This is a genomic window from Bacillus sp. LR--39 (genome assembly GCF_053613335.1).
This window is the reverse complement of the sequence record NZ_JBSIOT010000001.1, coordinates 456,951-511,181: the sequence shown is the minus strand read 5'-3', so window position 1 is coordinate 511,181 and position 54,231 is coordinate 456,951. Positions and strand designations below refer to the sequence as shown.

The 54,231-nt window shown below is 45.6% G+C and carries 70 protein-coding genes, 1 tRNA gene and 1 riboswitch (2 of these 72 running past the window's edge); of the genes, 15 read left to right on the top strand and 56 right to left on the bottom strand.

What is annotated here, in order from left to right; all coding sequences use genetic code 11:
• The 18 genes from xseA to ACWHAR_RS02780 all read right to left on the bottom strand — a co-directional run.
• Positions 1–513, bottom strand: partial view of an exodeoxyribonuclease VII large subunit gene (xseA, locus tag ACWHAR_RS02865; protein ID WP_032874055.1) — the 5' portion only. It extends 834 nt beyond the left edge of the window; only the first 513 of its 1,347 coding nucleotides appear in the window; it begins with the start codon at positions 511–513; its stop codon lies beyond the left edge, outside the window.
• Between the two features lie 123 nt (positions 514–636).
• Positions 637–1,488: a bifunctional methylenetetrahydrofolate dehydrogenase/methenyltetrahydrofolate cyclohydrolase FolD gene (gene folD, locus ACWHAR_RS02860; protein ID WP_032874053.1), complete on the bottom strand. Its 852-nt coding sequence runs from the start codon at positions 1,486–1,488 to the stop codon at positions 637–639.
• An 11-nt stretch (positions 1,489–1,499) separates the two neighbouring features.
• On the bottom strand, positions 1,500–1,892 hold the full coding sequence (gene nusB, locus ACWHAR_RS02855; protein ID WP_007408349.1) for a transcription antitermination factor NusB: 393 nt from the start codon (positions 1,890–1,892) through the stop codon (positions 1,500–1,502).
• A gap of 264 nt (positions 1,893–2,156) precedes the next feature.
• On the bottom strand, positions 2,157–2,564 hold the full coding sequence (locus ACWHAR_RS02850) for an Asp23/Gls24 family envelope stress response protein (RefSeq protein ID WP_003153156.1): 408 nt from the start codon (positions 2,562–2,564) through the stop codon (positions 2,157–2,159).
• Positions 2,565–2,585: 21 nt separating this feature from the next.
• Complete coding sequence (accC, locus tag ACWHAR_RS02845; protein WP_007612508.1) at positions 2,586–3,938, bottom strand: acetyl-CoA carboxylase biotin carboxylase subunit; 1,353 nt, start codon at positions 3,936–3,938, stop codon at positions 2,586–2,588.
• Positions 3,939–3,952: 14 nt separating this feature from the next.
• Complete coding sequence (accB, locus tag ACWHAR_RS02840; protein WP_007612510.1) at positions 3,953–4,432, bottom strand: acetyl-CoA carboxylase biotin carboxyl carrier protein; 480 nt, start codon at positions 4,430–4,432, stop codon at positions 3,953–3,955.
• Positions 4,433–4,585: 153 nt separating this feature from the next.
• Entirely contained in the window at positions 4,586–5,236 is a 651-nt protein-coding gene (locus ACWHAR_RS02835; RefSeq protein ID WP_007408346.1) for a SpoIIIAH-like family protein, read from the bottom strand.
• Positions 5,237–5,239: 3 nt separating this feature from the next.
• On the bottom strand, positions 5,240–5,932 hold the full coding sequence (gene spoIIIAG, locus ACWHAR_RS02830) for a stage III sporulation protein AG (protein WP_032874050.1): 693 nt from the start codon (positions 5,930–5,932) through the stop codon (positions 5,240–5,242).
• Positions 5,925–6,545 carry a stage III sporulation protein AF gene (spoIIIAF, locus tag ACWHAR_RS02825; protein WP_032874048.1) on the bottom strand — a complete coding sequence of 207 codons (621 nt, stop codon included), beginning with the start codon at positions 6,543–6,545 and terminating at the stop codon, positions 5,925–5,927. The genes spoIIIAG and spoIIIAF overlap by 8 nt, the downstream gene beginning before the upstream one ends.
• 16 nt (positions 6,546–6,561) lie before the next feature.
• Positions 6,562–7,770: a stage III sporulation protein AE gene (gene spoIIIAE, locus ACWHAR_RS02820; protein WP_003153145.1), complete on the bottom strand. Its 1,209-nt coding sequence runs from the start codon at positions 7,768–7,770 to the stop codon at positions 6,562–6,564.
• Positions 7,771–7,802: 32 nt separating this feature from the next.
• A complete protein-coding gene (spoIIIAD, locus tag ACWHAR_RS02815) occupies positions 7,803–8,192 on the bottom strand; it encodes a stage III sporulation protein AD (RefSeq protein ID WP_071392571.1) in 390 nt (129 codons plus the stop codon).
• A 12-nt stretch (positions 8,193–8,204) separates the two neighbouring features.
• A complete protein-coding gene (gene spoIIIAC / locus ACWHAR_RS02810) occupies positions 8,205–8,411 on the bottom strand; it encodes a stage III sporulation protein AC (RefSeq protein WP_003153142.1) in 207 nt (68 codons plus the stop codon).
• A 22-nt stretch (positions 8,412–8,433) separates the two neighbouring features.
• Complete coding sequence (spoIIIAB, locus tag ACWHAR_RS02805) at positions 8,434–8,949, bottom strand: stage III sporulation protein SpoIIIAB (RefSeq protein ID WP_032874046.1); 516 nt, start codon at positions 8,947–8,949, stop codon at positions 8,434–8,436.
• Complete coding sequence (spoIIIAA, locus tag ACWHAR_RS02800; protein ID WP_032874043.1) at positions 8,943–9,866, bottom strand: stage III sporulation protein AA; 924 nt, start codon at positions 9,864–9,866, stop codon at positions 8,943–8,945. Before spoIIIAA ends, spoIIIAB begins: the two co-directional genes overlap by 7 nt.
• Positions 9,867–9,943: 77 nt before the next feature.
• Positions 9,944–10,225, bottom strand: a complete 282-nt coding sequence (locus ACWHAR_RS02795) for a YqhV family protein (protein WP_003153124.1) — start codon at positions 10,223–10,225, stop codon at positions 9,944–9,946.
• A 147-nt stretch (positions 10,226–10,372) separates the two neighbouring features.
• Positions 10,373–10,930 carry an elongation factor P gene (gene efp / locus ACWHAR_RS02790; protein WP_003153123.1) on the bottom strand — a complete coding sequence of 186 codons (558 nt, stop codon included), beginning with the start codon at positions 10,928–10,930 and terminating at the stop codon, positions 10,373–10,375.
• Between the two features lie 24 nt (positions 10,931–10,954).
• Positions 10,955–12,016, bottom strand: a complete 1,062-nt coding sequence (locus tag ACWHAR_RS02785; RefSeq protein ID WP_032874041.1) for a M24 family metallopeptidase — start codon at positions 12,014–12,016, stop codon at positions 10,955–10,957.
• A gap of 131 nt (positions 12,017–12,147) precedes the next feature.
• Positions 12,148–12,678, bottom strand: coding sequence for a YqhR family membrane protein (locus tag ACWHAR_RS02780; RefSeq protein WP_032874039.1), 531 nt, complete (start codon positions 12,676–12,678; stop codon positions 12,148–12,150).
• A 221-nt stretch (positions 12,679–12,899) separates the two neighbouring features.
• Here ACWHAR_RS02780 and ACWHAR_RS02775 point away from each other — a divergent pair, with 221 nt between their 5' ends.
• Both ACWHAR_RS02775 and ACWHAR_RS02770 read left to right on the top strand, forming a co-directional pair.
• The gene (locus ACWHAR_RS02775) at positions 12,900–13,856 is read left to right on the top strand and encodes a DUF1385 domain-containing protein (protein ID WP_003153120.1); all 957 of its coding nucleotides are present in this window, start codon (positions 12,900–12,902) and stop codon (positions 13,854–13,856) included.
• Between the two features lie 34 nt (positions 13,857–13,890).
• Entirely contained in the window at positions 13,891–14,286 is a 396-nt protein-coding gene (locus ACWHAR_RS02770; protein ID WP_007408340.1) for an SA1362 family protein, read from the top strand.
• Here ACWHAR_RS02770 and ACWHAR_RS02765 read toward each other — a convergent pair.
• The 3 genes from ACWHAR_RS02765 to ACWHAR_RS02755 form a co-directional block, all read right to left on the bottom strand.
• Complete coding sequence (locus ACWHAR_RS02765; protein ID WP_012117971.1) at positions 14,283–15,158, bottom strand: patatin-like phospholipase family protein; 876 nt, start codon at positions 15,156–15,158, stop codon at positions 14,283–14,285. The genes ACWHAR_RS02770 and ACWHAR_RS02765 overlap by 4 nt on opposite strands.
• Positions 15,159–15,272: 114 nt before the next feature.
• A complete protein-coding gene (gene mntR / locus ACWHAR_RS02760) occupies positions 15,273–15,701 on the bottom strand; it encodes a transcriptional regulator MntR (RefSeq protein WP_007408338.1) in 429 nt (142 codons plus the stop codon).
• A 99-nt stretch (positions 15,702–15,800) separates the two neighbouring features.
• Positions 15,801–16,637 (bottom strand): lipoate--protein ligase family protein, encoded by an 837-nt coding sequence (locus ACWHAR_RS02755; protein WP_003153114.1) that lies wholly within the window; start codon positions 16,635–16,637, stop codon positions 15,801–15,803.
• Positions 16,638–16,829: 192 nt separating this feature from the next.
• Between ACWHAR_RS02755 and ACWHAR_RS02750 the strand changes: the two genes are divergently transcribed.
• Complete coding sequence (locus ACWHAR_RS02750) at positions 16,830–17,210, top strand: rhodanese-like domain-containing protein (protein ID WP_007408335.1); 381 nt, start codon at positions 16,830–16,832, stop codon at positions 17,208–17,210.
• 51 nt (positions 17,211–17,261) lie between these two features.
• Here the strand turns inward: ACWHAR_RS02750 and gcvPB are convergent, their stop codons facing one another.
• The 3 genes from gcvPB to gcvT are packed head-to-tail and all read right to left on the bottom strand — an operon-like array spanning position 17,262 to position 21,191.
• Complete coding sequence (gene gcvPB / locus ACWHAR_RS02745) at positions 17,262–18,737, bottom strand: aminomethyl-transferring glycine dehydrogenase subunit GcvPB (protein ID WP_032874037.1); 1,476 nt, start codon at positions 18,735–18,737, stop codon at positions 17,262–17,264.
• Positions 18,730–20,076, bottom strand: coding sequence for an aminomethyl-transferring glycine dehydrogenase subunit GcvPA (gcvPA, locus tag ACWHAR_RS02740; RefSeq protein WP_032874035.1), 1,347 nt, complete (start codon positions 20,074–20,076; stop codon positions 18,730–18,732). Before gcvPA ends, gcvPB begins: the two co-directional genes overlap by 8 nt.
• 14 nt (positions 20,077–20,090) lie before the next feature.
• Positions 20,091–21,191: a glycine cleavage system aminomethyltransferase GcvT gene (gene gcvT / locus ACWHAR_RS02735; protein WP_032874033.1), complete on the bottom strand. Its 1,101-nt coding sequence runs from the start codon at positions 21,189–21,191 to the stop codon at positions 20,091–20,093.
• A 178-nt stretch (positions 21,192–21,369) separates the two neighbouring features.
• Positions 21,370–21,469: riboswitch (glycine riboswitch) on the bottom strand.
• A gap of 144 nt (positions 21,470–21,613) precedes the next feature.
• Here gcvT and ACWHAR_RS02730 point away from each other — a divergent pair.
• The 4 genes from ACWHAR_RS02730 (at position 21,614) to sinR (ending at position 24,819) form a co-directional block, all read left to right on the top strand.
• The gene (locus tag ACWHAR_RS02730) at positions 21,614–23,284 is read left to right on the top strand and encodes a DEAD/DEAH box helicase (protein WP_032874031.1); all 1,671 of its coding nucleotides are present in this window, start codon (positions 21,614–21,616) and stop codon (positions 23,282–23,284) included.
• A 21-nt stretch (positions 23,285–23,305) separates the two neighbouring features.
• A complete protein-coding gene (locus tag ACWHAR_RS02725) occupies positions 23,306–24,100 on the top strand; it encodes a YqhG family protein (RefSeq protein ID WP_007612541.1) in 795 nt (264 codons plus the stop codon).
• 176 nt (positions 24,101–24,276) lie between these two features.
• Positions 24,277–24,450: an anti-repressor SinI gene (sinI, locus tag ACWHAR_RS02720; protein ID WP_032874029.1), complete on the top strand. Its 174-nt coding sequence runs from the start codon at positions 24,277–24,279 to the stop codon at positions 24,448–24,450.
• Positions 24,451–24,483: 33 nt separating this feature from the next.
• Positions 24,484–24,819, top strand: coding sequence for a transcriptional regulator SinR (sinR, locus tag ACWHAR_RS02715; RefSeq protein WP_003153104.1), 336 nt, complete (start codon positions 24,484–24,486; stop codon positions 24,817–24,819).
• A 47-nt stretch (positions 24,820–24,866) separates the two neighbouring features.
• Here the strand turns inward: sinR and tasA are convergent, their stop codons facing one another.
• The 3 genes from tasA to tapA form a co-directional block, all read right to left on the bottom strand.
• Entirely contained in the window at positions 24,867–25,652 is a 786-nt protein-coding gene (gene tasA, locus ACWHAR_RS02710; RefSeq protein ID WP_032874027.1) for a biofilm matrix protein TasA, read from the bottom strand.
• Between the two features lie 64 nt (positions 25,653–25,716).
• Positions 25,717–26,301, bottom strand: a complete 585-nt coding sequence (gene sipW, locus ACWHAR_RS02705) for a signal peptidase I SipW (RefSeq protein WP_032874025.1) — start codon at positions 26,299–26,301, stop codon at positions 25,717–25,719.
• On the bottom strand, positions 26,273–26,944 hold the full coding sequence (gene tapA, locus ACWHAR_RS02700) for an amyloid fiber anchoring/assembly protein TapA (RefSeq protein ID WP_032874023.1): 672 nt from the start codon (positions 26,942–26,944) through the stop codon (positions 26,273–26,275). Before tapA ends, sipW begins: the two co-directional genes overlap by 29 nt.
• Before the next feature lie 258 nt (positions 26,945–27,202).
• Here tapA and ACWHAR_RS02695 point away from each other — a divergent pair, with 258 nt between their 5' ends.
• A complete protein-coding gene (locus tag ACWHAR_RS02695) occupies positions 27,203–27,532 on the top strand; it encodes a DUF3889 domain-containing protein (protein WP_032874021.1) in 330 nt (109 codons plus the stop codon).
• Between the two features lie 40 nt (positions 27,533–27,572).
• Here ACWHAR_RS02695 and ACWHAR_RS02690 read toward each other — a convergent pair whose 3' ends face one another.
• The 9 genes from ACWHAR_RS02690 to ACWHAR_RS02650 form a co-directional block, all read right to left on the bottom strand.
• A complete protein-coding gene (locus ACWHAR_RS02690) occupies positions 27,573–27,752 on the bottom strand; it encodes a YqzE family protein (protein WP_022552966.1) in 180 nt (59 codons plus the stop codon).
• Positions 27,753–27,808: 56 nt separating this feature from the next.
• Positions 27,809–28,186: a competence type IV pilus minor pilin ComGG gene (comGG, locus tag ACWHAR_RS02685; RefSeq protein WP_032874019.1), complete on the bottom strand. Its 378-nt coding sequence runs from the start codon at positions 28,184–28,186 to the stop codon at positions 27,809–27,811.
• Positions 28,187–28,651: a competence type IV pilus minor pilin ComGF gene (gene comGF / locus ACWHAR_RS02680; RefSeq protein WP_223813077.1), complete on the bottom strand. Its 465-nt coding sequence runs from the start codon at positions 28,649–28,651 to the stop codon at positions 28,187–28,189.
• Positions 28,596–28,910: a competence type IV pilus minor pilin ComGE gene (gene comGE, locus ACWHAR_RS02675; RefSeq protein ID WP_032874016.1), complete on the bottom strand. Its 315-nt coding sequence runs from the start codon at positions 28,908–28,910 to the stop codon at positions 28,596–28,598. The genes comGF and comGE overlap by 56 nt, the downstream gene beginning before the upstream one ends.
• Positions 28,894–29,331, bottom strand: coding sequence for a competence type IV pilus minor pilin ComGD (comGD, locus tag ACWHAR_RS02670; protein WP_007612572.1), 438 nt, complete (start codon positions 29,329–29,331; stop codon positions 28,894–28,896). The genes comGE and comGD overlap by 17 nt, the downstream gene beginning before the upstream one ends.
• Positions 29,321–29,629, bottom strand: a complete 309-nt coding sequence (gene comGC / locus ACWHAR_RS02665) for a competence type IV pilus major pilin ComGC (protein ID WP_003153087.1) — start codon at positions 29,627–29,629, stop codon at positions 29,321–29,323. Before comGC ends, comGD begins: the two co-directional genes overlap by 11 nt.
• Positions 29,630–29,633: 4 nt before the next feature.
• Positions 29,634–30,671, bottom strand: a complete 1,038-nt coding sequence (gene comGB / locus ACWHAR_RS02660) for a competence type IV pilus assembly protein ComGB (RefSeq protein WP_032874014.1) — start codon at positions 30,669–30,671, stop codon at positions 29,634–29,636.
• Entirely contained in the window at positions 30,658–31,728 is a 1,071-nt protein-coding gene (comGA, locus tag ACWHAR_RS02655) for a competence type IV pilus ATPase ComGA (protein ID WP_003153083.1), read from the bottom strand. Before comGA ends, comGB begins: the two co-directional genes overlap by 14 nt.
• Before the next feature lie 196 nt (positions 31,729–31,924).
• Positions 31,925–32,875 carry a magnesium transporter CorA family protein gene (locus ACWHAR_RS02650; RefSeq protein WP_032874012.1) on the bottom strand — a complete coding sequence of 317 codons (951 nt, stop codon included), beginning with the start codon at positions 32,873–32,875 and terminating at the stop codon, positions 31,925–31,927.
• A gap of 145 nt (positions 32,876–33,020) precedes the next feature.
• Between ACWHAR_RS02650 and ACWHAR_RS02645 the strand changes: the two genes are divergently transcribed.
• Complete coding sequence (locus ACWHAR_RS02645) at positions 33,021–34,322, top strand: hemolysin family protein (RefSeq protein ID WP_032874010.1); 1,302 nt, start codon at positions 33,021–33,023, stop codon at positions 34,320–34,322.
• Positions 34,323–34,359: 37 nt separating this feature from the next.
• Here the strand turns inward: ACWHAR_RS02645 and ACWHAR_RS02640 are convergent, their stop codons facing one another.
• Positions 34,360–35,190, bottom strand: a complete 831-nt coding sequence (locus tag ACWHAR_RS02640) for an STAS domain-containing protein (protein ID WP_032874008.1) — start codon at positions 35,188–35,190, stop codon at positions 34,360–34,362.
• 71 nt (positions 35,191–35,261) lie between these two features.
• Between ACWHAR_RS02640 and ACWHAR_RS02635 the strand changes: the two genes are divergently transcribed.
• A tRNA-Gln gene (locus tag ACWHAR_RS02635) sits at positions 35,262–35,332 on the top strand.
• Between the two features lie 63 nt (positions 35,333–35,395).
• On the opposite strand, the gene ACWHAR_RS02630 is transcribed toward ACWHAR_RS02635, so the two are convergent.
• Complete coding sequence (locus ACWHAR_RS02630) at positions 35,396–35,776, bottom strand: Spx/MgsR family RNA polymerase-binding regulatory protein (protein WP_032874006.1); 381 nt, start codon at positions 35,774–35,776, stop codon at positions 35,396–35,398.
• Positions 35,777–36,012: 236 nt separating this feature from the next.
• Here ACWHAR_RS02630 and ACWHAR_RS02625 point away from each other — a divergent pair, with 236 nt between their 5' ends.
• Entirely contained in the window at positions 36,013–36,258 is a 246-nt protein-coding gene (locus ACWHAR_RS02625) for a DUF2626 domain-containing protein (RefSeq protein WP_003153078.1), read from the top strand.
• 38 nt (positions 36,259–36,296) lie between these two features.
• On the opposite strand, the gene ACWHAR_RS02620 is transcribed toward ACWHAR_RS02625, so the two are convergent.
• Positions 36,297–36,935 (bottom strand): MBL fold metallo-hydrolase, encoded by a 639-nt coding sequence (locus ACWHAR_RS02620; RefSeq protein WP_003153077.1) that lies wholly within the window; start codon positions 36,933–36,935, stop codon positions 36,297–36,299.
• Positions 36,936–37,089: 154 nt separating this feature from the next.
• Here ACWHAR_RS02620 and ACWHAR_RS02615 point away from each other — a divergent pair, with 154 nt between their 5' ends.
• Entirely contained in the window at positions 37,090–37,263 is a 174-nt protein-coding gene (locus ACWHAR_RS02615; protein WP_003153076.1) for a DUF2759 domain-containing protein, read from the top strand.
• A gap of 32 nt (positions 37,264–37,295) precedes the next feature.
• Here the strand turns inward: ACWHAR_RS02615 and ACWHAR_RS02610 are convergent, their stop codons facing one another.
• The 5 genes from ACWHAR_RS02610 to ACWHAR_RS02590 form a co-directional block, all read right to left on the bottom strand.
• A complete protein-coding gene (locus ACWHAR_RS02610; RefSeq protein ID WP_003153073.1) occupies positions 37,296–37,610 on the bottom strand; it encodes an MTH1187 family thiamine-binding protein in 315 nt (104 codons plus the stop codon).
• Between the two features lie 5 nt (positions 37,611–37,615).
• Positions 37,616–38,653 carry a YqgU-like beta propeller domain-containing protein gene (locus ACWHAR_RS02605; protein ID WP_032874005.1) on the bottom strand — a complete coding sequence of 346 codons (1,038 nt, stop codon included), beginning with the start codon at positions 38,651–38,653 and terminating at the stop codon, positions 37,616–37,618.
• A gap of 72 nt (positions 38,654–38,725) precedes the next feature.
• On the bottom strand, positions 38,726–39,853 hold the full coding sequence (locus ACWHAR_RS02600) for a M14 family metallopeptidase (protein ID WP_032874003.1): 1,128 nt from the start codon (positions 39,851–39,853) through the stop codon (positions 38,726–38,728).
• An 82-nt stretch (positions 39,854–39,935) separates the two neighbouring features.
• The gene (gene glcK, locus ACWHAR_RS02595) at positions 39,936–40,898 is read right to left on the bottom strand and encodes a glucose kinase GlcK (protein ID WP_015417825.1); all 963 of its coding nucleotides are present in this window, start codon (positions 40,896–40,898) and stop codon (positions 39,936–39,938) included.
• 35 nt (positions 40,899–40,933) lie between these two features.
• Positions 40,934–41,143 carry a YqgQ family protein gene (locus ACWHAR_RS02590; RefSeq protein ID WP_007612586.1) on the bottom strand — a complete coding sequence of 70 codons (210 nt, stop codon included), beginning with the start codon at positions 41,141–41,143 and terminating at the stop codon, positions 40,934–40,936.
• A 197-nt stretch (positions 41,144–41,340) separates the two neighbouring features.
• Between ACWHAR_RS02590 and nhaC the strand changes: the two genes are divergently transcribed.
• On the top strand, positions 41,341–42,705 hold the full coding sequence (gene nhaC / locus ACWHAR_RS02585) for a Na+/H+ antiporter NhaC (RefSeq protein WP_032874001.1): 1,365 nt from the start codon (positions 41,341–41,343) through the stop codon (positions 42,703–42,705).
• Positions 42,706–42,780: 75 nt separating this feature from the next.
• Here the strand turns inward: nhaC and ACWHAR_RS02580 are convergent, their stop codons facing one another.
• From ACWHAR_RS02580 to rpmG, 3 genes are all read right to left on the bottom strand, one after another.
• Complete coding sequence (locus ACWHAR_RS02580) at positions 42,781–42,954, bottom strand: hypothetical protein (RefSeq protein ID WP_007408311.1); 174 nt, start codon at positions 42,952–42,954, stop codon at positions 42,781–42,783.
• Positions 42,955–43,024: 70 nt separating this feature from the next.
• The gene (locus ACWHAR_RS02575; protein ID WP_032873999.1) at positions 43,025–43,579 is read right to left on the bottom strand and encodes a 5-formyltetrahydrofolate cyclo-ligase; all 555 of its coding nucleotides are present in this window, start codon (positions 43,577–43,579) and stop codon (positions 43,025–43,027) included.
• A 78-nt stretch (positions 43,580–43,657) separates the two neighbouring features.
• A complete protein-coding gene (gene rpmG / locus ACWHAR_RS02570) occupies positions 43,658–43,807 on the bottom strand; it encodes a 50S ribosomal protein L33 (RefSeq protein ID WP_003153056.1) in 150 nt (49 codons plus the stop codon).
• A 346-nt stretch (positions 43,808–44,153) separates the two neighbouring features.
• On the opposite strand from rpmG, the gene ACWHAR_RS02565 reads away from it, so the two are divergent.
• Both ACWHAR_RS02565 and ACWHAR_RS02560 read left to right on the top strand, forming a co-directional pair.
• On the top strand, positions 44,154–44,507 hold the full coding sequence (locus ACWHAR_RS02565) for a hypothetical protein (protein WP_003153047.1): 354 nt from the start codon (positions 44,154–44,156) through the stop codon (positions 44,505–44,507).
• Positions 44,504–44,968 (top strand): endolytic transglycosylase MltG, encoded by a 465-nt coding sequence (locus tag ACWHAR_RS02560; protein ID WP_007408308.1) that lies wholly within the window; start codon positions 44,504–44,506, stop codon positions 44,966–44,968. The genes ACWHAR_RS02565 and ACWHAR_RS02560 overlap by 4 nt, the downstream gene beginning before the upstream one ends.
• 99 nt (positions 44,969–45,067) lie before the next feature.
• Here the strand turns inward: ACWHAR_RS02560 and pstB (ACWHAR_RS02555) are convergent, their stop codons facing one another.
• The 9 genes from pstB (ACWHAR_RS02555) to ACWHAR_RS02515 all read right to left on the bottom strand — a co-directional run.
• Positions 45,068–45,850 carry a phosphate ABC transporter ATP-binding protein PstB gene (gene pstB / locus ACWHAR_RS02555; RefSeq protein ID WP_032873997.1) on the bottom strand — a complete coding sequence of 261 codons (783 nt, stop codon included), beginning with the start codon at positions 45,848–45,850 and terminating at the stop codon, positions 45,068–45,070.
• 11 nt (positions 45,851–45,861) lie between these two features.
• Entirely contained in the window at positions 45,862–46,668 is an 807-nt protein-coding gene (gene pstB, locus ACWHAR_RS02550; RefSeq protein ID WP_032873995.1) for a phosphate ABC transporter ATP-binding protein PstB, read from the bottom strand.
• An 18-nt stretch (positions 46,669–46,686) separates the two neighbouring features.
• Positions 46,687–47,571, bottom strand: coding sequence for a phosphate ABC transporter permease PstA (pstA, locus tag ACWHAR_RS02545; protein WP_007408306.1), 885 nt, complete (start codon positions 47,569–47,571; stop codon positions 46,687–46,689).
• Entirely contained in the window at positions 47,571–48,500 is a 930-nt protein-coding gene (gene pstC / locus ACWHAR_RS02540; protein WP_007612605.1) for a phosphate ABC transporter permease subunit PstC, read from the bottom strand. The genes pstA and pstC overlap by 1 nt, the downstream gene beginning before the upstream one ends.
• Before the next feature lie 48 nt (positions 48,501–48,548).
• Positions 48,549–49,451, bottom strand: a complete 903-nt coding sequence (locus tag ACWHAR_RS02535) for a phosphate ABC transporter substrate-binding protein (RefSeq protein WP_007408304.1) — start codon at positions 49,449–49,451, stop codon at positions 48,549–48,551.
• Positions 49,452–49,606: 155 nt separating this feature from the next.
• Positions 49,607–51,754, bottom strand: coding sequence for a penicillin-binding protein 2A (gene pbpA, locus ACWHAR_RS02530; protein WP_032873993.1), 2,148 nt, complete (start codon positions 51,752–51,754; stop codon positions 49,607–49,609).
• Positions 51,755–51,855: 101 nt separating this feature from the next.
• Positions 51,856–53,145: an MFS transporter gene (locus tag ACWHAR_RS02525; RefSeq protein ID WP_032873991.1), complete on the bottom strand. Its 1,290-nt coding sequence runs from the start codon at positions 53,143–53,145 to the stop codon at positions 51,856–51,858.
• Between the two features lie 117 nt (positions 53,146–53,262).
• Positions 53,263–53,868, bottom strand: coding sequence for a superoxide dismutase SodA (sodA, locus tag ACWHAR_RS02520; RefSeq protein WP_003153025.1), 606 nt, complete (start codon positions 53,866–53,868; stop codon positions 53,263–53,265).
• A gap of 165 nt (positions 53,869–54,033) precedes the next feature.
• Positions 54,034–54,231 carry the 3' portion of a DUF456 domain-containing protein gene (locus ACWHAR_RS02515; protein ID WP_032873988.1) on the bottom strand. 285 nt of this gene lie beyond the right edge of the window, so the window shows 198 of its 483 coding nt (coding positions 286–483); its start codon lies beyond the right edge, outside the window; the stop codon is at positions 54,034–54,036.

Below are 54,231 nucleotides of genomic sequence, written 5' to 3'. Positions count from 1 at the left end.
AAGCACAATGACTTTCACAAGGGGGTATCTTCTTTTGAGTGTGGTAATAACGTCTCTGACGGCTGCTCCCGTCGGTGACGTGACGACCCCGATCGTGGCCGGAAAAGCGGGGATGGCCTGCTTATGCCGGTCATCGAACAACCCTTCGCCGGCAAGTTTTTTCTTTAATTCTTCATATGCTAAGTAGAGCGCCCCCACACCGTCCGGCTGCATTTCTTTCGCGTACAGCTGATAGCTTCCGCTCGGTTCATAGACGGAGATGCCGCCTCTTACGATGACCTTCATCCCGTCTTCGGGCTTAAACGCAAGCCTCGAACTTTGCCTCTGAAACATGACGGCCTGCATGCGGGCATGCTCATCTTTTAATGTAAAATAAATGTGGCCTCTCGTATGGATTTTAACATTGGAGAGCTCACCCTTAATCCAAATGTCTTCAAGATGAGGGTCCACATCGAATTTTCGTTTAATGTATTTGGTCAGCGCGGAAACCGTGACATATGCCGCTTCACTCACATCCTGCACTCCTTTCATAAAGGCTTTTTGCCCTAAACTAAGAAAACCCGCTCTGGCTGAAAGGAGCCTTAAGAAGCGGGTATCGTGCTCATTGTCACACTTTTTGTGACTGTCTCCGGTTATCTATGATAACGTACGTCTGGCAGATTTAACAGTATTATGCGCAAGCATTGTGATGGTCATCGGACCTACTCCGCCCGGCACCGGCGTAATGAAAGATGCTTTTTCTTTCGCTTCATCAAACTGAACGTCTCCGCAGAGTTTTCCGTTTTCGAGACGGTTGACGCCGACATCAATGACAATGGCGCCCTCTTTGATTTGATCGGCTTTGATGAAGTTCGCTTTACCGACCGCTACCACAAGAATATCTGCTTTTTTCGTATGCTCAGACATATTTTTCGTGCGGGAATGGCAATATGTGACGGTCGCGTTTTCGTTCAGCAGCAGCTGGCCGACCGGTTTACCGACAATATTGCTTCGTCCGACTACAACAACTTCTTTGCCGGAAAGATCTACGTTCGTCTTTTTCAATAACTCGACAATTCCGTGCGGCGTGCATGGAAGAAATGTATCTTCGCCAAGCAGCATTTTCCCGACGTTGAGAGGGTGGAAACCGTCAACATCCTTATCAGGGGAGATCCGCTCGATTACGGCTTTTTCAGAAATATGATCCGGGAGCGGCAGCTGGACGAGAATGCCGTGGAATTCCGGATTTTGATTATACTGATCAATCACTGTTAAAAGCTCCGCCTCGGTTAAGCTTGAGTCAAAGCGGTCAAGCTTAAATTTCATTCCCATTGTTTCAGCGGCTTTTTTCTTGCCTGTCACATATGAAACAGAAGCGGGATCGTCTCCGATTAAAATGACCGCCAAGCCAGGCACTACGCCTTGTGCTTTCAGCTCTTCTACTTCTTTTGCCAATTGTTCGCGTTTTTCTTTAGCCGTTTCTTTTCCGTCGATGATTGTTGCAGTCATTTTCTTTCCTCCTATGATTCGATATCAGTTTTAATGTTAGAAAGAACCCCGTTTACGAATTTTGCAGCTTTATCGTCGCCGAACCGTTTTGCCAGCTCGATCGCTTCGTTTAATGACACGTTAGCAGGAATGTCGTCAGAATAAACCATTTCATACACCGCCAGACGCAGGATCGCGCGGTCTACGTTTGCAATCCGGTCAAGCTTCCAATTGACGAGATGGCCGGAAATCATTTCATCAAGCTGAACCTGATGTTCGATCACTCCGTACACCAGCTGTTCAAAGAAGGCATCTGTTTTTTCACCATCAAGCGCGTGCTCAATGGCATCGTTCGGTGCAATATCGCTGACATCAATCTGAAAAAGTGCCTGCAAAGCTTTTTCTCTAGCTGTTCTTCTTTTCATTTTCTTTCTCCTTCAGATCCGCTTTATCCGCTTGTCGTTAAGCTTAAAGAGATCATAACATATTTTTTTCTCAATCGCATGTCGAAATTTAGGTTTTTTCACCCTAATGCCGAATATTTTCACAAACTGTATTAATTTCATTCGGATTTCACAGCATGAAGAAACTCGGCTGCCGTTTGTAAGCCGGCTTTCTTCATGCCTGAAATGACGGGAAACGTATAAAAAACCAAAGGGCTGCCCATCCCCTTGGTTTTTATACGCTCATTACATTTCTTCGTCGATTTCGACTTCTTGGGCTTTCGTGTCAAATTGAATGCCGACGATATGAATATTGATTTCATTAATGGTCAGAGACGTCATGTTTAATAAGGTTTGGCGGATATTCTCCTGAACGCTTGCCGCCACTTTCGGGATCGAGATCCCGAATTGAACGACGCAATAGACGTCTATGGTAATCCCGTCATCGGCTAAATCGACCTTTACGCCTTTGCCGTGATTGATTTTGCCGAAGCGTTCTACGACGCCCGTGGCGAAATTGCCGCGCATTTCAGCAACTCCTTCAACTTCGGAAGCGGCGATGCCGGCAATGACTTCAATGACCTCAGGAGCAATTTCAACCTTGCCTAAATGAGCCTCATCATGATCCATTTTAAGCACACTGTTGTCTTCCATTCAATTCACCTCCCGCAAAAATTATGAGCCCATTACATCATATGTTTCTAAAAACTTTGTATTAAACTCTCCGCTGACAAATGTTTCGTGTTCAAGCAGTTTCAAATGGAACGGGATCGTCGTTTCAATACCTTCAATCACGAATTCGCTCAGCGCGCGTTTCATCCGTGCGACTGCCTCATCACGCGTTGTTCCGTATGTGATGACTTTAGCAATCATACTGTCATAGTACGGCGGGATCGAGTAGCCGGGATATGCGGCTGAATCCACGCGTACACCGAGTCCGCCCGGCGGCAGGTACATGTTAATTTTACCGGGTGAAGGCATGAAGTTTTTCGCAGGATTTTCAGCGTTGATGCGGCATTCAATCGCCCAGCCGTTAAATTCAACGTCTTCCTGTCTGAGCGAAAGCTCCTGTCCGGATGCCACTTTGATCTGTTCTTTGATCAGATCCGTTCCCGTCACCATTTCTGTGACAGGGTGCTCTACTTGAATACGCGTGTTCATTTCCATGAAGTAGTAGCGCTGTTCTCTGTAGTCATAAATGAATTCTACTGTGCCGGCTCCCGTGTAACCGACGGCCTTCGCTGCTTTTACCGCTGCTTCACCCATCTGCTCCCTGATTTCAGAATCAAGCGCAGGTGACGGTGACTCTTCAAGAAGTTTTTGCAGACGTCTTTGGATAGAACAGTCACGCTCTCCGAGATGGATCGTGTTTCCGTAATTATCCGCAAGCACCTGAATTTCAACATGGCGGAAATCTTCTATGTACTTCTCGATGTACACACCCGGATTTCCGAATGCCGTAGCGGCTTCCTGCTGGGTAATCTCAATGCCTTTGATCAGTTCTTCTTCTGTGCGTGCGACCCGGATGCCTTTTCCGCCTCCGCCCGCAGTGGCTTTTATAATGACAGGATACCCAATTTCACCTGCAAGCGAAACCGCTTCTTCCGTATTTTTTATGATTCCTTTTGAACCGGGCACAATCGGCACGCCCGCCAGCTGCATCGTGTCGCGCGCGATATCTTTTGTTCCCATTTTTGAAATGGCGTCAGCCGTAGGGCCGACAAACGTTACGTTTAATTCCTCGCACAGCTCGGCAAAGTCGGCGTTTTCAGCTAAAAACCCGTATCCCGGATGAATCGCATCCGTGCCGGTCAGCTTTGCGACGCTGACGATGTTCGTTACATTTAAATAGCTCTCTTTCGATGTTTTCGGCCCGATACAAAAAGCCTCATCGGCCATTTGGACATGCAGGGCGTCTTTATCTGCCTCAGAATAAACGGCTACAGTTTCAATGCCCATCTCTTTGCAGGCCCGGATGATTCTGACGGCGATTTCTCCTCGGTTGGCGATCAATAGCTTTTTAATCATAATAGCAGGTCTCCTTACTCAGCTTTTACAAGAAATAGAGGTTGTCCGTATTCGACCAGCTGGCCGTTTTCAACTAACACTTCAACGATTTCTCCTTTTACTTCGGCTTCAATCTCGTTAAAGAGTTTCATTGCTTCTACGATACAAACAACTGTATTTTCGCTCACTTTTGAACCTTGGTTTACGTAAGGGCCGGCTTCCGGCGATGAAGAAGCATAAAACGTTCCGACCATCGGAGACGTAATTTTGTGCAGGTTTTCGTCTTGTTTCGGCGCTTCCTGAGCAGGAGCGGCTTCACGCGCTTCCGGTTTTGCAGCCTGCGGAGCAGGTGCGTAAGCGGCGGGAACGGCTTGGGCTTGTCCCGTTACATTCACTGCCGGCGCTTCATTTTTTTTCAGTTTGAGGCTTACGCCTTCAATTTCGTAAACAAATTCGTCGATGGAAGATTCATCGATTCTTTTTATCAGTTCATGAATTTCGTTGATTTTTAACATCAGTTTCCACTCCTATGTATAAAAAATAGAAATTTATGGGTTGCTACTAAAAGTACATACTATGTTTATCTTACAGGAGCGCTTGTGTAAATTCAACACTGATCTAAAATGACATCAGAAAAGCCCGCAGCGGGTGCGGGCTTTTCAGGTCTCTTACTTTGTCGGTTCAAACGTGACGGCGACGTCTTTCATCGTCTTGATTTCTTTTTCCACCAGGTCAATGATAGCGGAAGCTTTTGCGTTTGAATGTTTGTCAGACATGACAGTAATGTTGATTTTGTCTCCTTCAGCATCCACGAGCGCATCTTTGTAGCCTTGTGTTTTAATCAGCGTTTCCAGCTGTTTTTCCGTCCCCTCAGCATTGCTCAGCGCCGTCATTTTATCGTAGGCTTCGCTTTTTTCCTTTGCGGTCGCATCATCGCTTGAAACAATGCTGTTTAACTGTTCCCTCTCTTTGCTTCTCGCGTCTTCAAGTTCCATACGGTATGCGGTAAATAAGTTTTCATCAGCTGTTTCTGTGGCGACCGATCCGTCTTTGTCCGATGCTTCGGCTGATGTTTCTTTATCCTCTTTTGTGCCTTTAGAATCTTTCGTTCCTTTTGTTCCGTCTTCTTTTTCCGTACCGCTTCCGCTCTTATCTTTCGTTTCAGGAGCCGGCGTTTTTTCAGTGGCGACTTCTCCGCTGCTTTTTTCGCTTTTCATCTGCACGGCATTTTTGCTTTCCGGCGACATAATATAATAAACACTTAATACCACGACGAGACTGAGCATTGTTAAAAGCCAAACCGTTTGTTTTTTCAGCATGATTTATGAATCCTCCTTGATTTTTTTAGGGGCAACCGCTACACGGTAGCTCGGAACATCAAGCACCCTTGTGACGGCATCAATGATGGTTTTTTTTATTTGAACGTTGTCCACTCCCTGAGCGACAACGAGTACACCGCGGATATCGGGCTTTTTCGTCTGGACGACGACCGGGGTTTCCTGGTCCCCGTTTCGAATCATGACAATTTGTTCTTCAGAGGTTTGATCGGTTACGCTTCTTTTGCCGCCTTCTTTATCGGTTTCTTCAGTGGTGGTGTCTTTTTTCGTTTTGTTTTTCTCAAACACTTTCAAAGATGTTGCGTCTACGTTTACGACAATTGAGACATCCTCCACGCCGATAATCGTTTCAAGGATTTCTTTCAGCTGGTTTTCATAGTTTCTTTCGTAATCATCAATTGTGGTTTTGGCGCTGCTGTCTTTCGATGCCTTAAAAACGGGTGCGCTTTTTTGCCCGCTTTTGTCTTCCGTTCGGCCGGACATGACGGTCTGCGCCGTTTGGTCCTTCCCGGTTTTCTCCGGTGAAGAGAACAGCTGGCTGACCAGCATAAAAGATACCCCGAGCACAAACACGAACAGAAAGTAATGATATTTTGTCAGTTTTGGTTTTTCTCCGTCTTTCGCCTGTCCGATCATCAGCTGTTTTTTGAGTATGGTCCATAGTCCGTTTTTATTCATGGCCGTTTTTCTCCCCGCCTTCCATATAAACCGTAATTTTCTCACTGCCGATTTCCCATATATCCGCAAGTTTTTCTTTGATGTCTGCGGCCTCTTTTTTGTCGGCTGCGCCTTCCGGTTCGTATTTGCGGTCTGTGCGGATGTCGATCGGTGCGACGGTTTGCACGGTTTTTTCAGAAGATGGGGCCATATACACGCTGATCGTTTTTACATCTTCTTCTGAACGAACCTGTTCTTCCGCTGCAAGGCGGATGTCGTCTATTTTGTATTCGTCATGACTGAACATCTCCTCCGCTTTCTTTTTTAGTTGGACAGCCATTTCTTCTAAAACATATGCGCGGTTTGATGCTTGTATTTCTTTTTTTTCTGATTTGATTTGATTTTTTATATCAGCGGATTGAGATTGCTCTTGTTTTGTCAAATAATCGAAGATGATTTCCGGGTCTGTTTTGAAAAGTTTGAATATCGGGTTGAGCATGACAATGATTAACAGCAGGCTGACAACCATCTTTGCGTATTTTTGCATACTGGAGCTGGGCAGCAGCATGTCGATGACGATGGCGAATAAGATAAATAAAATAATGCTTGTCAGCCATTCTGTTAAAAAGCTCATATCCAATGGGCCTCCTTTATTTCATCATCATGGTGAGGTTGCCTGCTGTAATAATGACTGTGATGCTGAGGAAAAACATGAGAGAGACAATGGCGAGCGCCGCGAAAATATACAGTACGCTTCTGCTGATGACACCGAGACACGTAATGACGGGCCCGCCTCCGAGCGGCTGCAAAATAGCGGCCGCGAGCTTATAAATAAAAGCGAGCGAGAGCACTTTGATCGCCGGAAACGCGGAGATGCAGATCAAAATTCCGACTCCGAGGATTCCCACAGTGTTTTTTAATAGGAGCGAGGCGCTGATGACCGTATCCGTCGCATCCGTAAACATCCGGCCGAGCACGGGAATAAAATTGCCTGTTATAAATTTTGCAGTCCTGAGCGTAATCCCGTCCGTCACGGCAGCCGAAGCCCCCTGTACGGAGATGACGCCGAGAAACACGGTGAGGAATACGGCAAGCGCGCCGATCGCGATATTTCTGAGCAGATTGGCAAGCTGCGTGACTTTATATTGATCCGTCATCGTGCTGACGATACTTAAAATCGCTGACAGGAAGATAAGCGGCATGACGATGTTTTGAATGAGAAGGCCGCTCGTATTCATCAGAAATAAAATAACGGGGTGAAAAAAAGCTGCGGAGACGGCTCCCCCGGAAGACGCCAAAAGCGCAAGTAAAAGCGGGATGAGCGCGAGAATGAAGCTTGTCATCGTCTGGATCGCTTCACTGGCATAATTAACGGCAACATGAAAGCTGTTTAAAGCGAGAATAATCAGCACCATGTAGACGATTGCATAAGCCACTTTGCTGACGGTGCTCTGCTGGAACGCATTTTGCAGGAGCTGCAGAATGACACAAAAAATGGTAAGAAGAATCAAAGTTCCCAGAAGCTTTCCGTTTGCGAGCACTTCATGAAACAAGTATGAAAATAAAGCCTTCAGCCATGCCTCCGGTGAGAACGTTTTTTCACCGTTAATAAAGTCGATGATGCTTCCCTTTTGGCTTTCAGGCAGAAGACCGCCGTATTCTGTCATGATGTCGTCCCAAAACTTTCCGATGCCTTCTGTTTTCAGCGCTTCGGCCTGCTTTTTCGCCACTTCATCAGCGGATTCTTGGTGAACTGCGGTTTCCTGCGACGCACCGTCTGTTCCGGCAGCTTGTACACATTCAGTCTGAAAAAATAAGAGGATGAACAAAAAAGCTCCCGCCCACCGAAAGCGCTTCATTTTTTGTGCCCCCCTTTCCATTTTATTTATGATCATGAAGGAATAAGTCCGAGAATCGTTTCAATAATGACGGTGAGTATCGGCACGGCCATTACCAGTATCAAAATTTTTCCGGCCAGCTCTATTTTCGAAGCAATCGCTCCCTGGCCCGCATCCTTTGTAAGCTGCGCTCCGAATTCAGCGATGTAGGCGATGCCGATAATTTTTAAAATGGTTTCCACATAGACCATATTGACATTTGCATTGACGGCTATTTTTTCTATCATTCTGATAATGTCGTAAATCTGGTCGATGAGATAAAGAAAGATCACGCAGCCGCTGAAGACGACAATCATAAACGCGAAAGTCGGTTTCTGTTCTTTTACGATCAGGGAGAGAAATGTGGCGATCAGGCCTAAACCTACAATTTGAACAATCTCAATCTGTAAGCCCCCCTATCCTTGGAATAGAAACACAGCTTTGATCTTTTTGAACAGGTCATCGACAATCGTCGCCACCATAAATAAAATATAGATAAAGCCAAGCAGCGTCACCCACTGGGCGTATTCTTTTTTTCCCATTTGATCAAGTATGGTGTGCAGAAACGCAACCACGATACCGACTCCGGCGATTTGAAAAATGACATTTACGTCGACTCCCATTTTATGTTTGCTCCCCTCATGTTTACATCAATAGAAGAATGAGTAACAGTCCGGCTAAAAATCCTAAGCTTTTCACCATTTTTTCATTTTTCGCCTGCGCCCGTCCGGCATCCGCTTCCGCCGCTTCCAAATGTGTAAGCGCAAGCTTGATATGTTTCTGCTGAGAAACACGGTCATGGAGCCCGAGCGTCTCTCCGAATTGCTTCAGCACATCATATTCGCTTTTTTTCATCGCCATGGAAGGCCAGTTATGTTTCAAGCTCTGTTCCCAAGCCGTTTTGGCGGAATCACTTCCCTGCTCAAGCCTTCTGCTGAAAGCTTGAAACAGTAACGATACAGGTTTGGAAAGCTGTGCGGCAATTTGTCCCGAGGCGGTATGCAGCGGTGTATGCCCGAACATGATTTCCGCTTCAAGCGATTGGAGCGCCGCGCGCAGCTGGCGGATCTGCCTCGGCCTTTCAATATACATTTTGGCGATCTCAAATCCCGTCCAAGTCGTCGCTGTCAGAATAAACACGGCACCCAAAAGCTTCAGCATGTCATCACGCTTTCAGCATGCGGAACAGGTTCCCCGTCCTTTCCGTACATCCTGCTGATCGTTCCCGGACCGCGGCGCCTTGACAGTTCAACATACCGGTCAAACACGTTTTCCTCCCAAAGCATTTTCAGCGACGGCCTCTTTACCAAGTCTTTCATATTCCACCCGTGCGCAGATACGATAACGGATACGCCCGCATGGAGCGCCTCCAGCAGCGCTTGTGAGTCTTCCATTCTCCCGATTTCATCCACAATTATGACATCAGGACTCATAGAGCGAATCATCATCATCAGCCCTTCCGCCTTCGGACAAGCATCAAGGACATCGATTCTGCGGCCGAAACTGTGCTGGGGAATGCCCCGCAGGCAGCCGGCAATTTCCGACCGTTCATCTACGATACCTGTCTTTTTCGCCGGGATGCGTTTTGATCCGGTGCTGGAAAGCCGGGCCAAATCACGAAGCAAGGTCGTTTTCCCCGTTTGCGGAGGCCCGATGATCAGCGTGTTCAGCCAGTTTTCTTTCCATAAGAAAGGAATGAGCGGTTCTGCGATCCCCAGCTTCTCCCGGGCGATTCGGATATTAAAAGAAGTAATATCCCGGAGTCCTTTGACGGCTCCGTTTTCGACGATGACTCTTCCGGCCAGCCCCACACGGTGGCCTCCTCTGATTGTGATGTATCCTTTTTTCAGCTCTTCTTCCAGCGTGTACATACTGTAATTGCTGAGCCGGCTGAGGATCAGCTGTGCGTCGCCGGCCGTGCACACATATGACAAATACAAAGGTTGTCCTTTTCGGATCAGTTCAACCGGCCTGTCGACGCGGATTCTGATTTCTTCTGTATCCCGCCTCGCTTCTTCGGGCACGGCGGAGATGGCATCTCTCAATAATTCAGGGAGAACCTCTGTAATTTCATTCAATAGAGTCTCCTCCTTTTTTACCGATTGGCTTCTTTAAAATGTATGATCCGGGACAGACTTTATGACACCCCGGCCCTCTATTTATGCACACCGGCTAAAATCAGCACCACTCCCGCAAAAATCAATATTAATTTTGCATATGAGAGCTGTCCGGCAATCTGATAAATGCCGATCGTCATCGTGATGATAAAGATCAGCGGGCCGACGATTGCCAAAATACTATTCACCACAACCGCTTTTCTGATGTCGTTTGTCAAAAGCATGATAATAGCGGCCGATAATTCAATGAGCGAGGACAAAACTCGTAAACCGGCCATCGTTAAAACAGTAGAATTGATTGAACCAAACAAAAATTTCATTGCAATCCCCCAACTTCAAGCATTTTGTTACACTATATGCTCTAGCTGACGGAAGTAGTCTCACTATTTTCATATAGAAGAAAGATTCTGAGGCAGAACGCAAAAAAAGCCTGCCCCGTAAAAGGAGCAGACTCCGAAAGTCTTTGACTACGCTCTTGACACGTAAGAGCCGTCTGATGTATTTACAACTAGCGTATCGCCTTCGTTCACGAAGAACGGTACGTTTACGACAAGACCTGTTTCCGTTTTGGCAGGTTTTGTGCCGCCTGACGCCGTGTCGCCTTTAATTCCCGGCTCAGTTTCAACAACTTTCAGTTCAACTGTGTTCGGCAGTTCAATACCGAGCGTTTCAGACTGATACATCATGATGTGCACAGACATATTTTCCAGAAGATATTTTAATTCTTCTTCGATTTGGTTTTCGTTCAATTCAAGCTGTTCATATGAGCTTGTATCCATGAACACGTGCTGATCGCCGTTGGCATAAAGATACTGCATCGTTTTTGTTTCGATTTGCGCTTTCGCGACTTTTTCACCTGCACGGAATGTTTTCTCCTGAATAGCGCCCGTGCGCAGGTTACGCAATTTAGAACGGACAAATGCCGCTCCTTTTCCCGGCTTTACGTGCTGGAAGTCAACGACGCGCCAAATGCCGCCGTCTACTTCAATCGTTAGTCCTGTACGAAAATCGTTAACTGAAATCATGTTTGATGTCCTCCTATATTCCGATCACAAAATAATTAATTCTTTTGGGGAATGCGTAATTGTCCGGTTGCCGTCCTCAGTGATGATGATATCATCTTCGATTCTTGCGCCCCCAACATCCGGTATGTATATGCCCGGCTCGACCGTTACCGCCATGCCCGGCTCAAGAACGGCCGATGACCTGAAAGACAGCCCCGGTGATTCATGGACTTCCATTCCGAACCCGTGTCCTGTCGAATGGCCGAAATACTGTCCGTAGCCTTTTGCGGTGATGTGATCCCTCGTCAGGGCGTCCGCTTCTTTTCCCGTCATGCCGGGTTTAATATGCAGGACACCAAGCGCTTGGGCATCGTATACGACCTGATAAATCTCTTTCAGTTTATCACTTGGCTCTCCGACCGCGACGGTGCGTGTGATATCAGAACAATAGCCTTTATAATAAGCGCCGAAATCGAGCGTGACCAAGTCTCCCTTTTCAATCAATTTGCCGCTTGCCACTCCGTGGGGAAGGCTGGATCTGACTCCCGAGGCGACGATCATATCAAAGGAAGAGCCGTCTGCTCCTTGACGTCTCATATAAAATTCAAGCTCGTTTGCAACTGAAATCTCTGAGATGCCTGGTTTGATAAACGTCAGAATATGTTCAAACGCATCATCCGCAATCTTCGCAGCTTCCTCTAATATCTTAATCTCTTCACTTGACTTAATCAAGCGCAACTTTTCAACGGAATCCGCGACGGGAACCATCTCCGCTTCCTGCAGCACAGCTTGGTAGGATGCATATGTTCCGTACGTCATGCTGTTTTGCTCGAAGCCGAGTTTTTTAATGCCGTACTCAAGAATCGTATCCGCAGCCGTTTGGATTAAGCTTCCGCCGTGCTCGATAATGTCAAAACCCTTCACTTGCGTCTTCGCCTGCTCGGTGTAACGGAAATCCGTGATAAATGCCGCACGTTCTTTCGATATGACCGCAAGGCCTGACGAACCCGTAAATCCCGTCATATACTGCAGATTGGCGGAGCTTGTCACCAATATTCCGTCTATATCCAGCTGACCGAAAAGATTTCGCAATTTCTCAAGTTTCATTCCCTTTCTCCTCCTCGCCGATTCTTGACTGCCGCCTGACAACGCGGGAGCATCCCCGCTCGGTTTTCAGCATAAAAAATGTTCACTTCTCGTGAACATTTTACCATACCGGACAGGGATTATACACTTATTCACTTGTTGCCAAGCGCCCTTGCAAGCTTGTCTGACGTAAGTTCATTGTAGTTGAAGGAAATTGAGTAGCCGACAAACAAACCGTACAGAATGTAAAGGCAAAGCGTCGTCACGATTGTATCTGATTTCAATTCAGTGACGGATTTCACATCTTCGAAAATCGGATTGAATAAGAAAAAAACCGCACACCATAAAATGATGCCGTACACCATTCCCGGCCACATGGTTTTAAAACGCTTCAGGCACACGAAATAAATGAACGCTCCGGCAATTGAAATCAACCCGATGACAACGATGCTGACCATCGTGCCGACCCATTGTTTTTTCCATTCTCCGATCATAAACGGCTGGAGAATCATGTTGGGGCTGATCTCTGAAAAATGAAAGACATACCCGAGATAGCCGATCAAACTCCAAAATACACCGCCGGCAAATCCGATACCGCAAATTCTGCCGGTAAATGAAACAGGCTGCTGATCATCATCCTGCTTCTTTTTTTCTTCCTGTTCTGAATGTTTTTCGCTTGTCATCATGGCACCTCCAGTCATAGACTGCCCCAAAATTGAAAAGTCATAAAAAGCTGCGCCATATTTTCATTCAATGAGTAAATTCTAAAAAAACGGGGTATACTGCATGTAGAAAAAGCATTGATTTTCCGGCTGTCTAACTAGAGGTTTACCGCAGTTTCCTGTACAATAGAGTGAAAGGAAATGGTTAGTAAATCCTAAGAAAACAGGCAGGTTGATAAACAATGTCCAAACAAAAAACGCCCCCTGCATACGGCGGGCAGGCTGTCGTTGAAGGAGTCATGTTCGGCGGCAGAAAAAATTATGTTACCGCCATCCGCAGGAATGACGGAAGCATTGATTTTTTCAAGCTTCCGAGAGTGCCGAACGCCAAGCTTTCGGCTTTAAAAAAGATTCCTTTTTTGCGGGGAATCGTCGCCATCATTGAGGCGAGCGCCAACGGCACAAAGCATTTAAACTTTTCCAGCGAACGTTACGGGCTTGATCCTCAAGATGACGCCAAGCTGGAGCAGGAAGATAAGAAAGGTTCGGGCTTATCGATGTTTTTCAGCCTGGCGGTGATCGGCGTTCTGTCGTTTTTGTTCAGTAAATTCGTTTTCACGCTCGTCCCGGTCTTCTTAGCGGAGCTTGTAAGGCCCGTATTTTCCTCAGACGCCGCGCAGATCGGAATCGAAAGTCTGTTTAAGCTGATTCTGCTTCTCGGCTACATTTATTTTTTATCAATGACGCCGTTAATTAAAAGAGTGTTTCAATATCATGGAGCCGAACATAAGGTCATAAACTGTTATGAACAGAATTTGCCAATTACAATAGAAAATGTTCAGAAACAGTCACGGCTTCATTACCGTTGCGGTTCAAGCTTTATTTTATTTACGATCATTGTCGGCATGTTCGTCTATTTACTCGTTCCGACAGATCCGCTTTGGGTGCGGATTTTAGACAGGATTGCGCTTATACCTGTCGTTCTCGGCATCTCCTTTGAAGTGCTCCAGCTGACGAACAGAGTGCGGAATATCCCCGTTTTGAAAGTGCTCGGTTATCCCGGCCTGTGGCTGCAGCTTTTAACGACAAAGGAACCGGCGGATGACCAGGTCGAGGTTGCCATAGAAAGCTTTAACGAGCTTCTCAGACTGGAAGACATTTCAGAACAGAGCGAAAAGCCGTCTCACAACGTAATCTGAACCGTTACCGTTATTATTTTGGAGGTGGGCAGTTATGAATCATCGTGTACAACCTTTTTTTGCTGTATTAATAGCGCTTGGCGCATTCGGTTTCATTTATGCGGCGGTAACCAACCCCGGGCAGATGATTTCAAGAGCGATCACCGTTATTATCGCAGGCATCATTATTTATTTTATCGTGAGGACGGTCCTGAACCGCCGCACCGGCCGTGACGGAACCGCTTTCAGAAAAGCGGCCAGACAATCGCGGCTCCGAATGAAGGAGCAAAAAGCGAAGCACCGCGCCGGACACAGAGGCCGGGTCAGCCATTTGCGGAGCGTGCCGAGCAGCAGCAGACCGAAGCCGATGATTCTTAAGAAAAAAAGCCAGACCCAGCTTACCGTCATAGAAGGTAAAAAGAATAAAAAGAAAAACAGAGCGCTTTTTTAATAGCTCCATTGCTTCAAAAATTGCTCTGTTCTGCTTTTTCCTAGCTCAATGAGAGCTAGTTTTTTTTGCGGTGTGAGATGAAACTCCGTCGCCATCACATGTTCCACCGGAATAAAAATAATATTCTGTTCGTACTTTGTCGCGATATGCCTGGCATCATGAGCGTCTTTCATCGTTTCAAACAAAGCCCCGAACAGCTCAAAAGCGTTGCGGATTGATTTTTTCGGGCGCTCTTTTTCGTTGGGCGAAAGCGAAATTCCGATAACCGGCCGTTTGCGTTCTTTTGAATACAGCCAAATCGGGAAATTGCTTAACACGCCGCCGTCAACGACCGTCGAGGTGCCTTTTTCGGTCTTCAGTTTTATCGGTTCAAAAAAATAAGGAATACTGCAGCTCATTCTGACGGCTCTGGCAACCGGGAACATCTCCGGATTTAATCCGTAGCGGGGAAGATCGTCAGGAAGCACGATCATCGTTCCGTTCGTCAGATCTGAAGCGATGAGACGGAGCGAGCCTTTTTTCAAATCGCCGAACGCGATGATGCCCTTCGCTTTTAATTTATCCGCAATCCATTTTTCCAGCATATCGCCTCTGTATAGTCCGAGGCGCCAATATATCGACACCCACCGCAGGATTTTCAGCGGGAGGAATGAGTATCTCTGATCAAGCAATTGCCTTCCGTCCACCTCATCTATGATGGAATGAACCTCTCTGCTCGTATAGCCCGCAGCGATAAATGCGGCAATAATTGCGCCGGCGCTTGTTCCGGCGAGCCTTTCAAAGCGAAAGCCCTTTTCTTCCAGCGCTTCATAAGCGCCGGCAAGCGCCACCCCTTTTATCCCCCCGCCCGAAAATACGCCGTCAATCTGCATAGCGCGCCCTCTCCCTTCCATCTCAAGGTGTATTATTATTTTAAGAAACGGCTGGGCGAAATAGACCAAAGAATGAAGACATTAAAAAAAGGGCGCCCCATTTCGGGCTGCCCTTTATTCACCGGGATTTTCGGTTTTTTTCTGTACGGATTTCAATTCTTTTTTCCGGCTTTCGTCATCTTCAAAATACTGAACGAGGTCGCCGATGCGGTCAATGCTGTTCCAGCTCAGATGATGTTCGATTCCTTCAACATCATTGTAAATCTTCTCTTCATCAACACCAATGATTCTTAAAAACTGCTCAAGCAATTCGTGTCTGTATACGAGCCGTTTGCCGATCTTTTTGCCTTTTGACGTCAATACGAGCCCGCGATATTTTTCATAAATCAAATACTCGTCTTTATCTAGTTTTTGAACCATTTTCGTTACAGAGGAGGGGTGGACTGCCAAAGCTTCCGCAATATCAGAAACCCGTGCATATCCTTTTTCTTCTATCAGCATATAAATCTGTTCAATATAATCTTCCATACTTGGTGTTGTCATAAGTAACCCTCCCAAAAAGCACCTTAACTTTATAAACCATTACAAGTTTACACTAACGGTCATGAAAAAACAAGGATGCTTCCGGTCTGTCAAGCCTTATCAGCGCTTATAATTCCATTCATCAGACGCGTATTTCGTCTCAGCCAGCTCATTGACAAATGCAAGCTCCTCAGACGTGAGTGTGTAAGGCTCAAGATGAATGTTCAGCCCTTCCTCAAAACCGGCTTTAAAAGCGATTCTGGCCTCATCCATCGTTACCCGTTTCGGCGCTAAGGCGTTGATGGCTACCGCTTTGTTTTTGAAATTCCGCTGCATGCGCTCACGGACTCTGTCGCTCGGATATAAAAACAGATCAAACAGCTTATCCTCATCAATGTCAAGCAGGATGGAACCGTGCTGAAGAATGACGCCTTTTTGGCGTGTCTGTGCGCTTCCGGCAACTTTCCGTCCTTCGACGACCAGTTCATACCACGAAGGCGCATCAAAGCAGACGGACGAGCGCGGATTTTTCAAGCTTTCTTTTTCTTTCTCCGTTCGCGGAATCGCAAAGCAGGCATCAAGTCCAAGGTTTCTGAATCCCTGCAGAATACCTTCTGAAATCACCCGGTACGCCTCTGTCACCGTGGCCGGCATTTCCGGGTGATCCTCTGAAACGATTACGCTGTATGTCAATTCTTTATCATGCAGAACACCCCGTCCGCCTGTCGGTCTTCTGACAAACCCGAGGCCGTGTTTATGTACTGCGTCAAAGTTAATTTCCTTCTTAATATTTTGAAAATACCCGACAGACAAAGTTGCCGGATTCCAGCCGTAAAAACGGATCACCGGAGGAATTTTTTTTTGGCTGTGCCAATATAAAAGCGCTTCATCCAGCGCCATGTTAAATGCCGGGCTTTCATTCCCTGAGTCAATAAACCGCCATGTTTCTTTTTCCATACACTGAACCCTTCTTTATCGTTTTAATAAAATCAGTTTAACAAACTGCATTGAAAATGAAAAATATTTCGTTTCATTAAGGATGACAATCGCTTCATGCTTTACTATAATAGTATTTGTCCCAAAACGTCCGGTAAGCCTTGTTTTCAGGAAGCAGGGTTTTATTTTATAAGCTAAAGGAGTAGAATCGCATTGTCTAATATGATTGCTTTAATTATTGTTGCGGCGTTTATCGTTTATATGATCGTGTCGTATTTTTACCAGCAGCGTTTAATGAAAACACTTACGGAAGAGGAATTCCGCGCGGGCTACAGAAAAGCGCAGCTGATTGACGTCCGTGAACCGAATGAATTTGAAGGCGGCCATATTCTCGGCGCGCGCAACATTCCGCTGTCACAGCTGAAACAGCGCAAAAGTGAAATCCGTCCTGATAAACCCGTTTATCTGTACTGCCAAAACAATGTCCGCAGCGGACGCGCGGCACAGACGCTCCGCAAACACGGCTGTAAAGACATTTACAACCTGAAAGGCGGATTTAAAAAATGGGGCGGAAAAATTAAAGCAAAAAACTAATCATAAAAAAGAGCTGTCCGTTTTATACGGAAGCTCTTTTTTTACACCGTGTCAGCGGCTGACGCGAGGTGTATGTTCGTACTTTAAAACCGGCTTTCTTGCCGCCTTGGTTTCATCCATTCTTTTGACAACTGTTGTATGCGGCGCCTCCTGAACGATTTCAGGCGATTCCTCCGCTTCCCGCGCAATTTGAACCATGGCATCTATAAACGCATCAAGCGTTTCCTTTGATTCCGTTTCCGTCGGTTCGATCATGATGCTTTCTTCAACATTGAGAGGAAAATACACAGTCGGCGGATGATAGCCGAAATCCAAAAGCCGTTTGGCAATATCAAGCGTTCGTACGCCAAGCTTTTTCTGCCTTCTTCCCGATAACACAAATTCATGCTTGCAATGACGGTCATACGGGAGATCATAATAAGGCGCGAGTCTTCTCATCATATAATTTGCATTTAAAACCGCGTTTTCGGTCACGGCTTTTAAGCCGTCAGGCCCCATGGAACGGATATACGTGTAGGCTCTGACATTAATGCCGAAGTTGCCGTAATAAGGTTTTACGCGCCCGATCGACTGCGGCCGGTCATAGTCAAAAGTCAAACGGCCCTCTTTTTTCGTGAGAACGGGTTTCGGCAGATACGGAATGAATTCTTTTTTCACTCCGACCGGCCCTGAGCCAGGTCCTCCCCCGCCGTGCGGCCCGGTAAATGTTTTATGCAGATTAAGGTGAACGACGTCAAATCCCATATCTCCCGGTCTTGCTTTACTTAAAACGGCATTTAAATTCGCTCCGTCATAATAAAGCTTTCCGCCGGCCTGATGGACGATTTCAGCCATTTCCGTAATGTTTTCCTCAAATAACCCGAGGGTGTTCGGATTCGTCAGCATCAGCGCCGCTGTTTCTTCATTTACCGCTCTTTTCAAATCTTCAATGTCAACCAGCCCGTGCTCATTTGACTTGACGGTAATCGTTTCAAAACCGGCGACCGTGGCGGATGCCGGATTCGTGCCGTGGGCTGAATCAGGGACAATCACCTTCGTCCGTCCGAAGTCTCCCCGCGCTTCGTGATAGGCGCGGATCATCATCAGGCCGGTCCATTCGCCGTGAGCGCCCGCCGCAGGCTGCAGCGTCACCTCGTCCATGCCCGTAATCTCCTCCAAGTGTCCGCTTAAATCGTATAAAAGCTCAAGCGCCCCCTGAACAGTATCCTCGTCCTGAAGCGGATGAATCGCGGAAAAACCTGCGATCCGGGCGATTTTTTCATTTAATTTCGGATTGTATTTCATCGTACAGGAGCCGAGCGGATAAAAGCCTGAATCAACTCCGTGGTTTCTCCTAGAAAGAGCGGTATAATGCCGCATAATATCAAGCTCTGATACTTCCGGCAGCTTTGCGTCTTCATCGCGGATATAGCCACCGGGAAGAAGGCTTTCAAGCTCTGTTTCCGGCACATCAAGCTCCGGAAGGCTGTAACCGACACGCCCTTCGCGGGACATTTCAAAAATAAGCGCCTGATCTTGATTATTCATGTTGATCCCCCAATCCCGCAATAAGCGAATCGATCTCTTCTTTTGTTCTCAGCTCTGTGACGGCAATGAGCATATGCTGATTCAGTTCCGGATACGCAAGGCCTAAGTCATATCCGCCGATGATGCCGTCTTGCAGGAGCCGCCGGTTTGCTTCCTTGACGGGAAGATTCAGCCTGACGGCAAATTCATTAAATATCGGGCCATCAAATGCTACGTGTAAGCCGGCTTTTTCCGCTTGGCGTCTCGCGTAATCAGCTTTCAATATATTTTGGCGGGCCATGTCTTTGACGCCGTTTTTTCCGAGCGCCGTCATCGCGACTGAAGCCGCTAAAGCATTCAGCGCCTGATTTGAACAAATGTTAGACGTGGCTTTGTCTCTTCTGATATGCTGCTCGCGCGCCTGAAGAGTGAGAACAAAACCTCTTCGCCCGTTTTCATCCTCCGTTTGGCCGACAAGCCGGCCCGGCACCTTTCTCATCAGTTTTTTCGTTACTGCAAAATAGCCGCAGTGCGGGCCGCCGAACGCCGCAGGTATGCCGAAAGGCTGCGCGTCCCCGACGACGATATCAGCTCCGTATGCCCCGGGCGGTCTCAAAATACCGAGCGCGAGCGGGTTTGAAGAAACAATCAGCTGGCTGTTTCCTTTATGTGCAAGCGGCTCAATGTCCTTTAACGGCTCGATTTGTCCGAAGAAGTTCGGATATTGGACGATCACGGCGGCCGTTTCATCACAAATGGCATGTTCCAATGCTTCAAGATCTGTGACGCCGTTTTTCGCAGGCACCTCTACAACCTCAATATATTGGCCCTTTGCGTATGTTTTCAAAACATCCCGCGATTCCGGATGAACGGCTGCGGAAATGACGATTTTTTTCTTTTTCGTATGGCCCGACGCAAGCATCGCCGCTTCCGCCAGCGCCGTTCCCCCGTCGTACATAGAGGAGTTTGCGATATCCATTCCCGTTAATTCACAGATCATCGTTTGAAATTCAAAAATCGCCTGCAGCTCTCCTTGTGAGATTTCAGGCTGGTAAGGTGTATATGCCGTGTAAAACTCTGATCGGGATATCACATGATCGACGATAACCGGCTGGTAGTGATCGTACACTCCTGCGCCCAGAAAAGATGCATATGTAACAGCGTCTTTATTTTTCGCCGCAAGCTTCGTCAGCTCTCTCGTCAGCTCAGTTTCTGACTTTGCTTGTTTAATGCGGTAGTCTTTTTGAAACCGTACATTTTCCGGAATATCGGCAAACAGTTCATCAATTGTTTCTGCGCCGATGGCTTTCAGCATTTCTTTTTTATCCTGTTCTGTCGCGGGCAAATATCGATGCTTCATATGACTCTCCTTTTTCAGCTCTGTTTTGGACGTTTATAAAACGGTGTGCGGACAATCTTCGCTTTTACCGTTTTTTTACGGATTTCCACTTCTACTTCCGTTCCGACTTCACTGAATTCCGTTTTGATTAAGGCAAGGCCGATATTTTTCTTTAAAGTCGGAGATTGCGTGCCTGTCGTGACTTCACCGATCGGAACACCGTCTTTTTTCACGGCGTACCCGTGTCTCGGAATCCCTTTTTCAATCATCTCAAGTCCGACCAGCTTTCGCGGGGCTCCTTTTTCTTTCTGTTCGCGCAATACTGATTTCCCAAAAAAATCGGAATCTTTCTTGTGTTTCACGGCAAATCCGATTCCGGCTTCAATCGGTGTAATATCTTTCGTCAATTCCTGACCGTATAAAGCAAGCTTCGCTTCAAATCTCAGCGTATCACGGGCGCCGAGGCCGCACGGAACGAGGCCTTCATGCTCTCCCGCTGCAAGTATCTCCTTAAATAGATGAACCGCATCTTCATTGCGGCAATATAACTCAAATCCGTCTTCACCGGTATAGCCTGTTCTTGAAAGCAGGACTTGACGTCCGGCAACGTCCGCCTCGTCAATAAATGTAAACGGCTTTAAGGAGGACAAATCACATTCAGTCAGCTTCGTAAGAACCGACTGAGCATTCGGCCCCTGAACAGCAAGCAGTGAAATCCCGTCAGACTGATTCGTCAGCGTGACATCGCCTTCCGTATGTTCCGTCAGCCAAGCGATGTCTTTTTCAATATTAGACGCGTTAATCACGAGCAGATAGCAGCTCTCGCTTTTCTGATAGATCAGCAAGTCATCGACCGTACCGCCGTCAGGATAACACATGGCGGTATAGAGCGCGTTTCCCGGCTTTAAATCGGCAACGTCATTTGTCATCATTTTTTGGAGAAAAGACAGGGCGTCTTTACCGGATACTTCGACTTCCCCCATATGGGACACATCAAACAGGCCCGCTTTTGTGCGGACGGCTTCATGCTCCTCTTTAATAGAAGAAAATTGAACCGGCAGCTCCCATCCTCCAAAATCAATTGTTTTTCCGCCGTATTCTTTATACACGTCATAAAGCGGTGTTCGTTTCAGCATCATCTTCCCCCTTCAGTCATTGGCGCATTGTAAAAACATATAAAAAAGGACAGAGAAACACCTCATGAAAATGAAGGTTTCTCTGTCCCGGCACCTGAAAGTTTACTTTATGAACATATCATAAAGACGTCCCCTTTGGTGGCCTGCTTCTTCTAAACGCAGACACTCTCCAGAGTTGCGTCGAGCAAGAGTTCTTTTGCCTGAGAGATTCACTCGCAGTTTGCTCCTTCGGCGCCCGGACGCCCATCTTTCGTCCGAGTCTCTCCCCTTGCTGTCATCCGCTCATATTTACCAATTTTATGGACATACTAAAGCAATATCTTTTAGTGAAATCATTACTTATATCCTACCACCCTCACTTACGTCCGGCAACAAAAATTATGATAAATCAGTTTTTTAAAAGAAAGGCGGTTTTGTTACATATGACAGCAGAGATCATATTTGATGCAAACTGGCCGGGAGAGTTTTCTGAGCGGCTGAAAACGGACGGTCCCTGGTCAAATTGGGAGATGTACAAACTGTCGGCTGAAGTCCAGCAGACCCTTGCCATTCCTGAATTTGAAGGTTTGAGGGCTCCTTTATACCTTCCCGATTTCACTCCGCTTCCCCATCAGCTTGAAGTCGCGCAGAAAGTCGTTGAAAAAATGAACGGCAAGGCAATTTTGGCTGATGAAGTGGGGCTCGGAAAAACGGTGGAAGCGGGCCTGATTTTAAAAGAATATATGATTCGCGGGCTGGCCAAAAAAATCCTGATTCTTGTGCCGGCATCACTCGTTTCCCAGTGGGTGAAAGAGCTTCAGGAGAAGTTTTTAATACCCGCTGTTGAACAGAAAAAAAGCTATGTGTGGGAACAGTGCGATATCGTCGTTTCTTCTATTGATACGGCCAAACGCTCGCCTCACAAAGACATTGTGCTTTCTATTCCGTATGATCTCGTCATTATTGACGAGGCGCACAAGCTCAAAAACAGCAAAACGAAAAATTATGAATTTGCGAGAAGTCTTGTGAAGAAATACTGCCTGCTTCTGACGGCGACACCGATTCAAAACCGAATCGAAGAAATCTTCAATTTAGTGTCACTGTTAAAACCCGGCCATTTAGGAAACGAAAGCGGATTTCAAGAAACCTTCAATCGGAAGGACGGGATTGACGCTCATGAGCATTTGAAAGAGCTCGTCAATAAGGTGATGATCCGCAACACGCGGAGCGACACCGGCCTTACATGGACGAAGCGCCATGTGGAAACAGTGCCGATCACCTTTTCACCGACGGAACAGGCGCTTTACGATGACATCGTCGCACTGAAAAACGGCACGGAAAAGCCCGCAAGCGCATTTTCCATTATGACGCTGCAAAGAGAGTGCTGTTCAAGCAGGGAAGCCGTGTATATGACGCTCAAAAAAATGCTTGACCAAAAAGACAAACAAGCGCCCGCATTCGATGATCAGACAATCGCTAATTTAATGGACCGCATTAATCAAGTCACGCAAAACTCAAAAGCGATTCAAGTTGTTGACTTGATCCAAAAGATTAATGATAAAGTCATTATTTTCACTGAATACAGGGCGACACAGATTTACCTGCAATGGTTCCTTCAGCAGAACGGCATAAGCTCCGTTCCGTTCAGAGGCGGATTTAAACGCGGAAAAAAAGACTGGATGAAGGACCTCTTCCGCAGCAAAGTGCAAGTGCTGATCGCTACAGAAGCCGGAGGCGAAGGGATCAACCTGCAATTCTGCAACCATATAATCAATTATGACCTCCCGTGGAACCCGATGCGGCTTGAACAAAGAATCGGAAGGATTCACAGACTCGGTCAGGAAAGAGATGTCCATATCTACAATATGGCGACAAAACATACGGTGGAAGAGCATATCTTAAAACTTCTGTATGACAAAATTCATTTATTTGAAAATGTCGTCGGAGAATTAGATGACATCTTAACAAAAATCAAAGTGAGCAATTTCGAAGACCATTTGCATGATATTTTATGCCATTCGCTGACAGAGGAAGAAATGAGAATCAAAATGGACAATCTCACCTCTTTTCTGTCGTACGGTACGGGAAAGCCCGCCAGAAAAAAAGGATCTTAATCTAAAAGGAGGAAGCGCGACATGAGACAGCAGGAGGTTCACGAATTTTTACTGCGCTTTTTTGAAGCGAACCACTGTCCGATTACAGAACACGGGCCGGGTTTTATGACGGTTCAGTTGACGGTCGAGATGGACAAACAAATTATGAACCGCCCGTTTTATTGGCATTGGCGTGAAAAAACGGGCGGCGAACCGAACCCGATGAAGATTACGTTCATCACTGATAAAGAAACGGCTCCGGAGGATATGGACGGCGAATTTATTTACTTTGGAGCCCCGCGCCTCTTTCAAATCTTTCAAGCAGTTAAACAAAATGGGAGATTTACAAGAATATATGAGAAAATTGTATCAGCCGGAGCCAGAGTTCCGCTTCAGCCCTGGCTTGGATTAAATGTAGTGATTTCATACCAATCCGACATGAAAAAAGACAGACTTTTGTCTTTAGGCCTGCATCTTGTTTCTGGAACCATTATAGAAGGGTTTCAGCAGAAGCTTGCACCGCTTCCGCTGACCTCGCAAATATCAGACTATTGCTTTACCATATCGCCGATGATTAAGCCGGAAAGCGGGATTAAAAGGATGGAGCATTACTTAAAAGACGCTGCCGCCAAAGAGCCGTCAGCCTGGGCTGACAGCGCGATCGCCAGATGGAAAAAGGACCTCAGGCTGCTCGATCAGTTTTATGAGCAGACAGAGGAAAAACCTGAGGAATACCATTTGGAAAAACAAGCGCTGAAAGCCTTATATCAGCCGAAAATTCACATTCAGATCGAAAACGGCGGTTTATTTTTCCTGCAAAGTAATTTTTCTGGGTAAGCGTTATCCATTCGACACCTTTCCCGTTTTTTCTGGAAATTCTATATTATAATAAAAGTATATAGAAAAAATTTCTGGCGTTTCGCATGCGATGAATCACTTCCAGACATGTAAAGAAAAGGTCATGGGCGGATTGGCTGAAATACATAAACAAGTATTTTAGGAGGAGAAAATGCATGAAAAATGCAAAAATGGAATTTTCGCAATTAGATAAGGAATGGGTTGAGCTGATATTAGAAGCCCAAAAAGCAAATATCAGCCTAGAAGAAATACGCAAATACCTGCTTTCGAATAAAAAGTCTTCTCAACATGTCCAGGCAGCCAGAAGTCATACCGTAAATCCTTTCTGAATGTGCTATAATATCACAAGGAAGGTGATGACATTGATTGGCCAGCGTATTAAACAATACCGAAAAGAAAAAGGCTACTCACTATCAGAACTAGCTGAAAAAGCTGGGGTAGCGAAGTCTTATTTAAGCTCAATAGAACGAAATTTACAGACGAACCCCTCCATTCAATTTCTCGAAAAAGTCTCCGCTGTTCTGGACGTCTCGGTTCATACTTTACTTGATGAAAAACATGAAACCGAATACGATGGTCAATTAGATAGTGAATGGGAGAAATTAGTTCGCGATGCAATGACATCCGGGGTATCAAAAAAACAATTTCGTGAATTTTTAGATTATCAAAAATGGAGAAAAGCGCAAAAAGAGGAGTAGTGCCGCCATATGTGCACAACTCCTCTTTTAACTGTCCGACTTTCGGATTAGTTTTTATCCTCACTGTGAGCCTTTTCATTTTCCTTGACGTAACCGTCTTTATCCGTATGATCTTTCGTAATGGTCAAACCGTTCCATTGCGTTGCTTCAAAAGAGAATTGAAGAGAAATCGCATTGCCTTGGAACTTGTTTTGCACACTTAATCCGTCCGCAGTTTTAGCGGTGTCATTTTTAAATTTGATTTCCATTCTCACCTGATCATAATCAGCGGGCGTTTTCGGAACTCCGTCGTACTCAGGAGCTGTTTTGCCGTTAATGGTTGCTACATTGACTTTTCCGCTCTCACTCAAGAATTTCGGATCAATGTGCTTGCTGATCGCTTCGGCAGCTGCTTTATCCTGTTTTGTTGACATTAAGTATAAGTCTTTCAGGCTGGCCGCCTTCAAAATGATATTTTTAGGATAGCCGTTGCCCCCTTCTTTACCGACTGTCAGAACCGTAATTTCAAACTGGCTGAGGAAATCCTCCGCAGATTCATTTCCTTTCTTTGCTCCTTTAAAGTCAGTAAAATTCAAAGCCATCAGCACTTCTTTAATGGCAAGTGAACCGTTGTTTCTGAATTCGAAATCTTTCGTCAATTTATCACCTGGTTTTAAGTTTGACAAATTGACATTGGCTGATTGTTCTTTAGCCGATAAATCAAGTGTTCCTGATGCAAATGTAGCGTCTGTCGACTTCACATCATTAAATGCGGCCCATGTGCCTCCTCCTACTAATGCTAAACCGAGTGCGGCTGAGGCAATGCCCAAGCTTAATTTCTTTTTCATACCCATGTTTGTACTCTCCCCTTACTTTTTAGTTTTGTTATCAAATCCTGTCGCCAGGTTGCAACCGTATTCATGTAGAGATGGTTCCCTTTTTCGCATGTTCTTCCAGCGCTTTCGTTTTCCGCTCAATATCGCGGAGGGCGCTGACAATGACTGTTATGGAGTAAATCAAAAGCATGACGCCGGGAACGATTAACAGAATCGCCGTTCCGATCGGCTGGCTGGCCAAATGGATGACATATCCGGCATACGGGAGCTGATATCCCGTATACTGGGCAGCCACTTTTTCAGCTTGAACGGGTGCGGCATCCGGGACGGCATTATGATCCCCTTTTGTCTCAAACAGCAGGTTCCCGTCCTTTTTTGTGATCCCGATTATTCTGTGTGTGACGGCTGTTCCGTCATTTTGCGTAAAGGTGATCACATCCCCTTTTTCTAAGTCATTCACGTCAGAAATTTTCTTTACCGCTATGAGCGAACCCGTCTTAAATTCCGGGTCCATTGAACCAGACAGCACGGATTTCAGCGTGTAGCCGAAGATGGCCGGCTCACCCCCGGAAGCCCGGGTCGAAATCACCGTTAACGTCAGCACAATAATCAAGCTGAAGATGACGGCATACAAAATATTACTGATCAGTTTCAGCGTTTTTTTCATGTTCTTCCCCGCTTTCTTTTACCGGCTCTGCCGGCTCTTTCTCCGTTTTATTTAGATCGGAAACGGTCGCCTGTTCCCGGCATTTGACGAGTTTCATCGGTTTTGACCACTCAAATTTTTCTTCGTCCGCCGGATACCCTTCAGGCTTGTAAACCTTGAATGCGTATATGCCCGGCTTCAAAGACCGCTTTGACTCAATTTTATAAATCGTTTTGCTTTTTTTATCAGTAATAAGCCCTTTATCCACAACATTGCCGTTTCGTAAAGGCTGCTGCTGAAAAGCGATTTTATGGAGCTCCCATTTCCAGTCAGAAACAGTCCGCTCTTTTCCCTTATTCTCCAGCTCGGCATAGAGCTGAAGCGGCGCACACACGGTGCCTGACGTATCAGTTTGATTTGTTATATGTAAATCACTTTGATCCCAGCGTTCGTCATAACGGCAATCGTCATCCGTATATTGAAAATCTCCGCACGTTTGAACCGGGAGACTGAAGCTTTTCACATCATTGAAGGAGGAACTTGTATCACCTGTGAACTGAGCACATATCGTCACTGACAGGCAAAAAATGAACGAAAGCCGTAAAAATAGCATCTTCCGCCATCTCACCTTGCCCTTTTTTTCCATTCGCAACAATCGGAACATGCCTTACCCCCTGTAAAACTGTTAATAAATATGACAAACGTTCTCTTTAAAGAACTGTATGAACAAAGTATAATCAAGGATTATCGTCTTGAAAAATGTCAAAATCGGTCAAATTGTTCGTTTTTAAGAATGGTATCTTTCAAAAACATCGTTTTGCTTCAAATTACACACCTTTTTGGAATTTTTTCTAATAAAACGTGAGAAAATAACGAGGTGCTTAGAACAAAATGGAAAGTATATACAGCGAAAGGACGAAGAATGATGATCAAACAAAGTCTGATTTGCCTTTCTCTTCTTGTTTTCGGGGTTTCAGGAACAGCTCATGCGGAAACGGTGCCTTATTATGCTGTTCACCATCAATCAAAATGGGAAAAGTTAGCAGAAAAAGAAGCTAAAAAAAGATATCCGCTCGCCCAAACGTTATTTATTCAAAAGGTGTGGGATCGGAAAAGAACGGACGAAGCAGTCAAGCAATACCACTTGACATTGCGGGATGGCGCAAAAGAATTTGGCGTGTTTGTTACGATTTCTTTTAATCCCTACAGCCAAAAGGTAAATAAAATTGCCGTCATTGAGGAATACCAATAAGGCCCTCCTGTATCAGGAGGACCTTTCGTGTGATTCAACTTTATTTTTTCCGCTGCATCCACAGCTTAAAACTGTACGGCAATATTCCGAACCAGTGCTGAGAAGCCGGTACTTTCTTTTCTTTCCGCACTTCTTTTCGCTCTTTCCGTTCCTGTTTCGGCGTATCGAAATATTTAACGAATTGCTCAGTCATATATTTTACATAATCATTTGTTTTCACGGCTCTCACCTCATAGTGCTGTCTTTACTATGAAGTGTTGTCCCGCCGCCTCTTTTTTATACTTCCGTCCATTGAATCAGCTGTTTCTTCTTCTGATCGAACAAAAGGTGAGCCTCCCGTCTCGTACCTGTCGTGGTTTCCGTCTGAATTGTAACCTGAACCGTTTCCCGGCGATCACTCCCGGAGATGTGAAAAGAAACGGTGCCATACGGAAAACGCTGTGTACCAGTTCGGGCCTTTTTTCCCTGTGCCATATGGCGGCTTGACAGCAGCGCGCCGTTTTGGAGCAGGTTCTCTCCGATCCAGTACTCCCCTGCCTCTTTTGCAAATGTTTTTCGGGTGATGAAATCAGATGAAGTATAGCTGATGACAAGTAAAACTGCGGCAGAAACAAACAGAACCGCGGGATATATAAAACCGTCAGATTTGGACATTTAATCACCTTTCAAAGAGCTGTAAACCGGAATGACCGCCTGATTCTTTTTACCTGCAACGCTTGAGATCTCTAATAAGATCAGGCCGTTTTTCACATCAGCCGTTAATGATGCCGCGTTTTGCAGGATCGGCACGTGGCCTTTTCCGTTTACTCTTTTCCTTATCATCTTATGATAAATTTCAAAACTCACTTCTTCGCCTCCTGTTTTCCGGCATGCTAACGCCCGTCCGCCGTCCGCCGGCTTCACAGTCTCAGCCTGTTTACATTCGTTCATGATCTGCTGAACGGCAATTTGATGCTCCCGGCTGTCTAATCCGCCGTTATCGGCCCGGTTTGATAAAAACAGATGTAAAATCGGGCCCAGGGTTCCTGATAGGAAAAGACAGACTGCTAAGGAGAACAAAACATTAAGAAGCGTAAAGCCAGTCTGTTTTGAGAATACTGAGGCACATTTCTTTTTCACCGCGGTCAGCCGCACACACTTTGTAATACTCACCATCCTCCTTCCACTTCACACCGGGAGACGGCGGCTTTTTTCCGGTCATCATATAAGTGCTGATATGTTTCTGAAGAAGCTGGTACGCTTCCTGGCGATCTTCTATTTTCAGACCATCTGTCAGCATGTCCGTCCAGACCGGAATGATAGACGTCATAAGGAACAGCCAAATGGCCATTGCTGATAGTGTTTCAATAGTAGAGAACCCCTTATTTCCGTTTAGCATGGACATTTCCGCTCCCTAAGTAAACTGTTATCTCATAGGTGAACCCGGCGCTCTTCAATTGAATCTTTCCTCCCGAATTCGGATGGCCTTTTTCGTTAAATTCAAGGCTCTCCGGTAAAGTTACAAGTGTAATATGAAGCGAATCAAAAGAACGCTCGACAATCCTTCCGCCTGACTGCAGTTTGTATTTATGCTCTTTTGGAAGAAAAGTGATTTTTGTTCTTTTATGTTCTGCGATAGCCGTTTCCTGAGCAAGCTGAATATCTTTTTGGAGCTGTTCTGTTTTTTGCCGCACGGCAAGGTGGGTGCAGACCGGCGGAACCGTCGTGAACAAAACCGTCAGCAGGACGGACGCCAGGCTTAACACAATCAGGCTTTCAAGAAGGGTAAACCCATTTTCTGTCCGCCTGTTATTGTTCAACTGTAACTTCTCCGCCACTAATTAAGATCTGTTTACCATTCGGGCAGGCTGTATTCTTTTTGATATACCCCTCTGATTGTAAATCGTTCATATCCGGCATTTTACCTTCATGATCGATTTCGTACGCCGTCACTTGGGCTTTCACCATATTCTGCAGTCCTTCACAGCCTTTATGCTGAATGCTTTGATTATGTTTTGTAACGTTAGGAATGGTGATTAAAAGCAGAATGGAAACGATAAATAAAACGATCAGCATTTCAATTAAAGTAAATCCATCTTGATTTTTCAGACGAAGCACTCCCTTACATTTGGTTCATCATCTGGTACATCGGCATCAGCATTGACATGTAGACAATTAAAATCATACCGGCCACAACACCGTAAATGACAGGCTGGAGAATGCCGGTATACTTCGCCGCGTTTTGTTCAAGACGCTCCATCATAAACTGGCTGTACGTATAAAGTTCGCGGTGAAGCAGGCCGTTTGCCTGTCCGTGGCTGACTGCAGCCGCAAGATCTTTTTCATAACACGGATGCCCGGAAAGAGCGGATTCTATGGTTTCTCCGGCTTTCAGACGTGTAATGAGCATCTCTGCTTCTTCACGATAAAAAGGCAGAAAAGATTGTTCTTTAAAAGCTGTTAAGCTGTCATAGATAGAAAGGCCGGATTTCAGAAGACTGCTGAGCTGTAAAGAGAAAAAGTAGCTGTTAAAAAGAACGGCCGCTTTTCCTAATAGTGGTATTTTCACAACAATCAGCATTTTATCTTGCGGGGATTTTTTCTTACATAAGAACCAAACGTACAAAAACAAGCAGAAAGCGGCGGACAGCGCCAGTGCGCAGGCTTCATGAAAATGCCGAAAAAACGCAAAGATGAAAGCAGTCGCACCGGATGTATTCATATTCATTGATTGATAAATCCCAGAAAACTGCGGAATAATTAAACTTTGCAGGATATAAAACATGACACAGACGGAAGATATTAAAAACATCGGATACCGGAGCATTTTTTTGATTTGATTCGTCTGTATGAGCTTTCTCTGTAACAAGTCGCCGCTTTGTTTCATCGCTCCCGGCAATTCCCCGTGTTTCTCAGCGAAATAGCAGATAGAGACGGCTTCTTTGTGAAAAGACAGTGCCTCAAGCACTTGGTAAAACGCATCACCTTCCCTCAGCCGGCGGATTCCGTCCGTCAGCTCTGCAAGCTGACGTTTATGCAGCTGGAGTTTCAGCAGTCTTAGCCCTTCAATCAGACTGTATCCTTTTTCCGTCATTTCACCGAGCCTTTTCAAAAAAGCCGCTTGATCCTTCAACGGCCAGGTTCGTTTAATCCGCTTCATGATACACCCACCGATCGTAATTGTCGGTCGTGACATAGCCGAGCGCGATTCCTTTTCTGATCAGCCTGCGGAGCGTCTGATATTGAAAATTGGCGTGCTCTCCCTTTGCTTCCTGAAAGCATTGGGTGAGGTTTTTCCCGTAGAGCAGTTCATAAATGCCCGCACGGCGTGTCTGCCTGTACATCCGGCAGTACACGGAACAGTTTTCCTCTTTGCAGAACGGACATGTTAAATCAACCAGACGCTGAGCGGCAATAGCAATGACGGTTTGTTCAATTTCTGTCATGTTCACGCCAAACTCCAGCAGCCTGTATATGGCGCCCTTAGCATCTCTTGTATGCAGGCTTGAAAGAACGAGGTGTCCCGTCATGGCCGCGCGGACTGCGATTTCAGCCGTCTCGGCATCCCTGATTTCCCCTAAGATGATCATATCGGGATCATGTCTTAAAATCGCTTTTAAACCGGCGGAATATGTGACTCCGGCTTTTTCATTCACCTGAACTTGCAACACATCCTCATCTCTTGTTTCTACGGGGTCTTCAAGCGTGACAATACGCCGGTTGAAATGCCTTTTTGCATAGTTGACAAGCGAGTAAAGAGTGGTCGTTTTTCCAGATCCGGTGGGGCCGGTAAACAGAAGCAGGCCGTGCGAATGCTTCAGAAAGGACAATAATGCGGCGCCCGCCCCCCGAAATAAGGACAATTTATCCAGAGGGGGAATCTGCCGCTTAGGCAAAAGCCTGATGACAAGACTTTCATCATTCATTGTCGGCAAGGTTGACATTCTCAAATGAACGGTTTCCGTCGGAAGCGGCAAAGACAATGACCCGTTTTGCGGCTTCCGTCTTTCTCCTATATCCATGGCCGATAAAAACTTGAAATGAGAAATAAGCCTTACGCATTCCTCTTTTTTTAAGACTCTTTTTTTCACAAGAGCATGGCCGATGCGAAAATGAATGAAAGCATCCTTTTCTCTCGGTACAATGTGTATATCTGAAGCCCTTGCCGTATATGCCTCGTTTATGATGTTCCTGCTGTATGTTTCAATATTTTTCACAAGACTTCCCTCCTTCCGCACGTATTGTAAATCAGATACACAAAATCCGGCAAAGGAGAGATTATGCGTTTTACACTGTGTAAAACGTAAAAAAATAAAAAATAAGCCCCCTGACTTTGATTTACCGAATGAAATCGGGAACCATTCGGCCATTTTCAGCCAGCCATCAAAAAAAGCAGGCGTTTGCCTGCTCTTCTTAGCGTTTCTTTTCTTTCCGCAAATATTTTTTTTGATGCTCCCTCAAAATGTCCCCTGTCCAGCCTTTCTGCCGCAGATAAATATAAATCAGCAGGGTTGATACAATAATGAGCACGATGGAACAAATATACGCATATTTCCAATGAAGCTCCGGCATGTTATCAAAGTTCATCCCCCAGAGAGCTCCAAGCGCCGTCATCGGTGTAAAGAGAGTTGTAAAGATCGTCAAGGCTTTCACAATTTCATTTCCTCTTTGGGAGGTAATGACTTCCTCGGCGTGCAGCAGATTGCTCAATTCCTGATCAAACTCATTGATATATGTAATTCCTCTTTCCATCTTTTGATGAGCTCTGAGGTAATCTTTCTGCCTGTCATTTTTCGGGAGAAAAGCTTCTTTTAAAGCCATTTCCACTTTTTTAGCCCCCAGTGTAAGGCCTTTCCAAATGAACAGCTCATGGCGCAGTTTATGCACATTTTCCAAGATTCCTTTGCTGTTGTCATCATGAATCTGCCATTTCAGCGTCCGCTGCTTGACTTCAAATTCATCCAGTCCGATCAGATATGAATTCATCAGCTCTCCCAGCAGAACAAAAAAGCCTTCAATCGGATTTTCACAGGTTTGAATCTGCTGTGTGGCATGCTTTTCTTTTACACCGCGCAGCAGCGAAAAATCAAAATTAATTGTAAAAAAGAATTCTCTCGTAATATAAAAGTGAAATACGGTATGGTTTTTTTCATCATCTAATCCTTGATGATAGATTAAAGAACCGAAAACCGCTTCATTATTCTGATCATTTGTATCTGAGCGCAGAAAGTTTATATGATTTTCATGTTCAAACCACTTTTCGCATTGCGGCCAGTGATTGTGATGGATCATTTTTTTCGCTTCCGTTTTTTCATGCGGACCGAGCTGGTACCACAGCCAGTCCGCTCCCGAATGTACCTTCATCTCTTGTCATCCTCCAGTATCGCTTTCTTGTTTTATTACCGTAAATGAAGCAGGCTAAACCAGGTTCGATGTTTGAGCAGCTTTCTACAGTGGTATTATTCCGAAAAAAGGGAGGTGCAAGCCTTCCTTCGCGGAAGGCGTTACATTGTATATCGTCAAACTATCTGCCATCGTACTATTTATTTTATTAACGGCGTGTTTTGTCGCCATAGAGTTTTCAATCGTTAAAGCAAGGCGCTCCCGCATTAATCAGCTCATTGAGGAAGATGTAAAAGGAGCAAAAGCAGCCAAGCATGTCATTACACACCTCGATGAATATTTATCGGCGTGCCAATTGGGCATCACCGTCACCGCTTTGGGAATCGGCTGGCTGGGTGAACCGACAGTCAAAGCAATGCTTCAGCCGTTATTTTTAAAGACCGGAGTTCACGAAGCGGTTGCCCAAGTACTGTCATTGATCATCGCCTTTCTGCTGGTTACATATGTGAATGTCGTTATCGGCGAACTCGCCCCGAAAAGTTTTGCTATCCAAAAAGCCGAGCGGATTACACTTTTGTCTGCCAGACCGATGATTTTGTTTTATAAGTTAATGTTTCCGTTCATCTGGCTGCTCAATCATTCCGCCCGCCTGATTACAGCCATGTTCGGCTTGAAGCCTGCTTCCGAACATGAAATGGCTTATACGGAAGAGGAATTGCGGGTGCTCCTTGCCGAAAGCTATCGAAGCGGCATGATCAAAAAAAGCGAGCTCCATTACGTAAATAACATTTTTACATTTGATAAGCGCACTGCCAAAGAAATTATGGTGCCCCGGAATGAAATGGTGAGCCTGCCGTTAGACAGCGGATCGGGACATATGCTCCGGGACATTATTAAAACAAATAAATATACCCGGTATCCCGTAGTAAAAGAAGATAAAGATCATGTAGTCGGCATCATCAATATAAAAGAAGTTTTATTCAGATTCCTGTCAGAAGGAGCGGCGTTTACAAAACACGAACTCAGCCCTTACATCCAGCCGGCGATCCATGTGATTGAGACGATTCCGATTTATCAATTATTCGTTAAAATGCAACGGGAACACGCCCATATGGCCATTCTCATTGATGAGTACGGCGGAACCGCGGGATTAGTAACGGCGGAAGATATCATTGAAGAGATCGTCGGCGAAATCCGCGACGAATTTGATACGGACGAAACACCTTCCGTTCAAAAGCTTGGGAAGAACCGCTATCTCCTGAACGCCAAATTGCTGATCAGTGACGCCAATGATGTACTCGGAACAGAGATTACGGCTGATCAAGTCGATACACTCGGGGGCTGGTTTCTTACTCAGCATATTGACGCGAAGCCCGGGAGCACCATTGATTTTGAAGGCTACACATTTACGGTAAAAGAAATCGACAGCCATCATATCATTACGATTGAAGCTGACAAAGCTGAATAGCTGAGGGAGAAATCCCTCCCGGCCATTCAGCTTTTTATCATCTTAATGATTCTTTTACGATAAATCCGTTTTTTTCCAGCGCTTTCGCCAGACTCTGCTCCGTTTTCACCTGAGAAAAATCGATGCCGAGCTTCACGACGGTCTGCGCGATTTCCGGCCTGATGCCTGAGATTGTCGTTTCTATGCCAATAAGTTTTGTGCTGTCAATCACTTTAAAAATCTGATAAGCGACCATCGTATCCACAATCGGCACACCTGATATATCTAAAAATAAATAAGAAAGACGGAGTGAAGAACATTGATCAAGCACCGATTCCAAAATCATTTTTGCCCGGTAGGTGTCAATTTCGCCGACGAGCGGCAAAATTCCAATACCGTCGGCAATCGGCATAATCGGCGCGCTTAGTTCGTTAATCATTTCTTTTTGGGCGTTTAATTGTGTAACCGTCACTTTATAATATTCCTCTGTAAATACTTCAATCATATGGTCAATTGCTTTGTTCAGCTTCTCTCCCCAATGGAATACCGCATTCGCCCCAGGCTTCTCAGACATCGTTTCACAGCATGTCTGTATGCGGTTCCAGACCAATCTCCGGAATTCTTTAAAGCTCGTGACGCTTTCATAGACCGGTACTTCATGGACGGCCCGGTCCCTTGCGAACTGAAGCGCCCATTTTGTCAGCTCCTCTTCCCCGCCGTCTTTTTCCGATAGAATGCCGGCAACGATTTCAATTAACAGACGGTGCTGCATTTCCGCTTTCTGATCATCTGAAGGCCGCCCCGATTTTGGTATGAGCAGCCATTGGCGTGTGATTTCACCTGATTCTTCAATTAAGGTTCGAGATAATGTTTCATTCAAATGTTTCACAGGTCTCCTCCATTCAAATTCCTTTGTATGTATAAATCGGCGCCTGACGCACATACTGTAATTACATCCGATGGGCTATAGCCAAGCGGTAAGGCAATGGACTTTGACTCCGTGATCGTTGGTTCGAATCCAGCTAGCCCAGTCCCGCAACCGCAAAAAACGAAGATTAGCTGATAAATTTGATCAGCGGATCTTCGTTTTTCTCTTATGATACAGATTGATGTACCGTTTTTTTCTTCGTCAGCTTCATCAGTTCTCCTGGATTGTATCCGATAACGAGCTTATTGCGATCGATCAGAATCGGACGCCGCAGCAGTTTCGGCTTCTCAGTCAAAAGCTTCAGCACTTCATTTACAGTCATTTCTTCAATGTTCAGGTTGAGGTTTTTAAATATTTGGCTTCTCGTCGCCAATATTTCATCAATTCCTTCGGTCGTTAATGATAAGATCTGCTTCAATTCATCAATTGTCGGTGTCTCCCTGAATAGATGGCGCTCTTGAAAGTCAACATTGTGGGCTTTTAACCAATGTTTCGTTTTTCGGCATGATGTGCAGCTCGGGTATGAATAAAAAATAAGTTCTTTCATTTTTAAAAATTCCTCCCTCGGATAATCCGTCTCTTTGTTAACATAAGTACCCTGAACTTTTTTTCATTAAACATATTTCAAAAAGATTTTTCGGATCTTTTTCAGAGAGCGGCATAAGATATAAAACACAGGGAAAGACATAAATTCCACAATAAATATAATCATGAAAATGTTTACATTTTGAGTGCCGATCTATTATAATAAACTTCAGATAGATTCTCGGGAGGGGATAAGGAATGAATCGCATGTTCCGGGTGTTAGGATTTTGGACGGGGATATTTGCAGTCATGTTTTTTTTAGGGGGCATGAAAGACGCTTCTCTTTTGTTTTTTGGACAGACGATCTTTTTCGTATTTCTTTCTTATTTGAATCTGACTGAGCGGATGTATATTTATATTTTCGGAGCTTACTTAACCGTATTTTTCGCCGGATTTACATATTACTCTATTTTTATTATGACACCGGGCGGCGGAACCCACTGACCGAAAAAGACAGACCATTATGGTCTGTCTTTTTTCATTTACAGTGAAAAACCATTGATAAACGGGTTTCGCTCCTGCTCTGTCTGGATATCCGTTTCCGGCCCGTGCCCGCTTAATACAAGTGTATGTCCGGGAAGCGTGAGCAGTTTTTGATGAATGGAATCAAGCAATACGTCCTGACTTCCGCCGTGTAAATCAGTTCGGCCGATGCCTCCCTGAAAAAGCACATCACCTGAAATCACCAGATCCGCATCCTTCACATAATAAGAAACGCTTCCCGGTGAATGTCCCGGCGTAAACAATGTCTCCAAATGGAAAGGTCCGATGTCCAATATGCCGTCGCCTTCAATCAGCCGTTCGGCGGGCCGTGCCGTTACGGCGATGCCCCGCAATATGCCTGATCCGTTTAAGGAAGAGTCCTCCAGCCACTTTTCTTCATTTTTGTGAAGATATACGGGAACATCCCATCTGTCTCTTACTTCATCAAGCGCGCCGATATGGTCAAAATGAGCGTGCGTCAGTAAGATGGCGAGCGGCTTCAGATTGTTTTCTTTTATGTAATTGTTGATTTTGTCCGCTTCCCCGCCCGGATCAAAAATAAGACAGGACTGATCCTCACTGACAAGAAAATACGCGTTTGCCTGAATCGGACCGGCCGGCATTCGTCTCCATTTCACTTTCATCACCTCTTTATGTATATGCCCTTATTATGAAGGTTTTCTGCGGAAGATTCAATGAATGCGTCCGGGAAAACGCTATCGACAAACAAAATGAAAACGGTTAAAATGAAATGGAAAGATTTTCAGGTTCCAATGACAAAGGAGGAGCATGATGTTACTTGTTGTAATCTTCGGCCTTGTCGCATTATTAGCTGTATTAGGAGTCCTGCGGGCTGTCAGACAGAGAAATATCCTGGGATTTTTGTTAGCCGCCGCCACGCTGGGCGTGTTTGGCTGGTTTACCGTAATGACCGTTGTAACCAGCGGCTATCCGACTGCACATTAAAAGCCTGTATCCAATGGATACAGGCTTATTTTTTATTGCTGCAAATGTTTGCTGACACTTTTGATTTTGCTCTCCAGCGTCGTTTCTTTATCACGTCTGTCATCAATGCGGATATTTGTCGCCACTCTGTGCAGCCCTTTTTGGAACGGGGCTTCGTGAATGTCCTGAATGACTGCGAATAAGTCGCTCAGCTCACCTTCAATCAACGTGTTCATCGGCGTGAGCTGAAATTTGATTTTGCCGGCAGCTTTGTAACCCTCCAAAATGTTTTGCACATCCGCTACATACTCACTGACGCTCGGTGTTTTTGTTCCGATCGGAATGATTGTCACATCTGCAATTGCCATTTGGTTCAAACTCCTTTTTCATTTGTTATGATTGGTTCTGTCATGCCTGTTTTCAGTGAAATCAGACGGTCATACGTAAAGCCGTATAAAGCGTATTCCCCGTTCGGAGAGATCTGAATCGGCTCCATTTCCGTGTTTTTGAGCACCGTCCGCTCCCGTTCGTCTCCTAAGTCAAAGCTGATCAGATTGTAAGAGCGGCCTTCAGGCTTGAATATGTAAAACCGCTTATGTGTCTGATCGTAATCATATTCCATCGGCGCAAAGCTCTCATACTTTTCTTGGAGAGGAAAGCGGTGTGTCACGGATGCCGGCTTTTGGAAAAGGAACTCGCCGTCTCCGTCCGATTGATCCGTTTGTCTGACGGCAATCGTCATGCCCGGGCGGGAATCAGCCCAGATGACGTGATGAAGCACTCTTTTTTCTTTTTTTGTCTGCAAGTCATAAGAATATAAAGGACCCTCTTCCTCCGTTTTTCCTTGCTTGATATATTGGAATTCATCAGTGGAGGTCCAATGGACAAAAGGGGCCTGAACGGGACTCTTTTTTAAAATGCCGTTGTTCATATCGGCCGTATAGGCTGTGAAGTCCCATGTTTCAGTAAAAACGGTAATCATCATTTGATACGGGTCATACGGATTCCAAGCCGTCTCCAGCTCATAAGAGTTAAAGGCTTTGTGATAAAGTCTTTTCCCCTGCTTGTTCATAAGCACAAGCTCAGTCTGACCTTTGCTTGTCACCTGTACGAGAATCAGCTGTTTTTTCCGGCTGATCTTTACATTGACAATATTGCCCTTTGTTTCATAGAGCCGTTCGGATTTTCCGCTGAAAAGATCATATTTCATCAGCTGATGATGTGCTGTATACAGGATCGTTCTGTTATCCAGCCATCCTTCCGTTTTCTCCGCTTCTTTTTTACTGAGCGGAACGATTTTCTGTTCTGCCGATTTTGCCGAAACGCCTGTGTCTTGCTGCTGATGAGATGGTTCACAAGCCGCTAAACACAGAACGAATGCGGACAGCAGAACACAAACCAAGTATCTCACCAGCCTTCCCCCCATTCTTTTCTATTGTCCCATATTTGTTTATGTAAACAAATGAGAAATTTCACAGATGTCTCAAAAAACAAGCGACCTCCACAAAATACCTTCCGTCGCTTGATAAATATCAGCAAACTGATGAAAAGGCAAAGGGTTTTTTCCCTTCCCGAGCTCAATGGTATAGCCCTCTTTTCCATACTGCTGTATAAACCAATCCCTAAAACCGGCATGGCTGTCAATGGTTTTAACGCCTTGATAGCGGTTTCCGCTTATCGCTTCAAACTCCCGAATCATCCGGGATGATTGCTCCGGTTCACATCCTTCGTATCCCCAATAAATCTCTTCTCCCTGCGTATGAAGCGCGATCAGCCTGTCAGGCGGCTGTTCCGTTATCAGCCGGTGCATCGCCTGCGCCTCCGGTTCAGTGAGCGGCGCCGTCCCCGGAAAATCACGGTATGAAGGGGCTTTCGGTTTGCGCCTCTGTTCAATATCCCAATTGGATGGGAAATGTTTATTTAAATCCACACCGTTTATATTCGCCTTCCATTCGCGGAAATCGGGGCGGTGCTCATTTAATTGTTTAAGAAATTCATTTTTTTCTGATAAATCTTCACATCCGTAAAGTACGAGATCAACCCCGTCGGGATTTACGAGCGGAACGAATGACAATGATGTCCGGCTGAATATATCAAGCGCAGAGTGCCCGAAAACGGTTTTATTTTCGCATAATGCCGCGCAATATTCTTTACACCATTTAAGCGCGACCGAGGTGGTGATCCATTCATTGGCATGAAATGAGGCGTTTACATGGACTTTTCTTTCAGCCGTATCCGCACCTATTTTCAGCTCATAAAGCGGCTTTCCCAATACGGAACTGCCGATTTTACGGTACGTGACAAACGGAAAGACATCTGTTATTTTCTCAATTTCTTCATAAACCGATTGGGAGCCGTACACCTTTTCTTCCTTCACCCATTGATCAGCGGAAAGAATCTTTTCACAGCGCCGGATGTATCGCGAAAGCCCGCTCAGCGTCTCAAGCGGGGGACCCTCTGACTGCCCGCTCACGGCAAAGCCGGGACAAAATAATTCATCGCTTTCCGCCGTTTTATCAGCGGCTTTCAACAGTTTTTCATCAATTGAAAGCACCTTTGCAATATCTGTCATATGCTGTTTCAATTCAGGTTTGACACGAATTCCCGCCATGTTCATCCCCCTTTTTTAAAAACTATATGACAGGGGAGATAAAAAAAGAAAGCCGCCCGCGATATGGGCAGGCAGACTTTCTTCAACAGTTTTGATGTTTGAGCCATTCATTTTTGGCAATCCACGCCCCGCCGATGACTCCGGCGTCATTTCCAAGTGCCGCAATCGAAATATCGGCCGCTTCCGCAGAACGCGGGAACGCGGTGATTTTGAAAGTCTCTTCCACTTTTGACCGCAGGATTTCACCCGCTTTAGAGACCCCTCCGCCGAGCACGATTTTCGTCGGGTTCATGGCGCTTGCCAGATTTCCGAGCACGAGGCCTAAATGTTTTGCGACATAATCGACGACTTCAAGCGCTGTCTTATCCTGCTGTTTAGCCGCTTCGAACACGTCACGTGCCGTCAGATCATCCACTTGTAAGAGCGAAGAGTCGGAAACCGCCGCAAGCTTTTCTTTCGCGATGCGGACGATGCCTGTTGCGGACGCAATCGTTTCGATGCAGCCGGATTTTCCGCAGTTGCACGGAGCTCCTCCTTCCGGAATACTGCAAATATGACCGATTTCCCCGCCGGCCCCGTTTTTACCGTGAACGATTTCTCCGTTGACGATGATGCCTCCGCCGACTCCGGTTCCGAGCGTCACTAAAATGACATCTTTGGCCCCGTCACCTGCACCCTTCCACATTTCTCCGAGCGCCGCGATATTGGCATCGTTTTCAATGACGGCCGAAATACCCGTTTCCGCCTCGAGATGGTCTTTCAGCGGATAGTTTTTCCACCCCATATTTGTCGTCTCATAGACCATTCCCGTCGCCATTTCCACGGGTCCGGGCGCTCCCATTCCGATCCATTTTACGATCCGTTTCGGCTTGTTCAGTTCTTCCAGCTTCTGATCAAGCGCTTTGGCGATCGTGACCGTAATTGTGTTTCCTGATTTATCGGTAGGAACTTCCCATTTATGCTGAATTTCACCGTACATGTTGATGAAGGCCAGCTTGATGGTTGTCCCGCCAAGATCAATCCCCGCAAACCATGTATCTTCCATAATAATCTCCCTTTTCTTATTAAAATCCTGCTTTGTTATCTGCCTTTGATCCGCTCCGATTCTCTCTGAAGAACTCCGGCGGCTTTTTGCCATAATTCTCTTTCAATCACGTTTGACAAGTACATTTCCTTTAATTCATCTTTCATAAAGTCAATTTCGGCTTGTCTGTCACCGAAATAAACGATATGTCCGAATGACTTAAACAGCTGCTGCACGTCATAAAATGAATTCATCTGCTTCACCATTTCTATTCTTCTTAATATAAGCGTATTTCATCACTGATCCGGGCGTCAAGCAAAAAACGATTGGAGAAAATATCCTTGTGTCATTTTCATAAATTGTATATTCATAATTGTAAAAAAACACTCATTTATGCGTTTTTCTGTTACAATACTTTCGTGCCCAAAAGCACAAAAGGATTAAAGTTTGATGGGGTGTTGTTTTGAAACAAGAAAAAAGGCTGACGTTCATCTCAGCCATCAGTTTATTTGTCTTGATGTTAGCAGTCATTATGTCCTGCCTGTTTTTCTTTCATACAGAGCCGCATATGCCGCTGTTCTTTTGCGTCATTATTCTGTCTCTGGCAGGTTTGTGGCTCGGTTTCTCGTGGGACAGTCTTGAAAAAGGAATTGTCAGCGGATTGAAAAACGGTGTGCAGCCGATTATCGTGCTGGCTTTGATCGGTGTGCTGATCGGCGCCTGGATGTACAGCGGCGCCATTCCCACCGTCACCGTTTACGCTTTGTCAATTATACAGCCGAGTCAGCTGCTTTTGACCGCATTATTTTCCTGCATGATCATCAGCACGCTTGTCGGCTCAAGTCTGACAACTGTCAGTACAATCGGCGTCGCGCTGTTAGGGGTAGCAAGCGCGGCGGGAGTTCCGCTCGAATGGACGGCGGGAGCAGTCATTTGCGGGGCTTGTTTCGGTGATAAAATGTCACCGATGTCCGACACGACGAATTTTGCCGCCGGAATCGGCGAAATTCCGATTTTTAAGCATATTCGCCATATGATGGGCACTACCGTTCCGGCACTGCTGATCACGATTGTTCTTTTTTATATTCTCGGTTCATCGGTTTCAATAAATGCCGCTTCAACGCAAAATATTGAGGCGGTCATTTCCGGAATGAAAGAGGCCGTGCACGTTACGCCTTGGTCGCTTCTTTCACCTCTGTTGGTGATCATTTTAGCTGTGAGACGGGTTTCCGTGATTCCGGTGCTTACCGCCGGTATTATTTCCGCAGGGCTTCTGACTGCTGTTTTTATTCCTGACAGCAGCATTCAAGGATTTATATCCGCCCTGCAAAGCGGGACAGCGTTTAAAACCGGCGACCAGGCTGTGGCCAGCATTATCAACAGAGGCGGGCTCCAATCGATGATGGGTTCAGTCTCTCTGATCATGATCGCCTTTGCGCTCGGCGGCCTGATGGAAAAAACGGGCCTGATCGCGGCGCTGCTTCAAGGATTGATAAAAGGCGTGCATACGAAAGGACGTCTTATCATGGCGACCGTCTTCTCAAGTATAGGCGTAAACCTTGCGACAGGTGAGCAGTATTTATCGATCTTAATTCCGGGTCAATCTTATAAACCATTATATGACAAGCTCAGCATTAAGCGGATTCACCTTGCCCGGTCGCTTGAGGACGGCGGAACATTGATCAACCCGCTGATTCCCTGGGGAGTAAGCGGCGCTTTTATGGCAAGCGCATTAGGGGTTTCCGTCATCGACTACCTGCCGTTTACCTTTTTTCTGTACATTTCTCCTATGATCTCAATTCTGCTCGGTTTCTTGAAAAAAAGCTGACAATACGAGAAAACCTGCCGTTTTTTACCGGCAGGTTTTCTTATGCAAAAAATCCCGCTGAAAAACGGGATTTGTTTAAAATGCCTGCTGAATGAATTTGTTTCTGATAAACGGTATTTTTAAAAAGAAATGAATGAATGACCGTCTGATCCCCGGCTGGCTGAGCACGCTGTTCATCAGACGGTAGCGGTTTTGGTAAACGGCTAAAACAGATACGGCGCATAATGAGTAGATCAACAATTTTTTCATCTTATCCCTCCTGCCCCTATCGTTTGTCAAACAGCGAGAATTATTCCGGTGCAAGAAGTTTTTTATGCGATTAAGCGATGGTTTCAGATTCAGTCACGATCATATCGACCGGAATATCGTGGGGCATGCGGGGAATGCGGTCTGTCAGCTGGCAGTCAAAGAGAAGCGACACAGTACGGCCTTTATAACCGGAGAGGTACCGATCATAATATCCTCCGCCGTATCCGATTCTGAAGCCTTCCCGGTCAAAAGCCACGCCGGGCACAATCACAAGGTCAATGTCATTTTGGGCGGCTTTTTCCGTCAGGCTCTCGATCGGTTCACTGAGGCCCGCATATACGGTTTCCAGCTGATCATACGCAGAAAATGTACGGAACTCCATCGCTCCCGTCTGCGGAAAGCATTTTGGGATACAGACTTGTTTTTTCTCTTTCCAGGCCTGTTCAATAATCGGCCGTGTCGGAATTTCCAGGCGTGTCGAGATGGTAACGGCGATCACGCGGGCCTGTTTCCATTCTTTTAAAGAAAACAGCGTTTCACGCATGCTGCGGCATTTTTTCTCCCATTCACTTTCTGACATGTCAGAAAGCTTTGCTTTTATATCGGTTCTGATTTGTGCTTTCACGTTTCTCAAACCTCCCTGAAAGACAAAAAAGCCAGAACTTTATTGAAAGCTCCAGCTTTTTCCGCTGTTTTAAACAGCTTATTTTGTTTCACGGTGTAACGTAGATTTTTTATCACGTGGGCAATATTTTTTAAATTCAACGCGGTCCGGATTGTTGCGTTTGTTCTTTTTAGAAATATAGTTACGCTCACCACATTCAGTGCAAGCCAAAGTAATATTAACGCGCATTATTTTCCCTCCAAACTAAATATCATTTACTTATTCAGACTTATATATAATACCACTATAATGGACGGAATGCTAGAGTGATTTACATGAAATGTTGTTTAAGTGCAGAAAACATCAGTTTACGCTTCTGATCCTCTGAATGAGCTTGCGTCAGATGAAGGGAAAATATGACGAAACAGGACAAAAAAGGGCTTTCTGATGCGAAATCTATAGAGAAATAACCGTTTGCTCCCCGAATAAAAAAGATTTCCCGACAAAATTCCGTTTTTTTCTCTATTTCCTTTAGAATGGCGGCGTTTTATGGTATAAAAAAGAAGGGCAAATTAATAATAGAAGGTGATGAAACGTGGAAATTGCTATTATTGCGTTGTTTATCGTCAGTATAGCGCTTATTGCATTCTCATATTCTCAAAGAGATCCGATGAAAGATGTGGAACAGGAGCTTGAAACGCTTCAGCTTTCCGCCATGCAGGAAATTTACAAGCTGAAAAAGAAAATGACGGTGCTTGAAGAAGAATTGCTGGAAACCAACCTCGTGATCCGCAAAGCCAAAAGCAGCGGCATTAATCAAAAAATCGCCAAACAAATCATTTCAAAATATAACAACGGAATGTCTGCGGAAGCCATCGCAAAAGCGGAGCACGTGTCTGTCGAGGACGTCAATACCATTATTAAAGATAATGAGAAGGTGCTCGTATGACAAAACGGGGCATTCAGGCTTTTGCAGCAGGCATGATTTTAGCGACGGCCGTCCTCGCCGCTGTCTTCTACTTGACTGACCATGACCAGGCAGCCGCCGTTAAAACCGAAAAAACAGCATTGACAGAAAAAGAAGTAAACAGCTACCTCGACGATCAGCAAAAAGTCTCCGTCAACCGGGATGACTATCAAAAACTGCTTGATTCTAAAGAAAAATCGTTAAACAACGACCAAAACACAGACGCCAAAAAGAAAAAAGTAACATACAAACTGACGATTAAAGACGGAATGAGCACTGCTGATGTGTCATCCATTCTTGAAAAAGAAGGGATTATTCCTTCAGCGAAGGACTTTAATGATTACGTCATTGACGCAGGCTACCATAAAGAAATCCGCGCCGGCCATTTCAAAGTCGACTCAGATATGAGCTTTAAAAAAATCGTCAAAACATTAACCCGCTAAAAAAGCTTGCAGGCATCGTCCATTCAGATGGATACGGCCGGCAGGCTTTTTTAATAGACAGTATAAAACGGACCCGGTCAATGGCCGGGCCCGTTTTTTTCATCCGAATTTTCCGGTGATATAATCATGTGTTTTTTGATGATCCGGCTGAGAAAATATTTTGCCCGTATCCCCCCACTCTACCAGTTCGCCCATATAGAAAAACGCGGTTTGATCAGAGACCCTCGCAGCCTGCTGCATGTTGTGCGTCACAATGACGATTGTATACTTTTCTTTCAATGTCAAAATCAGCTCTTCTATTTTCCGCGTGGATACGGGGTCGAGAGCGGACGTCGGTTCATCCATCAGAAGGACGTCCGGTTTGGTGGCGAGCGCCCTTGCGATGCACAGCCGCTGCTGCTGACCGCCTGACAGTGAAAGCGCCTGCTGGTGAAGGCGATCCTTCACTTCATCCCAGAGCGCTGCTGCCTTTAAAGATTCCTCGGCGATTTCAAGCAGTTTCTTTTTATTTTTTTCGCCGTGGATTCTCGGTCCGTACACGACATTCTCAAATATTGACTGCGGAAACGGATTGCCTTTTTGAAACACCATACCGATCTGTTTTCTTAATTCTGCCGCATCCGTCTTTTCTTTCAGCAGATTGCGCCCGTTATAGATCATGTCGCCTGTCACTTTGACATTCGGGGTCATTTGCAGCATTAAGTTTAATGTTTTAATAAAAGTGGATTTCCCGCAGCCGGACGGACCGATGATCGCAGTTACCTTCCGCTCCTCAAAACCGATCGTAATGTCTTTTAAAGCCTGATGGGCTCCGTACCATACGTTCATGCCGTGAATATCAAATAAATTATGTGTGTGCACCGCTTCCTTCACAAGGCTCACAGTCCTTCCCCCTATCCGAACTTTCCGTTAATGTAGTCATCTGTCTTTTGCGCTTTAGGACTCGTAAAAATTTGTTCTGTCTGCCCGTATTCCACCACTTCCCCGTTTAAAAAGAAAGCCGTTCGGTCTGACACCCTAAGCGCCTGCTGCATATTATGCGTAACGATAATAATCGAATAATCTTTTTTCAGTTCTGTCAAAAGCGTCTCGATTCTGGCGTTTGAAATAGGGTCCAGAGCTGAAGCAGGTTCATCTAAAAGAAGTACGGCAGGTTTCATCGCAAGCGTACGGGCGATGCAAAGGCGCTGCTGCTGGCCGCCTGATAACGACAGAGCCGATGAATGAAGCCGGTCTTTGACTTCATCCCAAAGCGCAGCCTTCGTTAAGCTTTCTTCGACCGCATCATCCAAAACGGCTTTCCTGCGTTCACCCGCATACTTCAGCGCATGTGTGATGTTATTGTAAATGGATTTCGGAAACGGATTCGGTTTTTGAAACACCATACCGATCTCCCGTCTGAGAGACACGATATTAATCGCTTCCCCCAAAATATTCAGCCCTTCATAAAGAATCTCTCCCTCGCTTCTTGCCGAAGGAATGGCATCGTTCATTCTGTTAATCTGTCTCAAAAATGTTGATTTCCCGCAGCCGGACGGACCGATCAGAGCCGTCACCGCATGTTTTTCAATATCCATGTTTACATCTTTAACCGCTTGTTTTTCACCGTAATGAATTGATAGATGCTTCACTTCCAAAATCGAAGACTCCGGCGAACGCTTTGTCTGTTCCGCTTGTTCCCTGATGATGTAATCAATCATGTTTTCGCCTCTTTCCGATTAATTTGCCGTAAGCTTTTTATAAATGACAGACCCGAGCCATCTTGCACAAAGGTTAAACAAGAGCACCGAAATCACCAGCACCGCCGAGCCGCCGTTTGCAATCGCTTCGGCGTCAGGGATGATTCCCTGCGTATTGACACTCCATATATGAACCGCCAGCGTCTCAGCCGGCCTGAAAATGTTGAAAGGAGATGATTCAGAAAACGGGTTTAAATCGGTAAAATTCAGCCGCGGCGTTGTCAGTCCCGCTGTAAATAACAATGCGGCCGCTTCTCCGAATACTCTTCCTGATGCGAGAATGGCTCCGGTTAAAATCGAAGGAATCGCACTCGGAATCAGCACCGTTTTGACGGTATGCCATCTCGATACGCCTAAAGCGAGAGAAGCTTCTTTCAGCTCCTTAGGAACTGCAGTGAGCGCGCCTTCTGTCACCCGGACCATAACGGGAAGGTTAAAGACCGTTAATGCGAGCGCGCCTCCGATAATCGTGTAGCCCCATCCGGTCAGGTTTACAAACATCAGCATGCCGAACATCCCGATGACAATGGACGGAAGCGAAGACAGCACCTCAATACACGTTCTGATAAAATCGGTGATTTTATTTTGGGGCGCATATTCAGCCATAAAGACGCCGCCCCCCACACCAAGCGGTATCGTGATCAGCATGGTGATAAACAGAATGTAAAAGGAGTTAAAAAGCTGATCCCGTATTCCGCCGCCTGACGCAATAGCGCTCGATTTTGACGTAAGAAAATGCAAGGAGATTTCAGAGACGCCGTGAATAAGAATGTACAAAAACAATCCTGCCAAAATCGCCGCGATTACAGCAGCGCATAACCCGAATACACCGGTGGCCAATTTATCCGTTATTTTCCGGTTCATTACACTTTCCTCCTAGATGACAAGTAGCGTATGAGCAATATAAACAGAAACGACATGATAAGAAGAACAAGCCCCATAGACCATAACGTATTATTTTCAATACTGCCGTATGTGGTATGGCCCATGTTTAACGTGATAATCGTCGTTAATGTTCCCGCCGTATCAAGCAGGCTTTCCGGCAGAAGCTTTGTATTTCCGATAACCATCTGTACGGCGAGTGCTTCTCCGAATGCTCTTGCCATCCCGAGCACGACAGCGGTCAGCAATGTCGGAAACGCCGCCGGGATAAGCACCTTTCTGATTGTCTGCCACCTCGTCGCACCAAGCGCGTATGAACCGTCGCGAAGATGTTTCGGAAGTGACGCAAGCGCATCAGCGGAAATCGATGTAACAGTCGGCAGAATCATTACCGAGAGTACGATCGTCCCCGCCAGAAGGCTGTGACCCGTTCCGCTTGATTTAAAAGAGCCGATAAACGGAACCAATACTGTAAGACCTATGAATCCATAAACGACGGACGGAATGCCGACAAGCAGCTCAATTACCGGCTGCAGCACCTTTTTCCCCCAAGTCGGCGCAATTTCCGTCATAAACACGGCACCCGCAATACCGAGGGGCGCTGCGATCAGAGCCGACAGAACCGTGACCGCAAATGATCCGAAAATAAAAGGCAGCGCGCCGAACTCAGGTTTTGCCTGGGTTGGATTCCAATTCAGACTTGTTAAGAACTCAATCGGGCTTACACCATTTACAAAAAAAGATTGCAGCCCCTTTATGCCGAGAAAAATTGTGATCGCCGCTGATGCCGCAATGATAATCGCGGCACACACAGACACAATCACCCTTCCGCGGACTTCATCCAATTGCCTGTTTTGTTTTGAGCTTATTAAGCGTTCGCTTACAGACTCTTTTTCTCTGTGATTTATCATTTGTTTACACTCCTATAAAGAAGAAGAGGCGGGGAGCCCGCCCTCCCCTCAGCTTTGCTTGCCGTTTGCGTCACGTGTGACTTTCATATCAGAGATCGGAATGTAGCCCTGATCTTTTACGATACTTTTCTGTACTTCATCGCTGTTCATATAGTCAAGAAACGTTTTTGTAAGGCCTGACGCTTCACCTTTCGTATAAGAGTGCTCGTAAGCCCAAATCGGATACTCGCCTGTGACGACGTTTTTCTCTTCCGGTTTGATGCCTCCGATCGATAAAGGCGTTACTTTGTCATCGTTTATATAAGAGAATGCCAGATAACCGATAGCTCCCGGCGTTTCCGCAATGATTTTTTTGACTGTATTGGAGGAATCCTCTGTAATGCCCTCAGCAGGATCTGCTCCGTCAAGCGCGTATTTGACGAACGTAGCGCGTGTTCCTGATGAATCAGGACGGTTCACAAGTGTAATTTTTTGATCTTTACCGCCAAGCTCTTTCCAGTTTTTAATTTTTCCTGTAAAGACGTCTGTCAGCTGTTTTTTGGTTATATCCTTTACGCCCGCACCGGGGTTGACCGCAGCCGCCATCGCCACTACCGCTACTCGGTGGTCTTTTAGGGCTTTTGCATCAATGCCTTCCTTTTCTTCAGCAAAGACATCTGAGTTGCCGATTTGCACTGCCCCTTCAGACACTTGCGAAAGACCTGTTCCTGAACCTCCCGCTTGCACCTGCACATCAGCATCCGGATGTTTTTCCATAAACTTTTCTGCCGCTGCCAGTACTAACGGCTGCATGGCTGATGAACCAGAAATGGTTAAAGAACCTGATGCTTTTTTATCCTCACTTGCAGATTGACTGTCTGTCTTGCCGCTTTCCTTTGCATTTCCGCATGCTGCAGCAACAATCATAACAGCAGCCATCAGAAGCATAAGCATCCATTTGTTTTTTTTCATTTCCTGAATTCCCCCTGCATTTAATGTGTAATTTGTCCTACAGGTCTAGAGTAAAGGGTTCTTGTAAAATGCGTATAAATCAAGTGTTAAGGTTTTGTAAATCCGGATGTTTTTTTGTATAAAAAAAACGCTCACAAGTTGTGAGCGTTTTTCTGTTAGTGATTTGTATTGCCGTTTTCAGCGTCTTCCTGAATTTTATCTTCGTTTTTCTGCTTCGTATTATTATCTTCTTGTTTCTTTTTCAGCTCAAAGTATTTGTCCAGAGCTGCTCTTCCTATATCATTCGTAATCGAATATCGATCGCTGTAATCAATATAGGCCCAAGGAACGACTACAGAAATAGCCACTTCCGGATTATCCGCAGGTGCATAAGCGACAAGAGTCGTATTATACGTTCCTTCACCCGTCTCTGATTTGTCCGGACCGTCATAGAAAGATTGCGCCGTACCCGTTTTACCGGCAGGACTGTATGTCGCCGTCGCAAAATCAGTTGCGGCTGTCCCTTTTGTCATGACGCGTCTGAAACCTGCCTGCACTTCTTTAATATCTGCATTATTCATATCAATCTTGTTCAGTACTTGGGGCTGAACAGACTCTACAACGGCTCCGATTCCTTTTTTCGAATCAGGCTGCCTGACCTCTTTTACAAGCTGAGGCTTCAAACGATAGCCTCCATTGGCGATTGTAGATACATACTGCGCCATTTGCAGCGGTGTAAACGTATCATACTGTCCGATGGCAAAGTCTAACAGAAGACCGGAAATTCGCTGTGACCCTTGGTACCCGGTCGCTTCATTCGGGAGATCAATTCCCGTCTTAACTCCGAGTCCGAACTGATTGAAGTAGTATCTGAAAGTATCGAATGCCTTCATATCAAGCGGCAGGGACTGGCCTTTTTTGTACTCCCCTTTACCGACAGCAATCGCCGTTTTGAACATGAACACGTTTGATGATTCCTGAAGCGCTTTTTCGATATCTACGGGACCTAAATTCGTCCATGATTTTTTCGGGTTTTTACTTCCCTTGAAATACATAGGTTCATCCTGAAAAACGGTGTTCAAATTGATCGCGCCCGTCTGCAGTCCGGTCAACACCGTCGCTCCTTTGACCGCCGATCCCATTGCATAGGAGGAAGTCATTGCGCCGAGGGCATAATCATTAATTTTGTACTTTCCATGGTCATTCGTAATCTGTTTGCCGGCCATCGTCAGCACTTCTCCGTTTTTCGGGTTCATCATGACGACGAAGGCCCGATCAAGAAGCTTCGTGCTCGGTCTCGCTTTTGCCGATTTTAAATTTTTCTCAATGATTTTTTCAACGGATTTCTGCAGGTCCATATCAATGGATAAAACAAGGTCTTTGCCGGCCTGTCCTTTTGAAATCACTTTGCTGCCCGTGACATTTCCGGATGAGTCGGTTAAGTTCTGCACTTTCTCTTTTTGACCCTGCAGCAGGCTTTCATATTGATATTCTAAATAGCTTTTTCCGACCCTGTCATTCCGGCTGTAGCCGAGTGACAGATAGTGATCCAGCAGGTTGGACGGAAGACCTTCGTTCGAACTGGATACACTGCCGAGCAATGTCCGGATCAGGCTTTTATAAGGATAAGACCGTTCCCAGTCAGACGTCACGTCAACTCCCGGCAGTTCATCTAAATGTTCGCTGACGACGGCCATTTCTTTTGCCGACACGCCTTCATTTTTGATGTATTGAGGCGTCAGGGAGTAGCCTGAATCCATCTGCCTTTTAATCGCAAGGATCTGCATGTCTTTTGAAGTGAGTTCATTCAGCTGTTTGTCTGTGATGCGTTTCAGCTGAAGCTGATATAAATCATCGTCAGACAGTTTTTTGTCTTCAGCTTTTTGCTTTTCTTCGGCCGTAATCAGTTTTTTCGCTTCATCAGGCCTCGTTAACATCCAATAGTCTTTTTTATCCCGCTCAGTCACCTTTTTGGTGCTTACCTTAATCATACCCGACAGTTTTTTTGCGATTTTTAAACGCTGCGCCTGGGTGGTTGAGGCTGAACGTGTATATGTAATCGCATTTAATGCTTTATTCGTTACGATGGGATTTAGGTTCCGGTCGTATATTTTCCCTCTCGGAACCGCCGTGCTGACATCAGACTCCTCCTGCTTATTAGCGGCGTTTTTATAATCATCACCCTGAACGATCTGCTTGATGCCAAGCTCGACGATAATCCAAGTGAAAATAAGAAACGCGGCCAAAAACAAAAAATTAAGCCGGATCGGCAGTGATTTTTTCTTTTCTTTGTTTACAGCTATTTTCTTTTTATTTCTCCTCATGACATCACCTTTTCTTATTTACAGAAAGAAATGACACCTTCTGTTCAGGTGCCATTTTTCATTCTAAAGGTTTTTTCGATATTTTTCTACAGATAACCCTTTTATCTTTCTCCTTTTATAAAATTCGGTTCCGCCGCCTGTTTTTGTCGGTCTTCTTCTACTGTTTCATCAGAAGTTTCCGTATCCAGTTTGATGTCTTTTATAAAGTAATAAATCAGCGGATGGCCGGCTCCGAGCAGCACGAGCGCCGCCGGTATTCCCACTTTTTCCTTGAATAATGTAACGATTACAAGGAAACAAAGGATGGAAACGATCCGGCCCGCATTTAAAAATAACTCCCTGAGCACAATGTATTCAATTCTGGCTTTTCTGGCAAGCCGCGCCCGGCCTATCACATCATATGTAAGCGAGACATACGGCACGAGCAGAACTGGATAGCCGATCGCAATAAACACTCCGTACAAAAGGAGCGTCGTGAAGCTCATTTTAAAAATGATGAGAAACAGGGCGCCGTACAAGATCAATCCGCCGATAAGAATCGCCTTTTTTCGCGCTCTTTTTTTGATGAGCCTTGATGCAAAATAATAGGCAAAAAAAGAAACCGCGGAATTGACGAGGCCGAATGTTCCGAGCGCCAGCTCACTGTTTGTCGCAATGAATACAAATACGCTGATTAAAAAAACAAAAATCCCTTCTCTCAAGCCTTGAAAAAAGTGCGCGTTGGTAATCCGGCGCCAATTCAGATTCGTGTGGCGCTCACCAAAAACTTTTTTCAGCATAAACCGGCCTTTCGACTCCCTCCGCTTCAGAAAAAAGCTCATGACCACGGCAAGGGCAAATAAGCCGAGCGACAGGCTGAAAATGATTGTATAACCCGTATTATTTTCAAGTCTTGAAATGACATATCCGGCCACAATCGGACCGATCATGCCCGCCGATGAAGACAAAATGCCTAAAAACCCGTTAAAAAAATCTCTCGTTTCCGGTTCCGTGATTTCGAAAGTCAGCACATTAAAAGCCAGCCAGTAAAAGCCGTATCCAACTCCGAGCACGGCCCCTATCAAAACGAGACGGGAAGCCGCAGTTTCTCCGGCAAGCAGCACACTTAAATAAAAAGCGGCCAAAAAGATAACGCCGAACCTGAGAATAAACACCCTGTCAATTTTTTTAGCCAGCCGGCCAGCCAGCAGAAAGGTAATCGGCTGCATCGTTACGACCGACAAATTGTATATGGCCAAATCAATAAATTTTCCCGACTGCTTCCACAAATACACGTTGACAAATGTATTTGACAGCGCGATGCCCAATGAGTAAAGACCGCCAATCGTCAATAACAGCAGCAGCCCTTTATTTATTTCGATGTCGCCGATAATTTTTTTTATTTTGCTCATCATTGACTCCCCTTTACTACACATTAGTTTGTCTCACTCAAACTGAGATATGTAAAAGGAATCAAAGTCAATAAAAAAACAAGGTCTCCCGCGGGAGACCTTGTTTGATCGAACTATTTATTTTGCTTCGCTGTAAAGACGGGCAACTTCATCCCAGTTCACAACATTCCAGAAAGCTGAAATGTAATCAGGACGGCGGTTTTGGTAGTTCAGGTAGTAAGCGTGCTCCCAAACATCAAGACCGAGAACAGGTGTTTTACCCTCTGAAAGCGGTGAATCTTGGTTTGGCGTGCTTGTAATTTCAAGTTTGCCGTTGTTTACAACGAGCCAAGCCCAGCCTGAACCGAAACGGCCTGCAGCTGCTGCCGCGAATTTTTCTTTGAATTGATCGAAGCTTCCGAACGTGCTTTTGATCTCTTCAGCAAGCTCACCAGTCGGTTCGCCTCCGCCGTTCGGAGATAAAAGAGTCCAGAATAAAGAGTGGTTTGCATGTCCGCCGCCATTGTTGCGGACTGCCGTGCGGATGTCCTCCGGCACTGCGTTCAAATCAGCAACAAGCTCATCTACAGATTTCTCTGCAAGCGCTGATCCTTCGATCGCTTTGTTGAGGTTTGTCACGTATGTGTTATGGTGCTTCGTATGGTGAATCGTCATTGTTTCCTTATCGATATGCGGTTCTAAAGCATCATAAGCATAAGGCAATTCTGGAAGTTTGTAAGCCATAATTTTTTCCTCCTTTAAATATATGTACTGAAATGCCGCTTAACGCGAACTTTTCTAATCTCAATGTAACAAAAGAAAGCGTGGTAATCAATGAAAAAGCTCACAATCCGGCGATTCCAGCAGACATATTACACTTTATCCGTTCACGGCCGAAATTAAACCTTTCTAAAGCACCGTCCATAAGAAATATCCGATCATAAAGAGCTGAATGACGCCTTTTGCCGCGACGCTTGTTAAAAAGCCGATTAACGAGCCGAGCCCCACTTTTGCCGCGGCCTTGATATCCTTTTGATGAACAAACACCTCAGCGCAGAGAGCACCGATAAACGGGCCTAATATAATGCCCGCCACGGGAATAACGAA

Excerpts from the sequence above, each read along its gene's own strand:
- ACWHAR_RS02755 (WP_003153114.1), bottom strand. The coding sequence starts at position 16,637 with ATGGAAAAAGAAACATGGCGGTTTATTGACTCAGGGAATGAAAGCCCG.
- efp (WP_003153123.1), bottom strand. The coding sequence starts at position 10,930 with ATGATTTCAGTTAACGATTTTCGTACAGGACTAACGATTGAAGTAGAC.
- ACWHAR_RS02625 (WP_003153078.1), top strand. The coding sequence starts at position 36,013 with ATGAATCGCATGTTCCGGGTGTTAGGATTTTGGACGGGGATATTTGCA.
- ACWHAR_RS02695 (WP_032874021.1), top strand. The coding sequence starts at position 27,203 with ATGATGATCAAACAAAGTCTGATTTGCCTTTCTCTTCTTGTTTTCGGG.
- spoIIIAG (WP_032874050.1), bottom strand. The coding sequence starts at position 5,932 with ATGAATAAAAACGGACTATGGACCATACTCAAAAAACAGCTGATGATC.
- ACWHAR_RS02835 (WP_007408346.1), bottom strand. The coding sequence starts at position 5,236 with ATGCTGAAAAAACAAACGGTTTGGCTTTTAACAATGCTCAGTCTCGTC.
- comGG (WP_032874019.1), bottom strand. The coding sequence starts at position 28,186 with ATGTCCAAATCTGACGGTTTTATATATCCCGCGGTTCTGTTTGTTTCT.
- ACWHAR_RS02525 (WP_032873991.1), bottom strand. The coding sequence starts at position 53,145 with ATGAGCAAAATAAAAAAAATTATCGGCGACATCGAAATAAATAAAGGG.
- sodA (WP_003153025.1), bottom strand. The coding sequence starts at position 53,868 with ATGGCTTACAAACTTCCAGAATTGCCTTATGCTTATGATGCTTTAGAA.
- comGE (WP_032874016.1), bottom strand. The coding sequence starts at position 28,910 with ATGCTAAACGGAAATAAGGGGTTCTCTACTATTGAAACACTATCAGCA.
- accB (WP_007612510.1), bottom strand. The coding sequence starts at position 4,432 with ATGTTAAAAATCAACGAAATTCATGAACTGATAAAAAGAATCGATGAA.
- mntR (WP_007408338.1), bottom strand. The coding sequence starts at position 15,701 with ATGACAACACCAAGTATGGAAGATTATATTGAACAGATTTATATGCTG.
- comGB (WP_032874014.1), bottom strand. The coding sequence starts at position 30,671 with ATGAAGCGGATTAAACGAACCTGGCCGTTGAAGGATCAAGCGGCTTTT.
- sipW (WP_032874025.1), bottom strand. The coding sequence starts at position 26,301 with ATGAAAAAAACGCTGAAACTGATCAGTAATATTTTGTATGCCGTCATC.
- gcvPA (WP_032874035.1), bottom strand. The coding sequence starts at position 20,076 with ATGAAGCATCGATATTTGCCCGCGACAGAACAGGATAAAAAAGAAATG.
- spoIIIAE (WP_003153145.1), bottom strand. The coding sequence starts at position 7,770 with ATGAAGCGCTTTCGGTGGGCGGGAGCTTTTTTGTTCATCCTCTTATTT.
- ACWHAR_RS02610 (WP_003153073.1), bottom strand. The coding sequence starts at position 37,610 with ATGGCAATTGCAGATGTGACAATCATTCCGATCGGAACAAAAACACCG.
- ACWHAR_RS02770 (WP_007408340.1), top strand. The coding sequence starts at position 13,891 with ATGAATCATCGTGTACAACCTTTTTTTGCTGTATTAATAGCGCTTGGC.
- ACWHAR_RS02650 (WP_032874012.1), bottom strand. The coding sequence starts at position 32,875 with ATGAAGGTACATTCGGGAGCGGACTGGCTGTGGTACCAGCTCGGTCCG.
- accC (WP_007612508.1), bottom strand. The coding sequence starts at position 3,938 with ATGATTAAAAAGCTATTGATCGCCAACCGAGGAGAAATCGCCGTCAGA.
- ACWHAR_RS02730 (WP_032874031.1), top strand. The coding sequence starts at position 21,614 with ATGACAGCAGAGATCATATTTGATGCAAACTGGCCGGGAGAGTTTTCT.
- tasA (WP_032874027.1), bottom strand. The coding sequence starts at position 25,652 with ATGGGTATGAAAAAGAAATTAAGCTTGGGCATTGCCTCAGCCGCACTC.
- spoIIIAF (WP_032874048.1), bottom strand. The coding sequence starts at position 6,545 with ATGAGCTTTTTAACAGAATGGCTGACAAGCATTATTTTATTTATCTTA.
- ACWHAR_RS02535 (WP_007408304.1), bottom strand. The coding sequence starts at position 49,451 with ATGAAAAAAAACAAATGGATGCTTATGCTTCTGATGGCTGCTGTTATG.
- nusB (WP_007408349.1), bottom strand. The coding sequence starts at position 1,892 with ATGAAAAGAAGAACAGCTAGAGAAAAAGCTTTGCAGGCACTTTTTCAG.
- ACWHAR_RS02580 (WP_007408311.1), bottom strand. The coding sequence starts at position 42,954 with ATGAAAAAATTGTTGATCTACTCATTATGCGCCGTATCTGTTTTAGCC.
- ACWHAR_RS02850 (WP_003153156.1), bottom strand. The coding sequence starts at position 2,564 with ATGGAAGACAACAGTGTGCTTAAAATGGATCATGATGAGGCTCATTTA.
- ACWHAR_RS02725 (WP_007612541.1), top strand. The coding sequence starts at position 23,306 with ATGAGACAGCAGGAGGTTCACGAATTTTTACTGCGCTTTTTTGAAGCG.
- pstB (WP_032873995.1), bottom strand. The coding sequence starts at position 46,668 with ATGATTGATTACATCATCAGGGAACAAGCGGAACAGACAAAGCGTTCG.
- gcvT (WP_032874033.1), bottom strand. The coding sequence starts at position 21,191 with ATGCTGAAACGAACACCGCTTTATGACGTGTATAAAGAATACGGCGGA.
- folD (WP_032874053.1), bottom strand. The coding sequence starts at position 1,488 with ATGACTGCAACAATCATCGACGGAAAAGAAACGGCTAAAGAAAAACGC.
- tapA (WP_032874023.1), bottom strand. The coding sequence starts at position 26,944 with ATGTTCCGATTGTTGCGAATGGAAAAAAAGGGCAAGGTGAGATGGCGG.
- gcvPB (WP_032874037.1), bottom strand. The coding sequence starts at position 18,737 with ATGAATAATCAAGATCAGGCGCTTATTTTTGAAATGTCCCGCGAAGGG.
- pstC (WP_007612605.1), bottom strand. The coding sequence starts at position 48,500 with ATGATAAATCACAGAGAAAAAGAGTCTGTAAGCGAACGCTTAATAAGC.
- ACWHAR_RS02775 (WP_003153120.1), top strand. The coding sequence starts at position 12,900 with ATGTCCAAACAAAAAACGCCCCCTGCATACGGCGGGCAGGCTGTCGTT.
- ACWHAR_RS02795 (WP_003153124.1), bottom strand. The coding sequence starts at position 10,225 with ATGAAATTTTTGTTTGGTTCAATCAATTCTACTGTTTTAACGATGGCC.
- ACWHAR_RS02590 (WP_007612586.1), bottom strand. The coding sequence starts at position 41,143 with ATGGTGAAGCAGATGAATTCATTTTATGACGTGCAGCAGCTGTTTAAG.
- ACWHAR_RS02615 (WP_003153076.1), top strand. The coding sequence starts at position 37,090 with ATGTTACTTGTTGTAATCTTCGGCCTTGTCGCATTATTAGCTGTATTA.
- ACWHAR_RS02630 (WP_032874006.1), bottom strand. The coding sequence starts at position 35,776 with ATGAAAGAACTTATTTTTTATTCATACCCGAGCTGCACATCATGCCGA.
- ACWHAR_RS02780 (WP_032874039.1), bottom strand. The coding sequence starts at position 12,678 with ATGACAAGCGAAAAACATTCAGAACAGGAAGAAAAAAAGAAGCAGGAT.
- ACWHAR_RS02785 (WP_032874041.1), bottom strand. The coding sequence starts at position 12,016 with ATGAAACTTGAGAAATTGCGAAATCTTTTCGGTCAGCTGGATATAGAC.
- sinI (WP_032874029.1), top strand. The coding sequence starts at position 24,277 with ATGAAAAATGCAAAAATGGAATTTTCGCAATTAGATAAGGAATGGGTT.
- ACWHAR_RS02600 (WP_032874003.1), bottom strand. The coding sequence starts at position 39,853 with ATGGCGGGAATTCGTGTCAAACCTGAATTGAAACAGCATATGACAGAT.
- glcK (WP_015417825.1), bottom strand. The coding sequence starts at position 40,898 with ATGGAAGATACATGGTTTGCGGGGATTGATCTTGGCGGGACAACCATC.
- rpmG (WP_003153056.1), bottom strand. The coding sequence starts at position 43,807 with ATGCGCGTTAATATTACTTTGGCTTGCACTGAATGTGGTGAGCGTAAC.
- pbpA (WP_032873993.1), bottom strand. The coding sequence starts at position 51,754 with ATGAGGAGAAATAAAAAGAAAATAGCTGTAAACAAAGAAAAGAAAAAA.
- spoIIIAB (WP_032874046.1), bottom strand. The coding sequence starts at position 8,949 with ATGCTGAAGCTTTTGGGTGCCGTGTTTATTCTGACAGCGACGACTTGG.
- ACWHAR_RS02765 (WP_012117971.1), bottom strand. The coding sequence starts at position 15,158 with ATGCAGATTGACGGCGTATTTTCGGGCGGGGGGATAAAAGGGGTGGCG.
- spoIIIAC (WP_003153142.1), bottom strand. The coding sequence starts at position 8,411 with ATGGGAGTCGACGTAAATGTCATTTTTCAAATCGCCGGAGTCGGTATC.
- pstA (WP_007408306.1), bottom strand. The coding sequence starts at position 47,571 with ATGAACCGGAAAATAACGGATAAATTGGCCACCGGTGTATTCGGGTTA.
- ACWHAR_RS02560 (WP_007408308.1), top strand. The coding sequence starts at position 44,504 with ATGACAAAACGGGGCATTCAGGCTTTTGCAGCAGGCATGATTTTAGCG.